The following is a 56,534-nucleotide window of genomic DNA, read 5'->3' on the forward strand; positions in this document are numbered from 1 at the left end:
GCGTGCGTACGCTGGCCTTGATGGTGCTGACGCCGCGAAACTGCTGGTAGGGGGAATCCGTGACGCCACTGAGGTAGACGCGGATGCCCTCGCGGTCGTAGGCCAGGGTCCAGGCGTCGTCGGCCAGCGCGCTGGTGCCCAGCAGCAGGGCGGCAAGCAGCAGGCAGCGGTTCATGGCGTGTACCGCGCTAATGGGGAACCAGCAGTATGCGCGGCAAACAAGAAGCCCGCCATAAAGGCGGGCTATCTTCGATAGCGCGGGGATCAGCGCTGCGGGTTGAGCGTCAGGTGCACGTGGCGGTTGACGTCCTTGTACAACAGGTAGCTGAAGTTGCCTGGGCCGCCGGCGTAGCAGGCTTGCGGGCAGAAGGCGCGCAGCCACATGAAGTCGCCGGCTTCCACTTCGACCCAGTCCTGGTTCAGGCGGTACACCGCCTTGCCTTCCAGTACGTACAGGCCGTGTTCCATGACGTGGGTTTCAGCGAACGGGATCACACCGCCCGGCTGGAAGGTGACGATGTTGACGTGCATGTCGTGGCGCATGTCGGCCATGTCGACGAAACGGGTGGTTTTCCAGCGGCCTTCGGTGCCCGGCATCTCGATGACGGTGGCGTTGTCGCGGTGGGTGACGAACGACTCAGGGATATCCAGGCCTTCGACCTTCTGGTAGTGCTTGCGCAGCCAGTGGAAGGTGACGTTGGACTTGCTGTTGTTGCGCAGGCTCCACTCGGCGCCCGGGGCCAGGAAGGCGTAGCCACCAGGCACCAGGGTGTGGTTCTTGCCTTCGACGGTGATGTCCAGCTCGCCTTCGACGATGAACACCACGGCTTCTGCGTTCGGGTCCAGCTCAGGGCGCTCGCTGCCGCCTTCCGGGGCCAGTTCGACGATGTACTGGGAGAAGGTTTCGGCAAAGCCGGTCAACGGGCGGGCGATGACCCACATGCGCATCTTGTCCCAGAACGGCAGGTGGCTGGTGACGATGTCACGCATCACGCCCTTGGGGATGACGGCATAGGCTTCGGTGAACATGGCACGGTCAGTCAGCAGCTCGGTTTGAGCCGGGTGCCCACCGTGGGGGGCGAAGTAGGAGTGATTCGACATGAACGGTCTCGACTTGTTGTTCTCTCCCCGTGCCGTGAACCGCACCGGCCGGTGCGTGCAGGGGATGTGCGGACAGCATATGGGGCAGTCCGTGACATCCACAAATTAAATGTTGGAATACCCGGTATTTGATTACTGAATGCGGACTTGCTGGTGTATGGAGGGTGTGCGATCAGCGTTGCCGTATCGGTTGCTTACATCCACATACCAGAAGTTTGCCAAGGTGGAATGCAGAGTCTGATGACAACAGGTGTGAGGTGGCTACTAGCATTTCCACCAGTATTTAGTTGGCTACCTCAGGATTAAGGTGAGTTCCCAACTTGCTTGTGGAGATGCAGCATGAAAATTCCTGGATTGGCCCTCTGGCCGATATTGTTTTTTAGTGTTTCGAGTGTGGCGGATCCGCTTGGCGAAAATACTGAATATCTGGATGATGTGCAGCCACTGAGCGCTAGCGCCCTACCTGTAACAGGCGGTATGTTGTCGTTGCCCATGCTGGGAAACAAACCCGTCCTTTTGATTGTTGGGCAATGGAATAATTCCAGTAACTATACAGCCGAGGAGATAAAGGAACAGGTTTTCTCAGAGGGCCCCAGGTCACTTCGAAGCTATGTAAAGGCAGCATCGTCTGGGCATTTGAGCCTCGATGAATTCAGAACACTGACACCTGACTTCGGTGCCAAGCCTGCGGGTAACTGTAGTAGCAGCGACATGTACCAACGGGCAAACAAGGCAATGGAGCAGGAAGGGATCAAAGCTACAGATTACGATCATCTCTTCGTCGTGGTGAAGTGCCAGGGCGGGGCGAATGCTGCTGTGCCTGGTGAACGCTCGATGTATTTCGGCAAGGGCTCGTCTTCCCATGCATTCCTGCATGAATTTGGTCACAACCTTGGCGTACATCATCCGCGAACCTATCTGAACTGTCGTCAGCAAGGTAACGTGCTTTATGCCCCCGACAATTGCGAACTGTCCGCGAAGATAACTGACTCGGGAGACCCGGTTGGTGGTGGCGCTGGACTGTACCCGGCAGTGTCGAGGGCTTTCGCGGGTTGGTTGGGGCAGAGGGAGGCAGCCGAAATTACCAAGACAGGTCTCTATCGGTTGGCGCCATTGGGGAGTGAGGGCCCGCAGTTGTACAGCATCAGGAGACCCGGAACAAATGACTACATTGCAATCGAGTTTCGCCAGCCGAACCCACCCTACGATTTTCCTGTGGAAGACAACCGCAACAAAGGGTTGTGGATACGCTATTCGTCGGTGAACGGTGCTGTCAGCTCTATACAGCTCAATGCTGAACCGAATGATGCTTCCCTGAACAGGCCAACCCTTTTGCCTGGCAAGGAGCTGCAGGACAAGAATGCAGGGATAGCGGTGCGGACGTGCAGTGCAGGGCCTGCCGGCGCTGTATTCTCCGTCGCGGTGGCCAATGAGCCGTTGCCTGATTGTGCCGCGCCCATTGCCGCACCTTCGATCAATGTTCCGGCGAGTCTCAGTCAAGTCATGAAAAGGCCTCTCATCGCCGGTGTTGGGGTTCCTGGGGCAAATGTGACCGTGGTGAGAAGCCATGCTCCTGGTCGCACCTTGGCCACGACGACAGTCGATGCTCAAGGTACCTGGCGAGCATTGATCAATGACCCACTGCCCGAAGGAAAGTACTCATTCAGTGCCAGGCAAACACTGGGCGCAGCGACTTCTTCATGGGGTAACAATCATACTTTGACCATCACTGATAAAGCGCTTGGCCCTGTCAAGGTACAGCCGCTCGCCGACACGGTGAGCCAATGGCCAGTGATCAGGGGGGAAGGTACCCCTGGAGCAGTTGTTGAAGTCGTGAAGTCTGGCAATCCAGGTGCTCGTCTTGGGCAAGGCACTGTGGATGAAAATGGCGTCTGGGTTGTGAGAATCAAGAAGGTGGCGTTGGGTCGGCATTCCATAGCGGCACGACAGCAACTAGGGGACGCGCGATCTTCATGGAGTGCCAATCATGCTTTCAATGTTGCTCAAATGCTGCCCACCGTTGTTGAAAGCGCCGCCAGCGAGACGGTATCGGCAGGCTCAGGATCAGCGCCAAGGCCTATGAAAACCGAACTTCTTCCTCTTGGTCAGCCAATAAAGCATTCATCGTCAAATAGCATCAAAGCAGCAGCCTCGACACAGACAGTATGGACGGGTTGAGGCTGCTGTTCATTTGACAATTTTTTCACATCCCCTTGCTAGGATCCTCAACTCTTTCCAAGAGCCCTCGAACCATGCCCATCCTGCGCCAGCGCGGCACCCGTATCGCTCTGACAACAACCGCTGCAGTGCTCACCGCCACCCTTGGCTTCTTCGCCTGGCAAAGCTTCTATCCGGTCCAGGCCAGTAATGGCTGGAGCGTTGATGTACTACACCGTGACGTGACCAAGGCCGCCTCACTGCTGCTCCAGGCCGATGGCAGCCTGCTGGTCAGCCGCGAGCTGGACGATGGGCGTGGCAGCATCCTCAAGATCACCGCCCAGGGCGAGCGTGTGGTGCTGATCGACAAGCTGTCCAAACCCGACGGCATGGTCGCCGCCGAGGGTGGCTGGGTGTTCAGCCAGGAGGGCGGCAGCGCGCCGGTCAGCCTGTCGCGCGACGGCCAGGTCACCCACCTGTTCGACGGCGACAGCGTGCAGGGGCTGTGGAATGATGGCGACTATCTCTACGCCATCGAGGACCGCAAGGGCAATGGCCGGCTGATGCGCTACCAGTGGGCCAGCGGCCAGCTCGAGGTGTTGCGCTCGAACTTGACCGAAACCGAGGGCCTGACCCGTTGCGCCGATGGCCGACTGCTCTACACCGAGAAAGCCACCGGCAAGGTGCGTGCGTTGACCGAGGACGGCAAGGACCCGGTGGTGGTCGCCGGCCTGCGTAACCCCACCTTCCTGCTCTGCGACCAGCGCGGCCTGTGGATCAGTGAAGACAACACGCACCGTGCCCGCCTGCTGCGCGTCGATGCCGATGGCAGCCAGCACACCGTGTTGACCTTCCTCAAGGCGCCCCAGGCCATCACCCCTGATGGCAAGGGCGGTTACCTGCTGGCCGAAGGGGGTCGCAACCGGGTGTTGCAACTGTCCCCACCGCCTGAGCAAAGCACCGCCCAGCGCTAACTGGGCAAACGGCGTCTGCGTCTTGGCAACAGCCCCAGTACCAGCATGCAGCCCAGCAGGATCACCACACCACCCGCCGCCTGCATGAGGCTCAACGCCTCGTTCAGGAACAATGCGCCGATCAGCACGGCCACCAGCGTCACGACGAACTCGACGCTGATGGCGCGGGTGGCACCGATACGGGCCACCAGGCCGAAATACAGCACATAGGTGGTGGCACTCATCACGCAACCGCTCAGCAGCAGATAGAGCCAGTCGCTGGCTTGCGGCACGGTCGGCACCGGCACCAGCAGCAACAGGGGCAGGGTCAATACGCCGCCGACCAGGAAGGCACCCCCGGTCACTGTCCAGGGGTCTTGCCCGCGCAGGTGCAGGCTGGCGTAGTTGCTGCCGAAGGCGGCGCACACGCAGCCGAACACCGAAGCGATGCAGCCGTGGATGAAGGCTTCATTCACCGGCTGGGCCGGGAAGCCCACCAGCATCACGATGCCCGCCAGGCCCAGCAACAACCCGGCCATGCCCTGCGGGGTGATCTTTTCCAGGCCCCAGGCTCGGCCGATGATCATCGAGAACAGCGGGATGGTGGCGATGAGGATTGCGGCCATGGCCGTGCCGATCAGGGGCGTGGCATAGGACAGGCCGATCAGTTGCCCGGCGACGGTGGTGGCGCCGACGACCGTCAAGGGTCTGAGCAAGGGACGCAGTTTCAACCGGCGGCCGAGCACGGCACCCAGTACCGCCAGCGTGCTGCCGGCGATCAGCGAGCGAAAACTCACCGCCCCGGCCCAGCCGAAGGCATGTACCACCTTGAGCACCACCAGGAAGGAAAAGCCCCAGGCGACAGCGAGGAACAGGTAGGCGGCAAGGTCGCGCGGGTGCATGGGGGCAGGGTCCGTCCGGGGAGGGGAATGCAGGCTAGCGGGATGCCTGGGGCAATATCAAGAAGGTTCGTGCAGGGACGCTGGCTATCGAGCCAGCAGCAACAGCGACTGTGGCACGGCGCTTTGCGGATGTTGCGGTTCCTGCAGGCTCAGCAGCCTGAAGCCCGCCATGTCCAGCGCGTTGAGCCAACTGGCCAAGGTGCGGAAATACCAGGGCATCGGACGCCAGTTGCCAGAAAACCCTGCGAACGACTCTTCACGCCAGCCATCCTGATAATCCCCGTTCGCCACACTCCAGGGGTGCAGGGTCTGGATCAGCAGCGCGCCATCCGCTACCAGGAGCGCTTTCATGGCGATCAGCAAGGGAATGATGTCCTGCTGCAGCAAGGCGAAGTTGGCGCATATCAGGTCATAACCCGTGCCAACGTTCACCGCACTTTCAACCAGCTGCTCATAGCTGGCCCGGTGTACCTGCGTCGAGCCGGCCGCTCGCGCTGCCGCGACCAGGGCTGCGTCGCCATCCACACCCGTGGCATCGATGCCACGGTCGGCCAGTGCACGCAGCAACCAGCCTTCACCACAACCCAGGTCAAGCACCCGCTCGGGTTGGCGGCCAAGGATGGCGAGCAGGATGGCCTGGTCGGTCACCTGACGGCGGCTTTCGATGGCGCCGCTGCGCACGGCTTCGATCCAGGCCTGTGCGTTGTGCTGCCAGCTGTGCAGCAGGGCGGTTTCGCGGTTGGGCATTGCACGCTCCAGTGCAGTGGGACAGCTCAAGCATAGGCGTCCGCTGCAGGATTGCCCGGAGCTGCTTGCTCGGCGCCTTGCAATGCTTGCCTGCCGTAGAACAGCAGCGCCGTTGCCCAGCTTGTGAGCCAGACGAATATCCCGGCCCAGAAGGTATGCGACATGTAGTGCCAGCCTTGCAGCACCCGGGTGGTGCCGTAGACGAATCCGATCAGCAAGATCGCCACCAGCAGCTTGCGTGCATGCTGCCAGCGGTGGCGCAGGGCCACGAAGTACAGGGCCAGCAAGGTGAAGCCACTGGAAGCATGGCCGCCGGGCCAGCAGCGACCATCGCCCGCCTTGCTCAGCAGGGTGAAGTTCTCGTACCACTCCTTGCGCAGTTCGTGACCGCCGTACAGGGTGGTTTCCACGGGGCAGTACACGCTGGTGTGGCTTTTCAGGTAGTGGATGACCGTGGTGCTCAAGGCGAAGGCGACCACGATGAACAGCAAGTCGCGACGATGCCGGGTGGTGAAGCGCAGTACCGGGCTGATCCTGGCACTGTCGAGCAGCCGGGTCACCCACGCGTCCGGGTGGTGCTGCAGGCGCGGCCACAAGAACGACAGCAGCGAGCCGATTACGGCCAGCTCGCCGGTCCAGTCCGGCAGAATGCGCGGCCACTTGTGGGTGACTTTCTCGAACCAATGGTCATGCAGCAGCGGGAAACTGCCAGTGGCCGGGTCGATCAGCAGGTTGCTGATCCAGCGGTCCAGCTCGGTGAGGTCGAACAGCAGGAAGACGATCAGCGCCAGCACCAGCGGCAGCAGCAGGTTATTGATATAGAACGAGGTACGTGCAGTAGTCGGCATGGTTACTTCCCTGTGCTGGCGAGCAGAGCACGCCATTGTTTGGCGTTGATCTGGCCCAGGATGTGGGGCTGGCCATCGCTGCCCTTGGAAACCAGCAGCGCGCTGGCATAGCCACTGTCGCGCTGGCCACCGGGCAGGTCCAGCTGCCGCTGCAGTTGGTCGATGCAGCCGCTGTGAGTGATCAGGATCAGGTTGCGGCCGTCGCGCTTGTGGGCGAATGCCGCGTCGGCGAATGAACTGTCGCATTGCATCAGCCAGTCCTGGGTCTCGATGGCTTTGCCGAAGATGAACGACGCGGTCTGCCGGGTGCGTACTTCCGGACTGCTGAGCATGTCGGCCGTGCCCAGCCCGAGGCGGCGAATGCCGTCGCCCACGGCCATCGCCGCGCGGCTGCCGTCGACGGTGATGCCGCTGGGGTCGCCGAGGCAGGTATGGTTGGAGCGGTCGCAGCGCTCGGCATGGCGAACCAGGACCATCACTTCGCCTTTGGCCCAGGTGCTGTAGACGCCGTGCTCGTGCATCTGTTGCACACTGCCCAGGTTGCTGACCTGGGTGCGGGATACCTGCCACAGGCCAAGCAGCAGTAACGCGAGCAGCACACCCAGCAGCCAGGGCAAGCGCTTGCGTCCGACACGCACGGGACGCAGGCGGATATTGATCACATTCTCAAGCATGCTGGCACTCCAGGACTCGGGCTCAACGGGGGCGCGCATGGCTTGTCCCCCGAAACTGGCCGGCACCATAGCCTTGTGGTTGTGGCGCTGAAGTGAAGTGGATGTGAAAAATATGCGCGGCGATGATTGGCTTGAGCGCCGCAGTAGCCTGCCCTGATCGACCAGCAACCTTGGATGGGAGTCCAAGGGCTAGACTTTACGACGAGGCATAACCATCCATTCCAATGACCACCGCCCCCCCGGACCGGACTCCCTCGTCGACGGTGGCCTTCTTGCAGAGGAGGGCAGGTCATGGACGAGGCAAGGCTTCACGAATTCATGGGCAAGCTGGTGGGCGACATGGGCGCGGCGGCAACCTTGGCCAATGTCATTCTCGGTGACGAACTGGGGCTCTATCGGGCCATGGCCGACAGTCAGCCGACTACGCCAGAGGCGCTGGCGGCCAAGACCGGTTGCCACCCGCGGCTGGTACGCGAGTGGCTCAATGCCCAGGCGGCGTCCGGCTACATGACCCATGACAAGGGCAGTTTCGTGCTGCCCGAGGAACAGGCCATGGCCCTGGCGCTGGAAGACTCGCCGGCCTACATGGCCGGTGGCGCGGCGGTGGTGGCGGCGCTGTTCCATGACAAGGACAAGCTGGTGGCCGCCATGCGCGGCGACGGCGGCCTGGCCTGGGGCGACCATCATCCGTGCATGTTCAGTGGTACCGAGCGGTTCTTCAGGCCGGGTTACCGGACCTTCCTGGTGGCCGACTGGCTGCCGACGCTCGAGGGTGTGGTGGGCAAGTTGCAGGCCGGGGCCAAGGTGGCCGATGTCGGCTGCGGACATGGCGCCTCGACCCTGGTCATGGCCCAGGCGTTTCCTGCGTCGAGGTTCATCGGCTACGACTACCATGCCCCCTCGATCGCCACGGCCAGCGAGCGGGCGCGCGAGGCGGGGCTGGAAGGGCGCGTGAGTTTCCAGCAGGCGTCGGCCAAGGATTACCCGGGTCACGACCATGACCTGGTGTGCTTCTTCGATTGCCTGCACGACATGGGCGACCCGGTGGGTGCTGCGCGGCATGCCTACCGGGCGCTGAAGGCCGACGGTACGGTGATGCTGGTGGAGCCTTATGCAGAGGATTCGCTGGATGCCAACCTGACGCCGGTGGGGCGCTTGTTCTATGCGGCGTCGACATTCATCTGCACACCGAATTCGCTGTCCCAGGAAGTGGGATTGGGGCTCGGTGCCCAGGCGGGGGAGGCGCGGTTGCGGGCGGTGTTCGAGGAGGCGGGGTTCACAAGGTTCCGGCGGGCGACGCAGACGCCGTTCAACCTGATACTGGAGGCCAGGAAGTAGCCACTGGCCCCATCGCCGGCAAGCCTGCTGCCACAGGAAAGCACAACCCTCCATGTGGGAGCCGGCTTGCCGGCGATAGGGCCGGTGCAGACAAACAGAAGGGGCGCCTGTTTGGCGCCCCTTCGTTCTACAGCTTAGGCTTCAGCGTCCCAAGGACGATCACCTTTCTCATCTTTCACGCGGGTCGGCAGGCCCATGACGTCCAGCGCCTTGAGGAACGGCTCGGCCGGCAGCTCCTCGACGTTGACCATGCGCTTGGCATCCCACTCGCCACGGGCGACCAGCAGGGCAGCGGCCACTGGCGGTACACCGGCGGTGTAGGAAATGCCCTGGCTGTCGGTCTCGGCGTAGGCTTCTTCGTGGTCGGCCACGTTGTAGATGAACACTTCGCGCGGCTGGCCGTCCTTGGTGCCCTTGACCAGGTCACCGATGCAGGTCTTGCCGGTGTAGCCGGGGGCCAGGGAGGCCGGGTCGGGCAGCACGGCCTTGACCACTTTCAGCGGCACCACTTCCAGGCCTTCGGCGGTCTTGACCGGCTGCTCGGAGAGCAGGCCAAGGTTCTTCAGCACGGTGAACACATTGATGTAGTGTTCGCCGAAGCTCATCCAGAAGCGCACGTTCGGTACGTTGAGGTTCTTCGAGATCGAGTGGACCTCGTCGTGACCGGTCAGGTACAGGTTCTGCGAGCCAACCACCGGCAGGTCGTCGGTACGCTTGACTTCGAACATGGTGTTGCTGGTCCACTGGCTGTTCTGCCAGCTCCATACTTGCCCGGTGAACTCGCGGAAGTTGATTTCCGGGTCGAAGTTGGTGGCGAAGTACTTGCCATGGGAACCGGCATTGACGTCGAGAATGTCGATCGAATCAATGCTGTCGAAGTATTGCTGCTGCGCGAGTTTCGCGTAGCTGTTCACCACACCCGGGTCGAAACCGACGCCGAGAATGGCGGTAATGTTCTTTTGTTGGCACTCTTCGAGGTGTTTCCACTCGTAGTTGCCGTACCACGGCGGGGTCTCGCAGATCTTGCCCGGCTCTTCGTGGATGGCGGTGTCCAGGTAGGCGACACCGGTATCGATGCAGGCACGCAGCACCGACATGTTGAGGAAGGCGGAACCGACGTTGATCACGATCTGCGATTCGGTCTCGCGGATCAGTGCCTTGGTCGCCTCGACATCGAGGGCGTTGAGCGAGAAGGCCTGGATGTCGGCGGGAACCTTGAGGCTACCCTTGGCCTTGACGCTGTCGATGATGGCCTGGCATTTGGAGATGTTCCGTGACGCGATAGCGATACGACCCAGTTCGTCGTTATGCTGCGCGCACTTGTGGGCCACCACCTTGGCGACACCTCCTGCACCAATGATAAGAACGTTCTTCTTCAATTTACCTTTTGCTCCTTACTTGGAAAGCCGGTCTTACGACAGGCTGGAAACGTAGTCTTCGAAACCGAATTCGCGTACCACTTCGACGCTGCCGTCGAGTTGCTTGACCGCGATGGACGGCATCTTCAGACCGTTGAACCAGTTTTTCTTGACCATGGTGTAACCCGCGGTGTCGACGAACGACAGGCGGTCGCCGATGGCCAGCGGACGATCGAATTGGTACTCGCCGAAGATGTCACCTGCCAGGCACGACTTGCCGCAGACCATGTAGGTGTGCTCGCCGTCGTTGGGCGCCATCTTGGCGTTGAGGCGGTAGATCAGCAGGTCGAGCAGGTGCGCTTCGATCGAGCTGTCGACCACGGCCAGGTGCTTGCCGTTGTACAGGGTGTCGAGCACGGTCACTTCCAGCGAGGCGCTGTTGGTGATGGCGGCTTCGCCCGGCTCCAGGTAGACCTGTACGCCGTAGGTTTGCGAGAAGGCTTTCAGGCGCGCACAGAACGCATCGACTGCGTAATCTTCGCCGGTGAAGTGGATGCCGCCGCCGAGGCTGACCCACTCGACCTTGTGCAGCAGGTGGCCGAAGCGTTCTTCGATGTGGCTGAGCATCTTGTCGAACAGGCCGAAGTCGCCGTTCTCGCAGTTGTTGTGGAACATGAAACCGGAGATTTGCGAGATGACCTTCTCGATCTTTTCCGGGTCCCACTCACCCAGGCGGCTGAACGGGCGCGCCGGGTCGGCCAGCAGGTAGTCGGAGCTGCTCACCTGCGGGTTGACGCGCAGGCCGCGGATCTTGCCTTCGGACTGTTCGGCGAAACGCTGCAGCTGGCCGATCGAGTTGAAGATGATCTTGTCGCAGTTCTCGAGCATTTCCTCGACCTCGTCATCGGCCCAGGCCACGCTGTAGGCGTGGGTCTCGCCGGCGAATTTCTGGCGGCCGAGCTTGAGCTCGTAGAGCGACGAAGAGGTGGTGCCGTCCATGTACTGCTGCATCAGGTCGAATACCGACCAGGTGGCAAAGCACTTGAGGGCAAGCAGAGCCTTGGCGCCGGAGTGTTCGCGCACGTAGGCGATCTTCTCCATGTTGCCCAGCAGCTTGGTTTTATCGATGAGGTAGTAAGGCGTCTTGATCATTTAAAGGCCCCCGGCCAGGCCGGCCAAAAAAAGGACACGCATTGTGCCTTCACTTGCTGCATATCGAAAGGGTGGAACGCGTATTTCGTCAGTGCTGCAGTGGTTGCCGGTGAATTTTTCCGGCGATGGCGGGTTCAGTAGTACAGGGGCAAGTGAACAGGCTGATGACAGCCTGACAGATGGCAGGGGGAATCCGATGAGCGCGTTTCACGCAAGAGGATTTTCGCCTGTGCTGGCCTCATCGCCGGCAAGCCTGCTTCCACAGGGGGCGGCGTCACTTTTTGTGGGAGCCGGCTTGCCGGCGATAAGGCCAGTAAAGGCAACTCAGCTGGCCTGCTCGAGCCAAGCCTGGATCTGCTCCAGCGTCGCCGTGGCGCCCCCGCAGACCACGACCAGCACCTTGTCGAAGCCCGCCAGCGCCCCAGGTTCCTGAACCAGCGCCAACGCTGCGCCGCAGGCGGGCTCCACCAGCACGCGATGGTCACGCAGGAACCGCTGGCACGCCTCAAGCGCGGCCCGGTCACTCACCAGGTGGCTATGCACCGGATGCTTGCGCGTACAGGCCAGCGCCTGCTCGGCAACGCGCTTGGCGCCCAGCGACGTGGCCAGCGAAGCGATGCGCTCGAGCTCCACCGTATGGCCGGCTTGCATGGCCGCGTGCAGCGAAGCTGCACCCTCGGTCTCGACGGCCAGCACGGGCACGTCGCTCCAACCGTTGCGTTCCAGGCCCTCGACCACGCCGCTGAGCAAGCCACCACCGCCGACCGAGAGCACCACCGCATCGGGCTTGAACCCGGCCGCGGCCAGCTCGTCGACCAGGCTGGCATGGCCAGTCCACAGCAGTTGATCGTCGAACGGGTGGATGAACGCGTCGTTGGCACCCACCAGGGTCAGCGCCAGCGCGTTGGCCTCCTGCCAGGAACTGCCGTGCACCACAACCTTGGCATCCTCCTGGCGCAGCAGCTCCTTGGCCCGTTCCGTGGTGGTCTCGGGCACCACCACCGTCACCGGCACGCCCAGCTTGCGGCCGGCATAGGCCACCGCCAGGCCAGCGTTACCACCGGATGAAGACACGAAATGCCGTGCGCCACGGGCGTGATGGACCTCGCAGGCATGGCCCACGCCGCGCAGCTTGAACGACCCGCACGGCTGCAGGGCGTCGAGCTTGAGCCAGACCGAGCGGCCAGCGGCCAGCGAAAGGGGGCGGGATTCGATGAGGGGGGTGTGGATGTGCAGGGACATCTTGGGGCTCCACTACGCGTTTTTCGGTATGAGCAGAGAGTGCCAATGCTCGAGATAGGCCGAATGGTAGCGTGTGTCTGCGGGCGCATGTCGTTGAATTTGCGGTGTTGTTGAAATCGAGCGCCGCCCGCGCGGCGCATCGCGGCTAAAGCCGCTCCTACGTTCGTAGCAACGTGCCACGACCTGTCAGGCCACGGTTTTCCGCCTTTGGCGCCCGCCGAGCTATCGTGTCGTACCCGCAAGGCTGGCAACCATGGTCTATCAGACATAGGTACGTTGCAACAAATGTAGGAGCGGCTTTAGCCGCGATGCGCCGCGCGGGCGGCGCTCGATTTACGCAGCGACGCAAACCTCTAGCGAACGATCAGCCCAGGGCGGGCGTACGCGGCGGGATCATCCGGCGCGAGCCGGTCGACTCGAACGCGGCCGCGAAGCGCAACAGGTCGTTGTCGGTGTAGGCGCGACCGGCGAAGGTCAGGCCTACTGGCATGCCGATATCGGCCATTACGCCCATCGGTACGGTCACGGTGGGCACGCCCAGGTGGCGAATGGCAAGGTTACCGTTGGCCACCCAGATGCCGTTGCTCCAGGCGATGTCCGCCGATGCCGGGTTGACGTCGGCATCCGCCGGACCTACGTCGGCCACGGTCGGGAACAGCACCGCGTCCAGGCCCAGGTTGTCCATCCAGTCTTCGAGGTCCAGCTTGCGGGTCTTTTCCAGGCCGCGCAGGCCGTCCGGTACGGTTTCGATCTGGTCCCAGGTCTTCAGGCCGCGCTTGGCCATGTTGACGTATTCGTCCATGCCAGCGGCCAGGTCGTCCTCACGGTTGGGCAGGGTGCCTGGGTCGTGGGGGAAGATCAGCGGGCCATCGACGTCGGCCAGGCGGTTGAGCTTGGGGTCGTCGTTGGCGCGCAGGAAATCATCGAACGCCCAGCCCGACAATTCCCACAGCTCGTCATGGAGAAACTCCTTGCTGACGATACCGCGGTTGTACACGGTCGGCGCACCAGGGCGGTCGCCTTCGCAATTGGAAACCAGCGGGAAGTCGGTTTCGACCACCTCGGCGCCGGCCGCTTCCAGGGCCTGACGGGCTTGTTTCCACAGGTCGATCACGCTGGCACGGGTGTTGATGCGCTGGCCGGTCGGGCCGCCGATGCCGGGTTTTTCCGAGGTGCCGGCCTCAGGGTCGGCATTGATGTACATGCGCGGTACGCCGAAGCGCTTGCCCTTGAGCGAGCTGGCGTCGACTGCCAGGTCCAGGTAGGACGCCGGGCGTACGGTCGAGGCGGCCGGAATCGGTACCCAAGGCTGCAGGCGCCATAGGTCGCCGCGCTTGTCGGCGTCGTCGGCCACCACCACGTCGAGGATTTCCAGCAGGTCGGCCATGGTCCGGGCATAGGGCACCACCACGTCCATGGTCGGGGTCAGCGGCCAGTTGCCGCGTACCGAGATCACCCCGCGCGAAGGCGTGTAGGCACACAGGCCATTGTTCGAGGCAGGGCCGCGGCCGCTGGACCAGGTTTCTTCGGCCAGGCCGAAGGCGCTGAAGCTTGCGGCGGTGGCGGTACCGGCACCGTTGGACGAGCCCGAGGCGAACGGTGCGGTCAGGTAGTTGGCGTTGTACGGGCTTTCGGCGCGGCCGTAGACGCCACGCTGCATGCCGCCGTTGGCCATGGGCGGCATGTTGGTCTTGCCCAGGCACACGGCACCGGCGGCGCGCAGGCGTTCGATGGTGAAGGCGTCGCGCTGGGCGACCAGGTCCTTGAACGCCGGGCTGCCGGAGGCGGCGGTCAGGCCTTTGACCAGGTAGCTGTCCTTGGCGGTATAGGGGATGCCATCGAGCGGGCTCAGCAGCTGGCCCTTGGCGCGGCGGGCATCGGAAGCCTCGGCTTCGTTCAGTGCGTCTGGGTTGCGCACCACCACGGCGTTCAGGGCGGTAGCGGTATCGGCTCCATCGTAGGCGTCGATGCGCGCCTGGTACGCCTTGACCAACTCGACCGCCGTCGTGCGGCCCGTTTCGAGCGCGTCGCGCAGCTCGACAATGGAAACCTCGGTTACCTCGATCATGCTTTCACCAAAAATTGTGCAGGTGGGGGCTTTTGCGAGGAGTGTACAAGAAGGTGTCAGGGGAAGCAGGTTTGCGCGGCAGAAATGGTTTTTTGCAAGGGGGCATTGTCGGGGCCGTCTTGCGGCCCCGACGCCATCAATCCAGGTCGCTTGCAGCATGCCGCTCGGGCACCTGGCTGGTTTCATCGCCCCAGGTGCGATTGACCCGCGTGCCCCGTTGTACGGCGGGCCGTTGGGCGATGTCCTCGGCCCATCGCTGCACCTTCGGGTACTCGTGCACGGCCAGGAACTGCGCCGCGTCATACAGGTTGCCGCGCACCAGTTGACCGTACCACGGCCACACGGCGATATCGGCAATGCTGTACGCGTCGCCGCCGAGGTAGCGGCTTTGCGCCAGGCGGCGCTCAAGCACGTCGAGCTGACGCTTGGCTTCCATGGTGAAGCGGTTGATGGCGTACTCGAATTTCTCCGGCGCATACACATAGAAGTGGCCGAAGCCGCCGCCCAGGTAAGGCGCCGCGCCCATCTGCCAGAACAGCCAGTTCAAGGTCTCGGTGCGTGCGGCTGGCGTTTTGGGCAGGAATTCGCCGAATTTCTCCGCAAGGTAGAGCAGGATCGAGCCGGACTCGAACACCCGGACCGGCGGCTCGACGCTGCGGTCGAGCAGGGCGGGGATCTTGGAGTTCGGGTTGACCTGAACGAACCCGCTGGAGAACTGGTCGCCTTCGCCGATGCGGATCAGCCAGGCATCGTATTCGGCGCCGCCGTGGCCCAGCGCGAGCAGTTCTTCGAGAAGAATGGTCACTTTCACGCCATTGGGCGTGGCCAGGGAGTACAGCTGCAAGGGGTGCTTGCCTGACGGCAAGTCCTTGTCGTGGGTGGGACCTGCGATCGGCCGGTTGATGCTGGCAAATTGGCCGCCAGACGCTGCGTCGTTGCGCCAGACTGCAGGCGGGACATAGGGGGGCTTGCTCATGCACGAACTCCTTGAATGGCGGGAAGCAGTCACCTGCATGTATGCCATGCCTTGCACAAATAGCAAAGGTTTGCGTGGTCTCTGTGGGAGCCGGCTTGCCGGCGATGAGGCCAGGGCAGGCATGGCTGAACAGCCTGTCAGGGCCCTATCGCCGGCAAGCCGGCTCCCACAGGGGGGCATGGCCTGCCGCTGGCGTTATCGCCGGGCGATGAAACGTGCCGCCCCTTGTGCAACCTTTCAGAATGTCGGCGGGGTGATCACCCAGATCACCACGGCATCCACCTCGCCTGGGTTGCCATAGCGGTGCGGTTGCTGGCTGGGAAAGCTGAAGCTGTCGCCTTCGCCCAGCTGGAAGTGCCGTTCGCCCACCCACAGCTCGAAACTGCCCGAGAGAATGTAGCCGGCCTCTTCGCCCTCATGGCTGTAGCTCTGCTGGCTGTAGGTGCCTGGCGGAAAGCGTGAGTGGAGGATCTCCAGCTGGCGGTTGGGCTGGGGTGTCAGCAGCTGGTCGACGATACCATCTTCGTAGTGCACGCTCAGCCGGCTGTTGCGCCGGACCACGTAGCCCTGGTCTTCGGGGGCGGTACTGGCTTCGCTGGCGAAGAACCACTGGATGGTCACGCCCAGGCTGCGGGCAATGTTGAACAGCGCCGGGATCGACGGGTACGACAGGTTGCGTTCGAGCTGGCTGATGTAGCCTGCGGTCAGCTCGCTCTGCGCCGCCAGCTCCGCCAGGGTCATGCCGCGGCGCTTGCGCAGGCCGCGGATGCGGGTGCCCAGGAACTGGGGGGCTGCGCCGCCGTCTTCAGCGGCGGGCGGGGTCTGGGGCTGCTGGTTCATGCGCGTCGGTCCATCGGGAAAGCGGCAGTATGTACAGCCTCAGACTGACCAGGCAACCGTCAGGCCATCATGGATCGCTTCTTCAGCGGTGCGCGGTGCCAGGCAGTCGCCGATACGCCGTACCTCGACCAGGCCGGCCAGTTCCTCGCCCAGCGTGTCCTGCGGCTGGTGGCCCTGGCACAGGACCAGGGTATCGATGTTGTCGAAGATCATCGGTTCACCGCTGGCGGTGTGCTGCAGGTACACGGTGCTGTCGTCGCAGCCGTACAGGCGGGCATAGGGTGTGATGGGGATGCCCAGGCGGTGCAGTTCGCCGGCCATCTGGTCGCGTACGTACAGCGGCAGGCTTTCGCCGCAATGGGTGCCATTGACCGCCAGCTGCACCTGATGGCCGTCGCGTACCAGGTGTTCGGCGATACCGGGGCCGATCCAGTCGCTGCGCCAATCCAGTACCAGCACCGAACGACCGGGCGTGACCTCGTTGCGCAGCACTTGCCAGGCATCCACCACCTGCAGTTCGCCGCTGCGCTCGAAGGCGGGCCAGTAGGGTGTGGCGCCGGTCGCAGCGATCACCAGGTCGGGGCGCTCGCGTTCGACCAGGGCGCGATCGACGCGTGTATTACGTACTACGCGTACACCTGCCAATTCCATTTCGCGCTGCAGGTTGGTGCTGGCACCGCCGAACTCGCTGCGCCGGGGTAGCAGTTGCGCGAGCAGAACCTGGCCGCCTAGCTGAGCGCTGGCCTCGTACAGCGTGACCTCATGCCCGCGCGCGGCGGCCACGGCGGCTGCCTTCATGCCGGCCGGGCCGCCGCCGGCGACCATGATGCGCTTGCGCTTGATGGCGGTTTGCAGGGTGCCGTACTGCAGTTCGCGGCCGGTTTCCGGGTGCTGAATGCAGGAGATCGGCAAGCCTCGGTGGAAGTGGCCGATACAGGCCTGGTTGCAGGCGATGCAGGCGCGCACGTCCTCGACTTGCCCCCGTTCGGTCTTGCTCGGCATCTGCGGGTCGCAGATCAGCGCACGGGTCATGCCGCAGACGTCGGCCTGGCCGCGCGCCAGGATCAGTTCCGCTTCCTGGGGCTGGTTGATCCGCCCGGTGACGAACAGGGGGATGTCCAGGTGCTGCTTGAACGTCCCGGCTTCGCGGGCCAGGTACGCCGGCGCGATGGCCATTGGCGGCACGATGTGCACGGCACCGCCGAGCGACGCCGAGGTGCCGGCGACGATATGCAGGTAATCGAGCTGGCCCTGCAGCGCTTGAGCGGCGGCCAGCGACTCATCCTCGCTGAGGCCCTCGCTGTCGCGCTCGTCGGCACTGATGCGCAGGCCGACGATGAAATCTTCGTCGGTGGCTGCGCGCACCGCATCCAGCACCTCGCGCAAGAAGCGCAGGCGTTGTTCCAGGCCGCCGTTGTAGCCGTCACTGCGCAGGTTGACCCGCGGATTGAGAAACTGCGCCGGCAGGTAGCCGTGGCTGGCCACCACCTCGACGCCATCCAGCCCGGCCTGGTGCAAGCGGCGGGCGGCGCTGGCATAGCCCTGGACGATCTCGTCGATCATCGCCTGGTCGAGGGTCCGCGGCATCACCCGGAAACGTTCGTTCGGCACTGACGAGGCCGAATAGGCGACTGCCAGCAGCCCGTCGGCCGACTCCATGATCTCGCGCCCGGGGTGGAACAGTTGCGACAACACCACGGTGTCATGGGCGTGGCAGGCCTCGGCCAGGCGTCGATAGCCCTCGATGCAGGCGTCGTCGGTGGCCATCAACACGTGCGAGGTGTAGCGGGCGCTGTCATGCACGCCGGCGACTTGCAGTACGATCAGGCCCACACCCCCTGCGGCGCGAGCGCCCTGATAGGCGATCAGTTTGTCGTTGACCAGGTTGTCGGTGGGCAGGCAGGTGTCGTGGCCGGTCGACATGATGCGGTTCTTCAGGCGCTTGCCGCGAATCTGCAGCGGTTCGAACAGGTGGGCGAAGGCGGTCAACATGCGGGGCAGCTCCGGTGTTGTTCTTGTTTTTCTCATGAAAGTGTAGCGCTAGTAAAAAATCAACTTGTTTTTTTACTGGTGCGAGACTAGTTTTTTCTCACCCACGGCAGTGGGCGTGACCTCACGACAACAAGAAAACGGGCCCTTCGGGCAACGCCCGGGCCGGCAAACGAGTGGAGGATGACCCTACCTATGAGCACCATTGAACACGCGCTGCGCCAGGAGCTGGCGGCCTGTTACCGGCTGATCGCCCACTTCCGCATGTCGGACCTGATCTTCACCCATATCTCGGTGCGCCTACCGGGCCCGGAGCACCACTTCCTGATCAACCCCTACGGCCTGCTGTTCGAGGAAATCACCGCGTCGAGCCTGGTCAAGATCGACCTGCAGGGAAGGCCGGTTGAGGCCAGTGCGCACCCGGTCAATCCGGCCGGGTTCGTCATCCACAGCGCCATCCACGCCGCCCGCGAGGACGCCCAATGCGTATTGCACACCCATACCCGTTCCGGGTGTGCGGTCGCGGCGCTGGAGTGCGGGCTGTTGCCGGTCAACCAGATGTCCATGGAGTTCTATGGCAAGGTTGCCTATCACACCTATGAAGGCATTGCCCTGGACCTGGACGAGCAGAAGCGGCTGGTGGCCGACCTGGGCGACAAACCGGTGATGATCCTGCGCAACCATGGCCTGTTGACCACAGGGCGCACGGTGGCCGAGGCGTTCTTGCGCATGTACTACCTGGAGAAAGCCTGCGATATCCAGCTGGCCGCGCAAAGCGCCGGGCAACTGGTACTGCCGTTGCCGGATGTGTGCGCACATACCGAGCGGCAGTTCAATGAGCCGGCGAGGGGGTTGAAGCAAGGCGAGTTGACCGACCCGGACGCCCTGCAGCTGGCCTGGGCCGCGTTGTTGCGGATGCTCGACCGAACAGCAGCGGATTACCGCGACTGATCCCACCACCTGCAGAACTTGTAGTGGAACCTGTGGGAGCCGGCAAGCCGGCTCCCACATGTGTTACGCACCAGTTTTCAAGACTATCGAGACGACAGTTGCTCCCACAGGTATCGCGCTGGTCAGGAAGGTCCTGCCAGGGCTCAACGCGCCTCAGGCACGATCATGCCGGACGGGGCCTGTGCGGCACGGTGCCGGGCCACCCAATAGTAGAGCAGGCTGGGCACCACCAGGCCGATCAGCCATGACACATCCACCCCGCCCAGATGCGCGACCATGGGGCCGGTATACAGTTTGGTGTCGATGAACGGCATCTGCACCAGCACGCCCACGATGTAGACGCTGATGCCCGGCCAGTTCCAGCGGCCGTAGCGGCCGTCGGGGTCGGCCAGCGCCGGCACGTCGTAACGTTCCTTGGTGATGAAGTAGTAATCCACCAGGTTGACCGCACTCCACGGCACGAAGAACGTCAGCAGGAACAGGATGAACGACTTGAATGCGCTGAGGAACGAATGCTGGCCGAGCAGGGCCACCAGCGTCGCGGCGCCGACGATGAGCAGCACGAACAGCAGGCGTTGCGTGCGGCCGATCGCCAGATGGCCACGAAAACCGCTGATGATGGTAGCGATGCACATGAAGCTGCCATAGGAGTTCAGTGTGGAAATGGTCACCTTGCCGAAGGCGATGCAGAAGTACAGCAGTGCCGCAGTGGTGCCGGCACCGCCGAGGCCGACGATGTACGCCACTTCGCGCCCGGAGAACTGGCCACCGGCGATCGCGGCGGCGAACACACCGAGAATCATCGAGGCCTGGGCGCCGATCACCGAACCGAGCCCGGCCGCGAGGAAGGTCTTGAGCGGCGAGGTGCTGCTGGGCAGGTAGCGTGAGTAGTCGGCCACATAGGGGCCGAAGGCGATCTGCCAGGACGCGGCCAGTGAAACCGCCAGCAGGAACGACGCCCAACTGAAATGGCGGTTGTCGAGCAACTGGCCGATGTCGGCGATCAGCAGGATGCGGCTGAACAGGTAGACGAAGGCGATGATGCCCAGCACGCTGGCGATCCGGCCGATCCAGTGGATTACCCGGTAACCGGCGAGAGTGGCGAGGACGATCACTGCGGCGAAGATGAGAATGCCGGTGCTGTCGCTGACGCTGAGCAACTGGCCGATGGCTTGGCCGGACAGTACCGTGCCGGTGGCGGTGAAACCGAGGTACATCAGACACACCAGCACCATGGGAATGGCAGCCCCGTAGATTCCGAACTGCACCCGGCTGGAAATCATCTGCGGCAGGCCCAGGCGCGGGCCCTGCGCTGCATGCAGGGCCATGACCGCGCCACCGATCACTTGCCCCAAAAGCAGGCCGATCAGCGACCAGAACACGTCGCCCCCCAGCACCACGGCCAATGCGCCGGTGACGATGGCGGTTATCTGCAGGTTGGCACCCAGCCACAGGGTGAATTGGCTGTACACCTTGCCATGGCGTTCGGCCTCGGGGATGTAGTCGATCGAACGCCGTTCGAGCACGGGTTTGCTGGACATTGAGGGCTCCGCATCGTTGTTGTTGTGTCGGAATGGTCCACGGGCGGCACGTCGCATGCGTGGCCAGTCGTGATATGAGCATGTCTATACAAGTAGGGTCAAGTGAAGTCTGTGGGCCAGAACAGACGCACTGTTACGCCAGGCTGGGCGGCAACTGTGCTGGTCCGCCGGCGAAAGATGCCCGTATGCTGTTACGAAATATGTCTAGAAGCGCTGAAGAGGGAAAGTGCAATGCCACTCAAGGACCTGCTGATCGCCCTGGTGGTGATCATTGCCTGGGGCGTCAACTTCGTGGTGATCAAGGTCGGCCTCGATGGCTTGCCGCCGATGCTGCTAGGGGCGTTGCGCTTTCTGCTGGTCGCATTCCCGGCCATTTTGCTGGTCAAGCGGCCCAAGTTGCCATGGCGCTGGTTGATTGCCTATGGCGCGACGATCTCGCTGGGCCAGTTCGCGTTCCTGTTCCAGGCGATGTACAGCGGCATGCCGCCGGGCCTTGCGTCACTGATCCTGCAATCGCAGGCGTTCTTCACCCTGGGCTTTGCCGCGCTGTTCCTTGGCGAGCGCCTGCGCATGGCCAGCATGCTGGGCCTGCTGGTGGCCGCGGGCGGCCTGGCGCTGATCGGCAGCGAAGACAGCGGCCATGTGCCGATGGTGGCGCTGCTGCTGACCCTGTGCGCAGGGTCCATGTGGGGCATGGGCAACATCATCACGCGCCGCTTTGGTTCGGTCGACCTGGTTGCACTGGTGATCTGGGGTGGGCTGATCCCGCCGCTGCCGTTCTTGGCATTGTCCTGGTGGCTGGAGGGGCCGGAGCGCATTGGCCATGCCTTGCTCAACATCGGCTGGAGTTCGGTTCTGGCGCTGGCCTACCTGGCGTTCGTCGCGACCATGCTGGGATACAGCCTGTGGAGCAAGCTGCTGTCGCGCCACCCGGCGGGCAAGGTAGCGCCGTTCTCGCTGCTGGTGCCGGTGATCGGCTTGAGCTCTTCGGCCTGGTTGCTGGGCGAGCGGCTGACAGCGGCGCAGGGATGGGGGGCGCTTTTGGTGATGCTCGGGTTGCTGGTCAACGTGTTCGGGCCGAGGCTGGGCCAACGCTTGCGAACTGCCGGCGCGCAGTGAAGGGCATTTCGCTGGCGTCCGCGCAGCGCTCAGTGCTTTGTTAGACTTGGCTTCTTTTTGTCAGGCCAACGGAGCATCCGATGATCATCACCACCACCAGCCAGCTCGAAGGCCGCCCGATTGCCGAGTACCTCGGCGTGGTCAGCTCCGAATCGGTGCAGGGCATCAACTTCGTGCGCGATTTCTTCGCACGCTTTCGTGATTTCTTCGGCGGACGTTCGCAGACGCTGGAGAGCGCACTGCGCGAAGCCCGCGAGCAAGCCACCGAAGAACTCAAGGCGCGGGCACGGCAGTTGCAGGCCGATGCAGTGGTCGGCGTCGACTTCGAGATCAGCATGCCATCGGTGCAAGGTGGCATGGTCGTGGTGTTCGCCACCGGCACTGCCGTGCGCTTGAAATAGACGGCACTGCCGCTGGTCGGGAGCAGGAATGCTCGGCCAGGCAGTCTGCAAATGACCGACTAGTCTCACTTTCACAGGCTGCGTTTTTCCAGGCAAATCTGATTGTTGCCGGCGCAGTCGCCACTGGAGGGAGACAGGGCATGAGCGAGTCCTTTTTCGAAGACATGAACGATGCGTTTCCGATCAACAGCCAGGTGCGGTGCGGCCAGTCGGCATTTCGACTGGGCTTTGCCAACATGACCCTGGACGATTCGGAGCAACTGCAACCGGCACACCTGCAGCGCATCAAGAAGGGCCGTTTCACGCCACGGGTACCGACCAAAAAGTGAACCCGCTCACACAACCCCGCCCCCTGGCGGGGTTTTTCTTGTCGTTGCTTGATCCGAAGCATGGTAACGGCGGGTTGCGCTCGCCGAGCCCTGGCACTTGTGGTTTTCTGTGGCGACATCTCAGGCAAGGAAGGAGTGAGGTTCCATGCGAGTCAGGGAAAGAACCTACTGGAAGTGGGCGGATGCGCAGTTGCACAGCCGCTGCCACGATGAAGCATTGAGCGATGGTACAACCCTTGATGTGCAGGTGCGCTTGTCGCGCCTCGGTGCCACGCAATTGTTTCTGGGGCTGTACGGTGAGGATGGCAGGGCATTGCTGGAAGAGTACTACCCGTCGCGGCCTGGCGAGACCATGACCCGCGCGCTGGTGTGGGGTGTCGACCGGGCGAGGGCGCTGGCGACCGGTGCGCTGGAATTGCCGCAGCCGCAACGACGGCGGGCATGAAAAAGCCCGGCCTGTGCAGGCCGGGCTCAGTAAGCGGTGCGATCACTCAGTTGAGCGGTTCGATCACCTTGATTGCCTGCCGCTCACGGGCGGCGGGCCATTCTTGTTGCAGGGTCTGCAGCACGCGACCGACGAACTCGGTGTCGGCGGCGGCCTTCTTGCCGACGTAGCCCTGGCCACGACGGTAGACCTTGAAGCGGGCGCGCATGCTGGGCAGGTGCGCTTCGAATTCATCTTCCACGGTGTTCGGCGGCAGGCGGTCGAGACGCACTTCGCCGGTTTGGCTGACCCACAGCAAATGGTCGTCAAGGCTGTCCTTGCGCATCGCGAACAGCTGGGCCAGTTGGTCGATCGTCGGTTTGTTGTTCAAGTTCATCATAAAGCCCCCATTACCCATTGTTTGGTGTTTTTCACAGTTGGCGCCACGACGTGTAGCGCACTACCAAGGCTGCTACAGCAGCATCGCAACAGGGGCTTTCTCACGCTGCCTTTTGGACAGTTCCCTCTCCACGGACGGCCTGCGTTACCGCGCAGGCCGTCTGGAACACCCTTGCCACCGCTCCCGATCAGGGAGACGGCTTCATCATGCCCAAGGGCGATGAACGGCGTCAACCGTTTTGTAGTGAATATTTTTATGCACTACATCTTGTCCGACAATCCGCTCGCGAAGGTCTGTCAGAGGTCGATGCTGGAGAGAATCCGGTAGGCGGCGCGCACCCGTGCTTCGTTCGGGTAATTGCGGTTGGCGAGCAATATGATGGCCTTGCCTTCGCCTGGAATGAACGCGGCATACGCGCCAAAACCACTGGTCGATCCGGTCTTGTTGTACCAGGCCTGGGGCGAAGCGGGCAGGGCCGGGTCGAGGCGGCGGGTGGGTTGGGGTTCGAGGGCAAAACTGGCACTGTTGCCATCGACCAGGGTGTCGAGCGACACCGGGTAGGCGTAGCGCTCCCAGCCGAGCCCTTGAACCATGGCGCCTACCTGGAAGTAGCCAGCCTGGGTGATGGCGGCAGCTTCGCGCAACGCGGGCTTCAATTCGGCCGGTTGCATGTTCAGGCGCACAAAGCGCAGCAGGTCGCGGGCGTTGGTCTTGATGCCGTAGGCCGCATCGGCATAGGGGCCGGGGTTGACGCGCACGGGCCGGTCTTTCGCGTCGTAACCCTGGGCATACGACTTCTGTGCGTGCGCCGGCACCTGCAGGTAGGTGTGTTGCAAGCCCATCTGCGGCAACAGGCCTTGGCTCATGAGTTCGCTGAACGGTTGTTGCTGTGCGCGTGCGGCGAGGTCGCCGAACAGGCCCAGGCTTGGGTTCGAATAGCAGCGCCGGGTGCCGTGTACGGTGCGTGGCTTCCAGTTGCGCAGGAAGTCCAGCGCCTGGCTGTCGGTCTGCACCTCGTCGGGGAACTGCAGCGGCAGGCAATCGGCGCTGTAGGCACCGAGTTCCAGCACGTTGGCGTCACCCAGCGGGGTGCCGGCCAGAGCCGGTTGATAGCGTCGGGCCGGTGCCTGCAGGTCGAGCTTGTCCTCGGCGCTGGCGAGGGCGGCCAGGGTGGCGGTGTAGGTCTTGCTCAGCGAGCCGATCTCGAACAGCGTATCGGCAGTAACCGGTGCACTTGTCGCCTTGCTCGCCACGCCATAGCTGAAGTAATGCGCCTGGCCGTTGGCGAACACCGCTACCGCCATGCCGGCAATAGCGTGCTCCCGCATCACCGGTTCGATCACTTCGTCCACCTGGGTCTTCAGTGACCTGCCAGCCTGCGCGGCAGTGCTGCCCAAGGCTAGGGCGGTGGCGGCGAGAAGCGGTAGAAGACGGGCGAGAGCCATGCAAAAAGGTCCTTTTTCGGAGGGGTGTCCGTTGAGCGACACCGGTGGGGCTTCCGGCGTTAGCGGGGAAAAGCTTCAAACCTTATCGTCTGACCTTGCACAACGACAAGACGGAAACGGATATGAAGTATTTGCGCATGTTGTTCGACAACTTCACCCTGGCACTGCTCGGGGTGGTGTTGATCGCTACCGTGCTGCCCTGCTCGGGCGACGGCGCGGTCTATTTTGGCTGGCTGACCAACCTGGCCATCGGTCTGCTGTTCTTCCTGCATGGCGCCAAGCTGTCGCGCGAGGCGATCATCGCCGGTGCCGGGCACTGGCGCCTGCACCTGCTGGTGTTCTCCTGCACTTTCGTGCTGTTCCCGCTGCTGGGGATGGCGTTCAAGCCGTTGTTCGTACCGCTGGTGGGCAATGAACTGTACCTGGGCGTGCTGTACCTGTGCGCCTTGCCGGCTACGGTGCAATCGGCCATTGCCTTCACCTCGTTGGCGCGTGGCAATGTGCCGGCGGCCATCTGCAGCGCTGCCGCTTCGAGCCTGCTCGGTATCTTCCTCACACCGCTGCTGGTGATGATGCTGCTGGGCGCCAGTGGTGATACCGGTTCAGGCCTGGATGCAGTGCTCAAGATCACCCTGCAGTTGCTGGTGCCCTTCGTGGCTGGGCAGATTGCCCGCCGCTGGATCGGGGCATGGGTCAAGCGCAATGCGCGCTGGCTGAAGCTGGTGGACCAGGGTTCGATCCTGCTGGTGGTCTATACCGCGTTCAGCGAGGCGGTGGTCACCGGGCTGTGGCACACGGTTTCGCCGCAGCATCTGGCCGGCCTGTTCGCCGTGTGCGGCATCCTGCTGGCCGTGGTGCTGTTCGGCACGCGTCTGCTCGGCAAGGTGCTGGGCTTCAACCTGGAAGACCGCATCACCATCCTTTTTGCCGGCTCGAAGAAGAGCCTGGCCACGGGGGTGCCCATGGCCCAGGTCCTGTTCGTCGGCAGTGGCATCGGGGCGATGATCCTGCCATTGATGCTGTTTCACCAGATCCAGTTGATGGTGTGCGCGGTATTGGCGCAGCGCTATGCCAGCCGGGAACAAGCTACTGAGCAGGCACCGGCTGCTACCTGAGGTAGCTGACCCCGTGCCGGTCTTTTCAGGGAGACCGGCGTGGCTACCTGGCCTGCCCTGAACCGCGCTCGCGCAATGCCTTGGCAACCTCGGCCTCGATCTTGTAGGCCGGCCCTTCCAACTGCTGGTAGTCGCGCGTGTAGCGCCGGGCGAATTCCTCCACCCCCAGTTCCTGATACTGCTGCACATGCTTGAGCTCATGGGCCCACAGCGCCACATTGTCCTCGGCATCGCTGGCATGGCGGAAAATGATCGTGTCGATCAGTGTCACCGCATTCACATCGGGGTTCTGCAGCAGGGCGGTGGCGGCGCTGACCTGCTGCTCGTCGCCTACCCGGAAGCGTGCGGCATCGAGCACGGCGAAGTCGTACCAGGGTTCCAGCTGGGCGCGGATGTGCAGGGGAATGGGTTCGCTGCCGCTGGCGGTGGTTTCGTCGCGGGCCTGGCGCAAGGCGTAGGCCAGGCTGCTGGAAGCCAGGACTTCGACATCCTTGAGCACCTGGCCGGCTTGCCCGGGGTCGATTGGCGCGCAAAAGCAACCCATCAGGCACACTTGGTACTCGCCGGGTGGGCAGGCTTGCTCCGCCGAGGCCGTCATGCTCGCCAGCAGCACCAGCAATAGACTAGTGGCTCTCATTCAGCGCCCTGTCAACGAAGCTGCGGCTGGCATCCAGCACTTGGGATTGCACCGTTTCGCTGGCCAGCATGCGGCCGACCACCAATGCGCCGACGCACTGGCTGATCAGGGCCCAGGCCAGGGCCTCATCGGCCAGTGTCTCGCTCCAGGCGGCGTGCAAGCCGACCAGCCAATGTTCGGCTTCTTCTCTGACCGATCGTTCGGCCCGAGCAATCTCCACCCCCAATGGTGGCAACGGGCAACCGCCTTCGGCATCGTGCAGGTGGGCCAGGCTCAGGTACTGCTGCAGGCAGCGCGCCAAGCGCTCTCGACTGGCACCTTTCCGAGCCAGGCGCCCCAGCGGGCTGTTGCTCAGTTCCTGGCGGACCACCTCGGTGAACAGGTCATCCTTGGAGGGGAAGTGGTTGTAGAAGGCGCCGCCGGTCAGGCCTATGGCCTTCATCAGCCCGGCCACTCCCGTGCTGGCAAAGCCGCCGCGCTTGGCCAGCGCACCGCTGCTGGCCAGCAGCTTGTCGCGGGTCTGTTGCTTGTGTTCGCTGGAATAGCGCATGAAATCCCCTGGGCGCTGGCTTGACGTTGGGGGCGATCATAACATAGCGTTCGTTTACTAATTGATCATTCATCAATGGAGGCGCACGTGACAGAACAACAAAAAGTGGTGCTGGTGGTGGGGGCGGGAGACGCCACGGGCGGAGAAATTGCCAAGCGCTTCGCCCGCGAGGGCTACATCGCTTGCGTGACCCGGCGCCAGGCGGACAAGCTGCAGCCTTTGCTGGAAGAAATTCGCGCCGCTGGCGGGCAGGCCCATGGCTTTGGCTCGGATGCGCGCAAGGAAGAGGAGGTGGCCGAACTGGTCGAGACGATCGAGCGCGATATCGGCCAGATCGAAGCCTTCGTCTTCAATATTGGCGCCAACGTGCCGTGCAGTATCCTTGACGAAACCCCACGCAAGTATTTCAAGATCTGGGAAATGGCCTGCTTCGCCGGCTTCCTGACCGCCCAGGCGGTAGCCCGGCGGATGGTCACCCGTGAGCGTGGCACCCTGCTGTTCACCGGCGCCACCGCTGGCACTCGCGGCGCGGCCGGTTTTGCCGCGTTCGCAGGCGCCAAACATGGCTTGCGAGCATTGGCCCAGAGCATGGCGCGGGAACTGGGGTCGCGCAACATCCATGTTGCCCATGTGGTGGTGGACGGTGCGATCGATACGGCGTTCATCCGCGACAGTTTCCCCGAGCGCTACGCCCTCAAGGCGCAAGACGGCATCCTCGACCCTGCGCACATTGCCGACAGCTACTGGTTCCTGCATGCCCAGCCGCGCGATGCCTGGACATTCGAACTGGACCTGCGCCCGTGGATGGAACGCTGGTAACCCCTGGCCAACAAGGAGTGCATCACATGAGCAAGACCGTCGAATTCTTCTTCGACCTGGGCAGCCCTGCCAGTTACCTGGCCTGGACCCAACTACCCGACCTCTGCGCCCGTCATGGCGCGACGCTGTGCTACCGGCCGATGCTGCTTGGCGGGGTATTCCAGGCAACCGGCAATGCGTCGCCGGCGATGATCCCGGCCAAGGGGCGCTACATGTTCACCGACCTTGGCCGGTTTGCCGCACGCTATGGCGTGCCGTTCGGGCTGCCGCCGGGGTTTCCGCTCAATACCCTGGCGCTGATGCGCGGGGTGATCGGGACACAGTTGCAGGCGCCGACACGCTTCGAAGCGTTGCTGGCAGCGCTGTTCAACGGGTTGTGGGCTCACCGACGCAACCTTGGCGAGGCAGGGCTGCTGGAGGAGACGCTCACCCAGGCCGGGTTCGATCCGGTCGAATTTCACGCATTGGCGGCAGATGGTGAAGTGAAGGCGGCGCTCAAGCAAGCGACCGAAGAGGCTGTGGCGCGCGGGGTATTCGGCGCGCCGACGTGCTTTGTCGAAGGACAGATGTACTTCGGCCAGGATCGCCTGGACTTCGTCGAACAGGCGCTGGCTCGGCCGGAACGCCGCTAGCGGTACCGGCAGCTTGCTGTCAGAAGTTGGCCGGGGTGTTGGCGCTGATGATCTCGGCCTCATCCTGGCCGATGTTCTTGAAACTGTGCGGCAGGGTCGTGGGGATGTAGTAGCCATCGCCAGAGTTGAGAATGCTCACCTGGCCATCGACCCACAGTTCTACCGTGCCGCGGGTGACCAGGCCGCATTCCTCGCCTTCGGCATGCACGATCGGCTCGCCCGAATCGGCGCCTGGGGCATACAGTTCACGCAGCATGCGCATCTGCCGTGACTCGACACTGGCACCGACCAGCAGCATGCGCAGGCCGTTGCGGCCCAGATCCGGCTGTTCGCTGGCGCGGAACACGAAGCGCTCCTCCCGCACCGGTTCGTCGAAGCTGAAGAACTCCGCGAGCGTCATGGGGATGCCTTCGAGCAGTTTCTTGAGGGAACTGACCGAAGGGCTGACGCGGTTCTGCTCGATCTGCGAGATCGTCGAGTTGGTCAATCCGCTGCGGCGGGCGAGCTCCCGCTGGGAGAGGTTGTTGCGTTCACGCACCAGTTTGAGTCGTGTCCCCGTGTCCATAGCCGCCTTGTAATTAGAGGTGTTAAAAATAATGGGCGACGCATTAAAACACACTCTGCACGCTTGCGCGCTGTGCTTGTCAGGCCTGCTGCCCGCGCGGCATCGGCCACAGCCCGACCAGCAGCAACAGCAGGGCCACGGCCAGGAATGGCAGGCGTGGGTCAAGGGCATAGACCAGCGTCCCGGCCAGCGGACCGATTACTGCCCCCATGCCCTGGGCGGCGCCGATAGGGCCGATCAGGGCGACGAAGGCCATCATCGACATGGTGCAGGCCATCGTCACCAGTAACAGTGGTCGCACGTCCAGGGTGCGGGCGGGAACGAGGGTGGCAGAGTCCTTTGCGGCATTCATGGGGCAGTCCAGGGCAGTTCGACAGGCAAGATTAATGAGAACACTTATTGAATGTCGAGCCTGCCCGGGCTATTCGCCATCATTCGCCGCGGTGCACCGGCCCCGGCCACATGCTGCGCAATACGCCATCCCGGCGTACCAGTGCGTGCATCAGTGCAGCCCCGAGGTGCACCAGCACGGTGGCGAACAACAGGTAGCCGGCCCAGCCGTGGGCCTGGCGCAGCACCGCGTACAGTTGCAGGTCATGCGGGGCGATGGCGGGGAGCTGGAACGGGCGAGGGTAACCGCCTGCCGACAACATGGCCCAGCCCAGTAGCGGCATGGCCAGCATCAAGCCATAGAGCAGCAGGTGCGAGGCGCCCGCGGCAAAGCGTTGCAGGGGCGGCAGGTCGCGGGGCAGCGCAGGATGGGGCAGGAACAGGCGCAGGCCGATGCGTATCAGCACCAGCACCAGAAGCGCAACGCCCGTGGCCTTGTGCAGCTCGATCAGCAGCGGGTGGCGCGGCGACAGGTCGGCAACCATGCTCACGCCAATGAACAGCATGGCAATGATCAGGATCGCCATCAGCCAGTGCAGCAGACGGTGCAGCGGGTGGAAGGCGTGCGGATTCATGGCTTGGCTCCTGTGCCGAGCGATTCGCGGCTGCGGCGGTTGAACGATTCCGAATAGGCGGCCGAGCGGGCGGCGAGGATCGGGTCGGCGGAAGGTTCGATGCCGGTGGGCAGGATCAGCGGGTCGAAGTTCAGGTCGCGGCAGGCACCTTGCTCAGGGCCGTCGACCTGCTCGATGACCAGGGTGCCGGCATCCACGCTGCGCCGTTCCGCTGGCCAGGGCTTCGCCGGGTCGTCCACCGCATCGCCGGGTTCGGCCAGGACCAGGCGCAGGGTCCAGCGCAGGGGGGCCTGTGCCAGGCGCTGTTGCAGGTCATGTTGCAGCAGCTGCTTGTCATCGACCTGGCCAGGCAAGGGCGAGAAAGCGGTCTGCGGTTCCATCTGCCAGCGCACCGGGTGCGCTGCGCCGCCTGCATCGATCAGGCGGAAGGCATTGATGCTGTGGTACTGGGTACTGGCGAAACTGTCGCTGGGCTTGTAGTTCCCGGCCCACTGGCGGAAGGCCGCGCTTTCCGGGTGAACGGCAAAGAATGCCTGCATCTTTGCAGGGTTTGGCTTGCCGGTGGCGGGGTCTGGCGCGCCGGCCAGTACCTGTTCATAGAAGCCTTGGGGGTTGCTGACGGCCAACACCGGTGGGTTGTTCATGCCGGTGCGCCACACCTGGCCATCGTCGGTGCTCAGCTGGATCGCCAGGCTGCGTACCGGAACGCCGGTATCGGGTGCGAACGGGTTGCTGCCGCCGATGGCGAAGCGGCCGATCACCGGCACGCGGGCCTGGCTGAAGGCGCGCGCGGTCGACAGGGTGGCGGCCTGGCCGGAGGGCTGGAAGTAGCCGCTGACGCAAAGGCCCTTGGCGTGGTTCTTGCGGTAGCCGGGGTAGTGGCCGGCCTGGGCCTCGAAGGTGTCGATGATGCGTTGTGGCGTCAGTCGTGGCCCGCCGATCCAGCCGGCGGCATAGGCGAAACCTGCGCCCATTGCCAGCATCACGGCGCCGATGCCGGCCAGGCGCAGGGCCTTGGCGGGACCGTGCAAAGGTGAGTTCATGGTGATGTTCCGGTTCAGTGAAGGTGCCCGTACGACGGGGCAGGGGAAAACTTATTCCATCGCCGGGAATAAATTTTGTGGCCAGGCGTCTGCCCCATACACTGACAACCCCAAAGGCCGGTAACTTGCCATGCACGACCTGGACGAACAGCAGTGGCGCGAACTGCTGCAGCGCTTGCGCCGCTTTGCCGTGTGGCTGACCCGCGAGCCTGGCAGCGCCGATGACCTGGTGCAGGCCACGGTCGAGCGTGCCTTGGGCCGACGCGGCCAGCAACGCGACCCCGACGCCTTGCGGGCCTGGTTGTTCACCATCCTTTACCGCCTGTTTCTCGACACCAAGCGCCGCGAGCGCCTGCATGCGCGCTGGTTGTCCTGGTTCGGTCGGGGCGAGCAGGGCGAGGAAGCGCTCGGCGGCAATGTCGAAAGCATCGTCCTGGCCCATGCCGACCTGCAGGCGTTTGCCCACCTTTCGACCGAACAGCGTGCCCTGCTGTTGCTGGTCAGCATCGAGGGGCTGAGCTACAAGGAGGCTGCCCTGGCCTTGAACATTCCCATCGGCACGGTCATGTCGCGGCTGTCCCGCGCACGCGGCGCGTTGCGCGACCTGACCGAAGGCAAGCCCCAGCCACCGGCCATGCGGAGACTGAAATGACACGCCTGATACCCAGCGAAGATGAACTGCACGCCTATGTCGACGACCGTCTGGCGCCGCCCCGGCGTGCCGAGGTACAGGCCTGGCTGGCAGTCAATCCGCAGGAAGCGGCGAGGATCGAGGCCTGGCGCAGCGATGCTCGGCGTCTGCGCGCCGCGCTGGCGGGGTTTGCCGAGCAGCCGGGGGCTGCGCAACTGGACCTGGGCAAGCTGCAGCAGCGCTTGCGCCAGCGTCGACAGCGGCGCCTGGCGTCCGCAGCGGTGCTGTTGCTGGCCCTTGGCGTAGGCGGCGTGGGTGGATGGCAGGCCAGGCAGGCGACCTGGGCCGGCAACGAGCTGCCCATGGCCGATGCGCTGCAGGCTCACCGCTTGTTCGCCGGCAGCCAGGCACTGGACATTCAGGCGAGTGACCCGGAGCAGCTGCGGGCGTGGCTCGACAGGCATTTTCAGCAGGTAGGGCAATTGCCGGATCTGGCGGGGTATGGTTTCCGGCCGGTCGGTGCACGGCTGCTGAGCAACGAGCAGGGGCCGGCGGCATTGCTGGTGTTTCAGGACCGCACGGGTCAACGCATCAGCCTGTTCCTGCGATCACCGGGTGAGCGTTACCCGCACATGCCACAGGGGCAGCGGGTCGATGGGCAGCTGGAGGCGCGTTACTGGTCGCATGGGGCGTACAACTTTGCCTTGGTCAGTGCGGCGAACGATGTGCGCGGGGCGGGGGTGGGCGAGGCGTTGCGGTTGGGGTTGTAGGTGTGTCGCGAGGTGGCCTGGCGCGAGATATTCAGTGTTCATGAGATCGAGCGCCGCCCGCGCGGCTAGCCTTGTTGGCATGACGCGATTTTTGCGGTGGCGCCGGTCTCACCACGATTTTTCGCCAGGCGCCAAAGGCGAACAACCATGGCCTGACAGACCGTGGCACGTTGCAACAAATGTAGGAGCGGGCTTGCCCGCGATGCGCCGCGCGGGCGGCGCTCGATTTCGAGGGCACCGACAACATCAAGACATGCGCCTGGCCGCCCTCATGCGATCTCAACCCGGAAAAACTCAGCTCAATTCCAGCCAGATCGGCGCATGATCCGAGGGTTTCTCCATCGCCCGCAGCTCATAGTCCACGCCCGCGGCCTTGATCCGCGGCACCAGCTGCTGCGAAGCCATGATCAGGTCGATGCGCAGGCCACGCTTGGGCTCGTCCTCGAAGCCACGGCTGCGATAATCGAACCAGCTGAAACGGTCGGTCACTTGCGGGTACAGATGACGGAAGCTGTCCACCAGGCCCCAGCCCTTCAAGCGTTCCATCCATTCGCGCTCTTCCGGCAGGAAGCTGCACTTGCCGGTCTTCAGCCAGCGCTTGGCGTTGTCCGCGCCAATGCCGATGTCGCAGTCCTGGGGCGAGATGTTCATGTCGCCCATCACCAGCACCGGCTGATCCTGCTTGAACTGCCCCTCCAGCAGCGCCTGCAGGTCGCTGTAGAAGCGTTGCTTGGCCGGGAACTTGGTGGGGTGGTCGCGGCTTTCACCCTGAGGGAAGTAGCCGTTCATGATGGTGATCGGGTTGCCGTCGGCATCGGCGAAGGTGCCCCAGATGAAACGGCGCTGGGCATCCTCCTCGTCACTGGCGAAGCCCTTGAACAGGCTCAGCGGCGCCTGGCGCGAGAGCAGCGCGACCCCATAGTGGCCCTTTTGCCCGTGGTAGTGCACGTGGTAACCCAGGGACTGGACATCGGCCAGGGGAAACTGATCGTCGCTGACCTTGGTTTCCTGCAGGCCGATCACGTCCGGCTGGTGCTTTTCGATCAGCGCCGCCAGCTGGTGCGGGCGAGCCCGCAGGCCATTGATGTTGAAACAGACGATCTTCATGGAAAGACGATCCTGGTAAAAGGCCGGATGCTAGCCGACATCGGACTTGATCTCCAGCATGGCGGCTTCACCAAGGCGCTGCTAACGTGCAGTCAGGGGTGAACGATGCGCACTGCGACACCTCCAAGGCACAGATGCCCATTCCAGGAGGACGCCTCGCAATGCCCGAAATCACGCTCGCCAAGGCCCGTATCTGCGCGCTTGATGATGGCTACAGCCGTGAAGCACGCTCGCTGCTGTACCATGCCTACCGTCATGAGCCCACCTTTGCCTATATCTTCGAAGCCCAGCGCCCGGGCTATGAACGACGCTTGCGGGTGATGGTGCGCGAGTGGGTGCGCCAGCACTTCTATCTGCAACTGCCTGCGATCGGCCTGCTGCTCGATGACCGCTTGATCGCCCTCGCGCTGATCGTGCCACCGCAACGCCGGTTGGGCGTGGCCGACAGTTGGGCCTGGCGCTTGCGCATGCTGCTCGGCACAGGCCAGCGCTGTACCCGCCGCTACATGGACTACCAGGCGGCACTGGCCAGTTGCCTGCCCACAGGCAAGGTCCACATGCTGCCTCTGCTGGGCGTGCACCCGGAGTTTCGCGGCGCTCACTACGGCGAGCAATTGTTACAAGCTGTGCACGACTGGTGCGCTGAAGACCCCAACACCCAGGGTGTGGTGCTCGACTCCGGCAATGAGCATTACCTCGCTTTCTACGAGCGCCAGGGCTACCAGGAGATTGGCGAGGTCGCCGTGGGGCCGATCCGAGAGCGGGTGTTCTTCCACCCCAATCCGCTGGCATCCATGCCCGCCACCGCCTGAGGCGTGCCCCGTTGAGCGGCCGGCTCTGGTAGCATGCGCGGCATGACGTATTCAGGAAGACTGACCTGGGGCCTGGTAATCTGGGCCGCCAGTTTCGCAGCATGGGGCCAGAGCGAGTTGCTGGTGCAGGTAAAACCCGCCAACAAGGCGCTCAAGGCCAATGTCGAAGGCTATATCGGCAGCCTTGGAGACCGCGACGAGGAGGCGCTGTTGCGCTTCAGCCGCGGGGCGCAGGAGCAGGCGCGCAAGGCCGCGCAGGCACTTGGCTACTATCAGGCGCAGATCGAAACCGAGGTCAAGCCGCCGACCAAGGCCGACCAGCCGGCAAAACTCATCATTCATATCGAGCCAGGCGAACCCGTGCGCCTGCGCAATGTGACCGTGCGCATCGAAGGGCCGGCCGGCGAGATGAAGGCCTTTCGCGTGCCCGACAGCAGAGCCCTGCGTGCGGGCGACCCCCTTAACCATGGCTTGTATGGGGACGCCAAGCGGTTGATCCAGAACCAGGCATCGCGCTATGGCTTCTTCAGTGGCCGCTTCACTCGCCAGCGCCTGGCGGTCGACCCGCAGGCCGGGGTGGCCGACATCGAACTGGTGTACCAGAGTGGCCCGCGCTATCGCTTGGGCGCCGTCAAGTTCAGCGGTGACTCGCCGCTGGACGAAGACCTGCTGCAACGCATGGTTTCATTCAAGCCCGGCACGCCCTATGACTCGGAACTGATCGCCGAGCTCAACAACGATCTGCAGTCGAGCGGCTACTTCGAAGGCGTGCGGGTCGATGCCGCGCCCACCGCTGCGGTGGCTGAAGAAGTCCCCGTGGATGTCCGCCTGGATGTGCGCAAGCCCAGGACCCTGGGCCTGGGCCTGGGTTTTTCGACCGACGTCGGCCCGCGCGGCAAGGCCAACTGGACGCGCCACTGGGTCAACCCGCAGGGGCACAGCTACGGCTGGGAAACCGAATTGTCGGCGCCTCGGCAGAACGTCGGCCTGTGGTACGACGTGCCCCTGGACCCACCGCTGACCGACAAGCTGCGGTTCGCCGGCGGCTACCAGAATGAAGAGATTGCCGGCACCGACACCCTCAGCAAGCTGCTGACCGTCGGCCCTGAATGGCACAGCAAGTTGCCCAGCGGCTGGCAGCGGGTCATTTCCCTCAAGTACCAGCGTGAAGAGTATCGCCTGGGCGACGATTCGGGCCTGAGCAACTTGTTGATGCCTGGCGTCAGCTTTTCGTACCTGCGCAGCGACAACCGCATCGACCCGCACAACGGCTATCGCCTGCAGGTCGACACGCAGGCCGCCAAGGAAGGGCTGGGCTCGGACACCAACCTGGTGCACGGCAATGTGCTGCTCAAGGGCTTGACCACTTTGGGCCATGACCATCGCTTGCTCGGCCGGGTGCAGTTCGGTGGCAGTGCAACCAATGGCTACAAGAACAACATCCCGCCGTCACTGCGTTTCTTTGCCGGTGGCGACCAGAGCGTGCGTGGCTACGACTACCAGACGCTGTCGCCGAAGAACAGCGACGGCGACCGCATCGGTGGCCGCTACCTGGTGGCGGGCAGTGTCGAGTACCAGTATTCCATCACCGAAAAGTGGCGCCTGGCGACGTTCGTCGACCAGGGTAATGCGTTCAATACCCTTGAGTTGCCCAGCCTGAAGACCGGTGTCGGCTTTGGCGTGCGCTGGGTTTCGCCGGTGGGGCCACTGCGCCTGGACCTGGCGAAGGCGCTCAATGACGACGGCGGAATTCGCCTGCACTTTTCCATGGGGCCTGAGCTGTAATGCGTGCGTTGAAAATCATCCTGCTGGGCGTGCTCGGCAGTGTATTGCTGGTGGTCCTTGCCCTGGGCCTGTTGCTGGGAACCGAAGGCGGCAGCCGCTGGGCGCTCGGCTTGGTACCGGGCCTTGAGGTCAGCGGCTTCCAGGGGCGCCTGGGTGGCAGTTGGCAGGCGAGCGCGTTGAGCTGGAGCGATGCCGACAACCGCGTCGAGGTGCAAGCACCACAGCTCAACTGGTCACCCGCTTGCCTGCTCCGGGCCACGCTGTGCATCGAACAGTTGCAGGCCGAGCGGATCGACATGGCGTTCGCACCCAGTGACCAGCCTGCAGAAAGCGGCCCGTTGCAGTTGCCGGTGCTGCGCCTGCCAGTGGCCATCGAGCTGGGCGAGGTCAAGCTAGGCAAGCTGCGCCTCGATGGCAGCGATCTGCTGGGTGACTTGCACCTGGCGGCGCACTGGACTGCCAGCGGCCTGCGGATCGATGGTCTGCAGCTGCAGCGCGATGACCTGCAACTGAGCCTGCAGGGCGACCTGCAGCCCGAGGGCGACTGGCCTGTGCAACTGCAGGGGCAGGTGCAATTGCCCAAGGTGCAGGGGCAGGCCTGGCAACTGGCACTGACAGCCAAAGGCGAACTGCAGAAAACCCTCGAACTCGACGCGACCAGCAGCGGTTACCTCGATGCACGCATTACAGGCACCCTGCAGGCGTTGGCCGAACACCTGCCGGCCAGGCTGCAGATCCGCTCGGACGCGTTCAAGCCAGCGGCGTCGCTGCCAGATACGCTGCAGCTCGAGCAACTCGTGCTTCAAGCCGAAGGTGATTTGCTCAAGGGTTATCAGCTGTCCGGTACTGCCAGCCTGCCCGCCGAGCAGGCGCCGATCGCCCTGGCCCTGACGGGCAAGGTCGATGCCAAGGGGGCGAAACTCGATGCCCTGGACCTCACGGCCAGCGACAGCCAGAGCGTCAAGTTGCAGGCCAGCGCCGACTGGCAGAAAGGCCTGGTGGCCGATGCCCAGCTTGATTGGCAGGACTTCCCGTGGTTGCGGCTCTATCCACTGGAAACGCCACCCCAGGTCACACTCAAGCGTTTCAACGCCCAGGTGCAGTACCGCGACGGTCATTACCAGGGCGCATTCAATGGCGACCTCGATGGCCCTGCGGGCGCTTTCACCGTGGCCAGCCCGTTCGACGGCGACCTCAGCCAGGTACGCCTGCCACAGTTGGCCCTCGCCGCAGGGCAAGGCAAAGCCGCCGGCAGTGTCGCAGTACGCTTCGCCGACACAATGGCATGGGACGTCGACCTGCAATTGTCGGCACTCGACCCGGCCTACTGGCTCGCCGAACTGCCCGGAAACCTGGCCGGGCCGCTGCGCAGCAAAGGTGAAATGAAGGGCGATCAGCTCACCCTTGATGCGCAGCTCGACCTCAAGGGCCGCCTGCGCGGCCAGCCCGCGCTGCTCAAGGTCGAGGCCCAGGGCGCCGGACAGCAATGGACGCTCGGCACCCTGGCCGTGCAGTTGGGCGACAACCGCATCAATGGCAGCGGTAGCCTGCAACAGCGGCTGGCCGGGCGTGTCGACCTCGACCTGCCACGGTTGGGCCAGCTGTGGCCCCGGTTGCAAGGGCAGGTGAAGGGCCGACTGGATGTGAACGGCACGCTGGAGGCACCCCAGGGCAACCTGACCCTGCTGGGTCAACAACTGGCGCAGGCGGAAAACCGCATTCAACGGCTCGACCTGGACGCGCGCCTCGACGCCGCCCAGCGCGGTGTGATCGATCTCAAGGCCAATGGAATCCGCCTCGGCGATACCGTGCTGGGCACCTTGCAGGCCAATGGCAAGGGCGACATTCGTCAGCAGGCCCTGACCCTTGCCCTCGACGGCCCGCAATTGAAGCTCGACCTGGGCCTTGACGGCCAGCTGAGCAAGGGCGACTGGCGCGGCCGCCTGGCCAGCGGCAGGGTCCAGGCCGGTGGCCAGGACTGGCAGCTGCAGGCCCCGGCCCGGCTACAGCGGCTGGCCAGCGGCCAATTGGACTTCGGCGCCCATTGCTGGCGCTCCGGCCAGGCCAGTCTGTGTGGCGAGGATCAGCGCCTGGCACCGGAACCGCGCCTGCGTTACCACCTCAAGCAGTTCCCGTTGCAAAGCCTTGCGCAGTGGTTGCCCAAGGACTTTGCCTGGCAGGGCCTGCTCAATGCCGACGTGAACCTGGATATTCCGGCCAGTGGCCCCAAGGGCACGGTGAGCATCGATGCCAGTGGCGGTACCCTGCGGGTACGCGACAAAGGCCGCTGGGTCGATTTCCCGTATCAGACGCTGCGCCTGGACAGCAGCCTGGCGCCGCGCCGTGTCGATACTCGCCTGGCGTTTCGCGGCGAGCGTCTGGGCGAGCTTGCCCTCAATACCCGGTTGGACCCCTTGGCCAAGGACAAACCGCTGTCGGGTGATTTCCGCCTGACCGGCCTGGACCTGTCGATCGCCCGGCCATTCGTGCCGATGGTCGAGCGCCTGGCGGGGCAACTGAACGGCAGTGGCCGGTTGTCCGGCACCTTGCTGGCCCCGCAAGTCAACGGCAGCCTGGTGCTCAGTGGTGGCGAAATCAGTGGCGCGGAACTGCCGGTCAGCCTGCAGGACCTGTCGCTGCAGGCCTTGATCGCAGGCGAGCAGGTGCAGCTTGACGGAGGCTGGCGCAGCGGTGACGCCGGGCGTGGCCAGCTGACCGGCCAACTGACCTGGGGCCAGGCCCTGGGCATGGACCTGCGCCTGCGCGGTCAACAATTGCCGGTTACCGTCGAACCCTATGCCACGCTCGAAGTGGCGCCGGACCTGAACCTGCGACTGGTCGACGACAAGCTGGCGGTGACCGGCAAGGTGCAGGTGCCCAAGGGCAAGATCACCGTGCGCGAACTGCCGCCGTCGACCGTCAAGGTGTCGGACGATACGGTCATCGTCGGCCACCAGACCGAGGAGGGCAAGGCGCCCATGGCCATGGACATGGACATCGATGTGGAGGTGGGGCGGGACAAGCTGTCCTTCAGCGGCTTCGGCCTGACCGCCAACCTGCTGGGCCACGTGCACATCGGCGACAACATGGACACCCGTGGCGAACTGAGCCTTGCCGATGGCCGCTACCGGGCGTATGGCCAGCGCCTGACCATCCGCCGCGCCCGGCTGCTGTTCGCCGGGCCCATCGACCAGCCCTACCTGGATATCGAAGCCATACGCCAGGTCGATGATGTCATCGCCGGCATTCGCCTCAGCGGCAGCGCCGAGCAACCCACCACCAAGGTGTTCTCGGAACCGGCCATGAGCCAGGAGCAGGCGTTGTCCTATCTGGTGCTGGGGCGCCCGCTGGGGACTTCGGGCGAGGATAACAACATGTTGGCCGAGGCTGCCCTTGGCCTTGGGTTGGCCGGCAGCGCCGGGATCACCGGCAGCCTGGCATCGAGCCTGGGAATCGATGATTTCCAACTGGACACCGAAGGTTCCGGCAACACCACCAGCGTGGTAGCCAGCGGCAACCTGACGGAGAAATTGAGCCTGCGTTATGGGGTCGGGGTGTTCGAACCGGCCAACACCATCGCGTTGCGCTACAAGCTCAGCAAGAAGGTCTACCTTGAAGCGGCCAGTGGCCTGGCCAGCTCCCTGGACATTTTCTACAAGCGCGACTTCTGACTTCATGTGGGACCCCGCCTCCGGTCAAGGAGGCGGGGGCGACCTGCTACTGGATTACCAACGGTACTGTGCGCACGGTGCCCAGCGAGGATCGGATCGTCACCGTCGGGTTGGCGCTCGGCACGACGGTCGTGGTGGTGGTCGAGAGCCGCCAGCGGCCGGTGACCGGCACTGTGGTGGTGCCCAGCGTGACCAGCCCGTTGGCGGTTGTAACCTGGACGGTGAGGGTGTTGCCGACCACCGCCGAGGAGGTCCCGGACAAATCCCAGGTGTAGCGATCGTTGGCGCGCACCCGTGCGACGGCGCTGGTCACCTGCAAGTTTTCCTGGCTTACCTGGGGTGTGACCTGCACGGTGACGGTGGCCGGTGCCGAGAGTGTCCCGAAGGTATCCCGGACCTGGTAGGTGAAGCTGGTGGCGAAGGCAGTGGTGACAGTCTGCGGTGCGGTGTAGGTCACCACTGTGCCGTCGGTACTGACACTGCCCTGGCCAGCCGCCGGCTGGGTCAGGATCAGTACGGTCAAGGGCGTGCTGCCGGAGTCGTTGAGCAACACATTGAGCGTCAGCGTTCCGCCCTGGCTGGCAGCGGTGTCGTTATTGGCGACAGGCGCCGGGTTCGGGGTCACATTGACCGTGACCGTTGCCGGCTCCGAATCGAGCCCTTTGCTGTCCCTGGCGATGTAGCTGAAGGTCGCCTGCAGCGGGACATTGCTGGCCGGTGGTGTGTAGGTCAGGCTGGTGCTGCCGTTGAGCGCCACCGTACCCTGGCCTGCTGCCGGCGGCGCGAAGCTGCCGATGGTCAGCGGGGTGTTGTTGTCGGGGTCGCTGTCATTGGCCAGCACGTTGATGGTGATCGGCACGCCCGCGTTGGTGCTGACGGTGTCCGCCACGGCCAGCGGTTTCTGGTTGTCTGCAGGGGCGTCGATGATCCCGCCGACGGTCACTGGTTCGCTGTCCGATCCGCCGGCAGCCGACTTGACCGTAACGCTTTCCGGTGGCTGGGTCAGGTCATCGACCACCAGCGTTCCGTCTGGTGGCAGCGGCCCGTACCCCTGGGCGACGAGGCCAGGATTGAGGACTTTGTCGCTGGAGCTCGCGGTAATGGTCAGGCGGTGATCGTTCGGGTCATATCGAGCGGTACTGACTTTCACCACATCGACAGGTGTGCGTGATACCGAGGTGGGTTTGGTCGCGCCAGCCGATTCGCTGGCTGTCAGCACCACCACGGCGGGCGGCGCGGCGGGGGTCGCGAAGGTGGTATAGAAGTAGCCGTTGTTGTCCGTCAGCAGATTCGCGTTGGGCAGGCACGGTCCGGGTGGTGTGCCGGTGAGGGTAAGGGTAGTGCGGTAGCACACCGTCGATGCAGCCGGGGCCTGGGTGCCGCTGTTGGTACGCAACGAGTCGGCGAATATTTCGACCCGCGAGCCGTTGCTGTCACGCTGGTAGGTGATGCGCTCCACTTCCACGGGCGTCTGGCTGCGGTCGTCGTAGATCTTGCCGGAGATAGCGAACACATCGGTGCGCAGTGTGCCCGCAGGCCCCGAGATTTCCAGATAGTTCTGCGGGTTGCCCTCGTCATCGAGGACCGGGCTGCCGCGCACCGCGTCAGCGAGGTTCGGGTCGCCCACGAACTTCTCCTGCAGGCCGGTTTCCGGGTTGGTCTCGGTGAAGTAGCGGGCGATTTCCATGCCGGCTTCGTTGGTCAGGCTGTTGGGGGCGGTCGCGCTGTACAGGAACGGCCCGAGGGCGCCCTGCAAGGCCCCCGAGTAGTTGAGCGTGGCGATACCGATATCACTGGTGTCGTTGATCGCCCGCCGCCCCGGCGTGGCAACGACATACACCTTGGTACCGTACGGATGGCGTACGGTGTACATGCCCGCGGTGGGAACCGCGGCGCGAATACGGATGCGGGCGAAGTTGTGCTGTTCGCCATCGACGATCTCGCCTTCGCCGGCCACCGCTTCCAGTGCAGCGACGTACTGCTCGATGCCGAAGGTTCTGTCACCGACGCTGCCGTCGGCGGCGAACCAGAAGCTTTCACCAGGCCAGTTGTTGGGGAAGATGATGGGCTCGGCGGGGTTGAAGCCGCCCTCGGCGGGAATGGTGCACATGTAGCCGGGGGCGGCTGCGGTGCCTGGTGCGCGGGAGCTGACTGTCCTCGACAGGCAGAGCTCCAGCTTCACGCTGTTGAAGTCCTGGTACCACATGGGGAACCGGCCGGTGGCGAGGGTGTAGGGCCCCGGGTCGAAACTCTGCAGGGCGGCGTTGGCACCGCCCGCCATGGCGATGGACAGGCTCAGTGTGTTGAAGATGAAACGTGGCCACTTGTTCATGTTACCTCCTGGCGCTTGATCCGAATTCGCATGGGTCACTGCACGATGACCACTTCTTCTGTATCGCTGCCGCCGTTCGCCGAAGTCACCCGCACGCTTGCCGGCGGGACGGTGCCGGCGTTGGGCGACAGGGCCTTGTCGGCGCCGCCGGCCAGTTCACCGATCAGCGCGCCGCTCCTGCCGGCGTAGGCGGTCAGGGTTGGCGGCGCGATACGGTCGCTGGTCGAGGCTTCGATGGTCAGCCGGCCGCTGCTGCGGCTGTATTCGGCGCGGCGGATGGTGACCTGATCGGTCAGTTGCACAGGTACGGTGGTTGGCGCATGCAGGGTAGGAATCGCCAGATGGTTGTCGACTGTCACTTGCAGGGTCGACGGCAGCGACGGGTCGACTGCCGACTGGCCGTACCAGCTGCCGGTCGAATTGGCCTCCGTCATGGTCACGGCAGTACCCGCGCTGTCCAGGAAGTTGGCCGTTCCGGGAGGCGGAGGGGCCATGGCGAAGACATCCTGATGCGCGATCACGCCAGCGGATGTGGATCCCCTCGAGTAAGTGGCCCGCTGGACCAACGCCGGGGCAGGCAGATCCACCGCGCTGAGCTTGCCGGAAACGGAGAATGTGTCGCTGCGAGTATCGATGCCGTTGGGGCCCTGGATACGCAGGTAGTTGGTATTGAAGGGGCTGCCGGTCACGGGTTCCTGCAGATTCGGGTCGCCAATGAAGGTCTCTTGCTGGCCGGTTTCCGGGTTGGTCTCGGTATAAGGGCCATTGAGGCTGCGCAGGAACGGTCCGATGTCGCCCTTCAGCGCGCCGGAGTAATCACCGGCCGGGCCGATGCCGATATCGCGGGTCATGTTGATTGCCCGGGTGCCACCGGTGTCGGCGAATTCTTCAGGCGTGACGTTGAACACGTCGACACCATAGGGGTGGGTGACGGTGTAGACGCCGGCTGTGGGCACATCTACCCGAATGCGAATGCGGGCGAAGCTCAGTTGGTGGCCGTCGGCGACCTCGCCGTTGAACGCAGCTTCGATGGCCGCGCCATAGGTCAGGTCGATGCCACTGGCGGCATCGGTGATGGCACCGTCCGCGGCGTACCAGAAGGTTTCGTCCGGATAGTTGGTCGGGAAGACGATGGCCTGGGTGTCATCGAACTCCCCAGGTGCCGGGTTGAGCACGCACATGTATGCCGGCGCCCCGGGCGTGGGTGCCGTGCGCGAGCTGACTGCCTTGCTCAGGCACAGGTCAAGGGCCCGGCCATGGGTATCCTGATACCAGGCGGCGTAACCCGTCTTGTTTCCGCTGTCGAGGGGGTACGGGCGCTCTCCAGGGACACCCGGGTCCACGGCGTAGAGGCCTGCCCGCGCCGTCCCGCCACTCAATGACGCAAGCAGGATCGAACTTGCCAGTAGGGTCAATCTGTTGTGCATGATTCAGTCCTCTGGAAATGACGCAGGCTGAGTGGAACAGTTCAATCGAAAGGTTCTGAATCGGCATCAGCAATGATCGTGCCTTTTCAACTTAAACACGTTGCAGGGGGCGACATTGTCTGCAAATTATGTGAGTCGAAATTAGTTGGTTTGACGTATGTCGAGGTGGTGATTGTCGCCGTGTTAAAGCGGCGCACGGTATTCATGGGGTCATCAGGGTTGCCCGCATTTTTATGTTGTGACGATTTGAGTAAAAGTGCGCTCGGTAGGGTGTCAGATGGAAACTCATACTTGTCGAAACTGATAGCAATGGGTGATTTCGCCCAGTGCTGGGGAACTCTTCTTCTCGCCGGGAGTGCCGCGGTGAAGGCCTGCGACTGTTTCATCGGTGATACTTTGGCAATGCAATTCTGATGTTTTGTAATCGATGTCAACTTTGTGACAGTTGGTTGCGCGCGCGTGCATTCCAGTTTTTCATACATATTTAGAAACAAGTTTGGGGAATAGATAAAGCTGGTGGGTGACGTATTTTCCCCCATTATTCGAGGTCACTTCACAACTTATTGAATTCAAACTCGATTTATGTTGGCGCGATATTTGCAAGGTCGAGGGTCAGCCCTGTTTGTGCTGACTTGGAGGACTGCCCAAATGACCTGCGCACCTATGCACGCTCAAATCGACCTCGATCGCATCCGTTGCTGGTTGAGGAGGCCGCATGGATTGGCGTTGCTTGCGGGCGTATGGCTCGGAGGTGGCGAGCTGGCCGAGGCGGCGGTGCAGTGCCAGCGCACCTTGGTGGCCAACGTCGTGGCCATCGACCAGCCACTGATGTTCAACCGGCTCGGTGCGCACAACCCCAACGGCATGATGTACGCCCTGCGCGGGGATGTGGTGGACGCCAATGGGGTGTTGATCACCCAGGGCGGCAGTGCCACGCCAGGTCAGGTCACCTTGCGCCCGGACAAGCGGCCGCGCCCCCTGGTGCTGCGGGTTGCTGCGGGCGATTGCCTGACGGTCAACCTGCAGAACCTGCTGGCTTTCCAGGCCAACCCCAACGGCCAGGGCGCCGACCATGAGAATGCCGCCAACGGCGAATTGCATGTAGACGCTCAAGTCGCCGACCGTCATGTGGGGTTTCAGGTCAATGGCCTGCAGGCATTTGCATCGATCAACGATATTTCCGCCAACAGCGGACGTAACGACAACACCTTGCTGGCGCCCGGGCAGAGCCGTAGCTACACCCTCTACGCCGAACGTGAAGGTACTTTCGCGGCGACCAGTTACGGCGCCACCTTCGGTAGCGAAGGCTCCTCCGGCAACGTCGGCAACGGCCTGTTCGCCCAGGTCGTGGTGCTGCCCAAAGGTGGGCAGGCCTATCACAACACGGTCACCGAGGAGGACATGCGCTTGGCCACGCGCGGGCGCACCCCCGCCGGCCAACCTGTCATCGACTACCAGGCTCGCTACCCGGTGCTTGAACCCTGGATCACGGAAGGGAAGGCAGGCAAACCGATCCTGAACATGGTCGACGGCAACGAGATCATCGCCAGCAACGTCGACGCAGTGGTCATGGGGCCCAATGCCGATGGCAGTTTCCCACCGAGCACCTATCCCCTTGAAAGCCAGGGCAAGCGCAACCCCAGCTTGCCCAATCGCCTGGAGCCCTTCCGCGATTTCGCTGCGGTGTTCCATGACCAGTCTGCTGTCGTCCAGGCGTTTCCAGGCTTCTGGGCTGACCCCGTGTTCGGTCAGATGCTCGATCCGACTCGCGACGCCTTCATGGTCAATTACGGTTCCGGTGGCATGGGCGCCGAGGTCATCGCCAACCGGGTGGGTGTCGGCCCCATGCACGATTGCTTGTCCTGCGCCTATGAAGAATTCTTCCTCAGTGCACACACAACCGGCGATATCGCGATGCAGGTGGATGTGCCGGCCAACATCGGCCTCGAGCTGCTGACCCCCGGCCAGGTACCTCCCGCCGACCGTGTCGGCATCAAGGCCAGCATGGCGCTGTACCCGGCCGAGCCCTCCAACGTCGCTCACAGCTACCTGGGCGATGCGGTGAAGGTGCGTAATATCAGCGTCGGTTACGAGCAGCACGTGTTTCATCTGCATGGCCACCAGTGGCTGTTCAACCCCAACGATGACAACTCCGACTACATGGATGCGCAGGGTGTCGGCCCTGGGTCTGGTTACACCTATGAAATCGCCAACGGTGGGTCCGGCAACCGCAATCGGGTGGTCGGCGATGCGATCTACCACTGCCATTTCTACCCGCATTTCGCCCAAGGCATGTGGGCCATGTGGCGCATCCACGATGTCTTCGAAGAGGGCACGCGCCTGGCGGTAACCCAGCAGGGCAACAACGACTTTCACGCGCAGCCGTTTGCCCTGCGCAGTGGCCTGCCGGCCGCCGGCGCCCGGGCCTTGCCCGATGGCGAGATCGTCGCCGGCACGCCCATTCCGGCGGTTGTGCCCTTGCCGGGCAAGGCCTTGCCGCCGATGCCGGGCAAGGTGGTGGTGATTCCCAAGATGAGTGGTGAAGCGCCGAATGCAGCGCAGGAACCGGATGACCACAGCCAGGCTCCGGCAGCGCAGAAAGTCGTCGGCTCGCTGGCCCTGGTCGATCGCAGCGAAGCCAACCGCAACGCCGATGGCAGCCTGAAGAATCCCGGCTACCCGTTCTGGATCGGCGGCGTTGAAAGCACCGTCGGCCAACGGCCGCCGACGCCACCGCTGGACATGCTCGATGCGCAAAAGGCCGCGGCCTTGAAAGACAGCGGCAACGCCTTGTGGGCAGCGCTGGATCCGGCTCAGGCCGGTGGCTGGGATGGCGGCCTGCCTCGTCATGGCCTGGATGGTTGGGCCGCTGGCGGTGAGGCGCACGTGACCACCAGTCTGCTGGACATGAGCAAGGCCCTGGAACGCGCCAAACCTGTGTATTTCCCCGAGGAGGGCACCGAGGTCGAGCAGTCGGCCATGGCCTTCCATGCCAAGCCATCGCATGCCAGCTTCGCCGTGCTGCCCAGTGGCCAACTGCTGCCGCGCGACTTCCTTACCAACGGCGGGCCTCCCGTGGCAGGCGCGCCGTTTTTCGAACCGTGCATGGACGACCGGCAAAAACGCCTGACCCGCAGTGCCGGGGCCGGCAGTTTCAACAGCGGCGAGCGTCTCGACGCCCAGTCGTTCAGCGGCGCGTCGATGTTCAGTGCCGATCACCCGCGCGTCTACAAAGGCGCCAATATCCAGTTCGACGCCGTATTCAACAAGATCGGCTATCACTTCCCGCAAACCCGCATCCTCACCCTGTGGGAGGATGCCTGGCCGGTGATCAACAAGCAGCGCCCACCTGAGCCGCTGGTGATGCGCATGAACACCTTCGACTGCACCATGTACCAGCACACCAACCTGGTGCCTTCCGTCTACGAGCTCGACGATTACCAGGTGCGTACGCCAACCGACGTCATCGGCCAGCACATCCACTTGCCCAAGTGGGACCTGACGGCCGCCGACGGCTCGGCCAACGGATGGAACTACGAGGATGGCGTGCTCTCGCCCTCGACTGTGGTCGAGCGCATCCACGCTATCCGGCGGTTCAACGATTGCCAGGACGGCGACCCTCGCCAAGGCACCGAGGATTGTCCCGTTGCCAAACAACATCCTTACTTCGGTCGATTCAACCGCGCTGACTGGCTGGGTGCGCGCACCACGCTGCAACGCTGGTTCGCCGACCCTGTGGTGAACGTGCACAACATCGATCGCGGTCTGGGCAATATCTTTACCCATGACCACCTGGGCCCTTCGACCCACCAGCAAGTCGGCATGTACGCCACCGTGCTTGCCGAGCCTGCCGGCTCCAAGTGGTACCATGCCGAAACCGGCGAGAGCTTGTACAACAGTGGCGGGCGCCAGGACGGTGGCCCGACTTCCTGGCAAGCCGTGATCGAGACTGGTGACCTGAACGGCGACAACAAGAACGACAGTTTCCGCGAGTTCTTCCTCGGCTTCAGCGACTTCCAGCACGCCTACGAGGCCGGCGTCTACGTCGGCGCCGGCCCCGATGGCATTCCCGATGCGCAAGCCTTCCCGGCCACGGCGGACAGTTTCCGCTACGCCATCAACCCGCCTGCGCGCAAGGCGGCTGCCAACCTGCTGGAGTCTGTCGTGGAGGCTGCCAGCGGCGAGCTGCTGACATGCCCATCGCGCCCATGCCCGCAAGCGATTTCGGCTTCAGACCCTGGCATCTTCGTCGTCAACTACCGCCACGAGCCCCTGGGGCTGCGCATCTACGACCCGAACAAGGTAGCGCCGGACGGCAAGCGTGGCATGCAGGCCGATGGTCTGGCCGGTGACCTGGCCCATGCCCTGCACAACCGTACCGATCGGGCAATCCCGGCACTCAACCTGGCCCCCAGCGCGATCATCGCGGCGACCGGCCCCACGGGAGGGGTCACGCGATTGCCCGGGCACATCAACCGGGGGGACTTGCCGGGCGACCCGTTCACGCCGATGTTGCGCACCTATACCGGCGACAACGTGCGCCTGCGGGTCAATGCCGGCGGCCATGAAGAAGAGCACAACGTGACACTGCACGGCGTGAAGTGGCTGCATTCGGGCAGTGGCTTCGGCAACAGCTCCAATACCGGGTGGAAGGCGTCGCAGATGGTGGCGATTTCCGAGCAGCTGGGCTTCATGGCACCGGTAGCGATGATGTCAAGTGCCGCCAGCGATACCGGCGATTACCTGTATTCCATGGATGCCTCCCTGGAGGGCTACTGGAGTGGCCTGTGGGGCATCATGCGCAACTATTCGCTCAGTCGCAGTGACCTGTTCCCGCTGCCCAACAACCCGCGGCCGGTGGCCGCGCGCAACACGGTCAATTTCAATGGCGTGTGTCCGCGCATCAGTCCCAATCCAAATGGCGTCGGCAGCCGGGCGACGGTGCAGCGCAACTATGAGGTGGTTGCAGCCCTGGCCAACGATATCCTCGCCAACCCGTTGGGCCTGGCCATCGGCGACCCAGCGGGTACCGGCCAGCATGTCGGCGGCCCGCTGAACCCGGCCGGCGGCACGCTGGTCTACAACCCGCGGCCGGTGACGGTGCCGCAGGTGACGATCTTCGACCCTGAAGATGGCGAGACTTTCACCATTGGCGGGCAATCCGGCCCGTTGCATGACCCGACGGCTATCCTCTACGTGCGCAAGGCCGATCTCGATCCGGTCACAGGCAAGCTCAAACCTGGGGTACCCGTAGAGCCGCTGGTGTTGCGCGCCGCCGCTGGCGACTGCATCAACATCACCCTGGAGAACCGCCTGCCATTGGTGATGCCGGACCTGCCGAACTTCGCGGTGATGCAAGGCACGGTCAAGCGTGACCGTGCCGGGTCGCAAGGCTCGACCACCTTCAACAACAACCTGATGCGGCCCTCCAGTCACGTTGGCCTGCACGCCCAGTTGCTGACCTACGACGTCAGCAAGTCGGATGGCTTCAACGTCGGCAGCAACCCGGTGCAGACGGTGGCGCCGCGGGCAGGCAACACGGGCGCCTGGCCAAGCCGGACCTATCAGTACTACGCCGGCCACCTGGAGCGCGCCGGTCAGCCGGTGGCGTCGCAACTGGGGCGCAACGTCGACATGATCGAGGCGACCCCCATCGAGTTCGGTGGCCTCAACCTGATGCCGGCCGACCCGATCAAGCAACCGCAAAAAGGCCTGGTGGCGGCCATGTCGGTGATGCCGACGGGGGCCACCTGGCACGAGGACGCCGCGTCCAGGGCGTCGGTCACGGTGCAGGCCCCGGGCTCTAGCCTTTATCGCGACTTCATCATGGTCTGGCAGAAGTCCCTGAACATGCGCTGGGCCAACGGCCTGCCAGTGGAGAACATGTCGTCCGAAGGGCCGGGTGTTCCCAACGACCCGAAAGACAACTCGGACATGGCCATCAACTACAAGAGCGAGCCCCTGTGGTACCGATTCGCCCGTGCGCCTGACGCACCGTTCGGCCAGGCGGGTGGCAACGGCCTGGGCGCAGTCCCGAACGCCCACATGGCTTACAGCAATGCCCTGGTCGGTGGCGACCCGGTCACACCGATACTGAGGGTCAGACCCGGGCAGCCGTTCCGCACCCATGTGCTGATGCCTTCGGGTGGCAGCCGTGGGGCGACCTTCCAGGTCGACGGCCATGTGTGGGCATTCAACCCGTTCCAGGCCGAACGGGTGGACCTCTGGGGCTACCCCATGAAAGAGGCGGGAATTGGCTCGGTGCGCTTTGGCTACAACCCCATGGCCATGTATATCGGCGCCCAGGAAAGCGTATTGCCGGCAGCACATTTCAGCTTCATGTTCCCCAGTGCCGGTGGCGCCAACGCGGTACCTGGCGACTACCTGTATCGGGACTATGCGGCGTTCGGCAATCTGGGCGGTATGTGGGGGCTGCTGCGGGTCAGCGACGAGCCTGCGCCGACCTCTGCGCAGTGACTGGTTTACCTGTACAGGAGGGGAGAACGGGTGGTTTGCGGACGTAACAGGTCAATGGCTGGATGAAAAATTCCATGCCCATTCGACAACCTAGGCTTGGCGACGGATGTTGCCAATCTGACGCAGGCTCAGGCCGTACTTGTCGGCCAACAGACTACGTGACAGGCCATCTGCACTTTCTTTCTGAATTTGCAGATTGCGTAGCTGGCGCAAGAAGTGATCTGCCTTGGGAATTTCCAGGGCGACACCGGCAAAACGTTTGATCAGCGCATCCAGCGCTTCGCCGGGTAGCAGTTCGGCCAGTTTGCTGCGGTCGCGGTGCTTGGGAATGTACTTGGGCCGGCCACCAAATGCGCAGGTCAGCTGATAGGCGTTTTCGATACCGATGCATTCGATCAGGGCCTGCAACGAATGTGGCAGTTGGCTGGTGTCGATGGCGGAAAGATCTGGAAATTCCATGTGAGGCTTCCTCGCGAGAGATGGGGCACGACTGCTTCGAAGATCCGTATTGGCGGGTTGGGGGTGGCCAGCGGTGCAGTGTCGTTGGCGTAGATTGATTCTCAGTGAGCGAGGAAGGCTGTCGCTAGGCGCCAAGTGGGCTGCTGGTTGTAGCCTCGGTGTGCGGGTGTTGCAGGAAGCGAGTTGTTTGCTTGTGGGACATCTCTTCAGCAATGCCTTGCAAGCCTTGAAGTCTCGTGAGGTGGACTTTCCTTCAGACGCAAGGGTGCCTGACCCTCTGATTACAGCGACCGTTCGGCCGCAACGTTTCGGATGTCGATGGCGTGAGTGGGAAGGGGCAAGCAGGAAATTCAGCGCCGGTAGGCGAGGGCGTTGTATCATGGCGACCGCTCGTTGCGATCCATTTTGACTCTGATGTTGCAAGGACCTTTCAATGACACACGTGCAGCGCCTCAAATATTCGATCCTGATCATCCTGGTGGTGCTGGGCCTCATGCTGGGCCTTTCCCACCTGCAGAAGCAGGGCACGATCAGTGAACAGACCTTCCAGATGTTGGCCATCGCCATTGCCGTGGTCGTGGTCGTGATCAACGGGATTCTGCGGCGCAAGGTCAAGCCCTGATGCCTGCCGGCCAGCCAGCACTGGCCGGCCATGCCTTCAACGCTCCAGCATGGCGCGCGCCTGTGGGTCGAGGCTGTAGCATTTGTCGCTGCCAAGGCTGATCACGCCTTCGCTGCAGAGGCGCTTGAGGACCTCGCGCACGCTGAGGAACGACAACGGAATGTCCAGCTGCTCCAGCTGTGCGTGCACCCCGCGCACGCCAATGCTGCGACCTGCGCGATCGGCACTGCGCAGCGCGTCGATCACCTTCAGGCGTATCAGGCTCGTGCGCAAGCCATAGGCACGCAACAGCTCGCGGATCTGCTCGTTGCCGACACGCTCGTCCCCGCAGGCATCCTGGCCCTGGGTCACCTTGGCCGGGCTGTGGCCGGCATGCATCGAGGGTTGCGGGTTGTACATGTGAATGCTCCTTTTCGTCGTCTGTCCCGAAATGTGGGTGCTTCATTTACTAGGACGAATGAGATCGGCAAATCTGCAGCGTTCGCGAAAAAAAGTTCGTGTGCCGATCTTCAGGAGGACGTTTGTCGGGCCTCTTGTGCGTAAAAATTCATTCCACGCAGGGTCCTGGAGTTGCCGCGTCGCTTCGATCGCAGTTCAAGGCTGACCCGGAGTGTCGGCAGTATGTGATCAGCGAGGGGGCAAGGGGACGGTGGCCAGTACAGGCCTGAGTATCAGGCCTGTACTGGCCTTATCGCCGGCAAGCCGGCTCCCACAGGTAGGGTGCTGATGCTGAGGCCTGTTGTGGGAGCCGGCTTGCCGGCGATGAGGCCAAAACGGCCAAGGGGTTGCCTTCAGGAAAACTCGAACGGTTCCAGCGCAAAGCCCTGGCCATCGACCTGCAGGGTCCAGCCCCGGCGGTCCCAGTCCCCCAGCACGATGCGCCGCGCAGGCGCTCCATCCACTACCAGCTTGTGGATCGCCGGGCGATGAGTGTGGCCATGCACGAGTGTCCGCACACCGTGCGCCGCCATCACCTTCGGGACTTCCTCAGGCGTGACGTCGACGATTTCGTTGTCCTTCATCCTTACCTGCGCACGGCTTTCGCTGCGCAGCTTGCGTGCCAGCTTCTGCCGCGTGGACAGCGGCAGGTGGCGCAGCACCCACAGCGTCAGCGGGTTGCGCAGGTAACGGCGCATCTTCATGTAGCCGACATCGCGGGTACACAGGGTGTCGCCATGCATCAGCAGCACCGGTTCGCCACCCAGTTCGATCACGCTGGGGTCGCTGAGCAGCGTGCAACCGGCGGCCTTGCAGAAGGCCTGGCCAATCAGGAAGTCGCGGTTGCCGTGCATCAGGTACACCGCCGTGCCGCTGTCGCTCAGCCGGCGCAGGGCCTGGCAGATCGACTGCTGGAAAGGCGTCATGGCATCGTCGCCGATCCACGCTTCGAAGAAGTCGCCCAGGATGTACAGGGCTTGTGCATGCCGCGCGCGGCCGTCGAGCAGATCAAGAAACGCCCGGGTAATGTCCGGGCGCTCTTCTTGCAGGTGCAGATCGGAGATCAGCAGTATCACTCAATGATCTCGGCTTTCTCGATGATCATGTCGTCCTTCGGCACGTCCTGGTGGCCAGCCTTGGAACCGGTGGCGACCTTCTCGATGGCATCGACCACTTCACGGCCTTCGGTCACTTCGCCGAACACCGCGTAGCCCCAGCCCTGAACGTTCTTGCCGCTGTGGTTGAGGAAGTCGTTGTCGGAGGCGTTGATGAAGAACTGCGCCGAAGCGGAGTGCGGCTCCATGGTGCGGGCCATGGCGATGCTGTACTTGGTGTTCTTCAGGCCGTTGTCGGCTTCGTTCTGGATGCTGGCGCGGGTCTTCTTCTGGCTCATGCCCGGCTCGAAGCCGCCGCCCTGGATCATGAAGCCCTTGATCACGCGGTGGAACACGGTGTTGTCGAAGTGACCATCCTTAACGTATTGAACGAAGTTCGCAACAGTTTGCGGAGCTTTCTCGGCGTTCAGTTGCAGGACGATATCGCCGTGGTTGGTGCTCAGTTTGACTTTGGACATGCTGAAATTCGCTCTTTCAAGGCATTCGGGAATTATTCGGGAATTAGGGTGCGCAGTGCGCCTGTAGTCACCTGACGCAGGATCGGGCGACCGCGACACATGGCGCGCACTGGCCATTTTGCCAGCCCGCGACAAAAAGCTTTGATAAATCACGGCAGTTTGTCCGGGGCCGGCTGTCAGCAGCTTGACTGCTTCGGCTATGATAGGCCCTTTGATTCAATCGGCCTACCCAGGCCGGACACGTGCATTCAAGGATCCTATGAGCAAGCCCACTGCCGACAACGCGCCCAACGCCGCTGCCAAAGGCGCCCCCGCCGTCCCTGCGAACTTCCTGCGGCCGATCATCCAGGCCGACCTGGACTCGGGCAAGCACAGCGGCATCGTCACTCGCTTCCCGCCGGAGCCCAACGGCTACCTGCACATCGGCCACGCCAAGTCGATCTGCGTCAACTTCGGCCTGGCCAAGGAATTCGGCGGCGTCTGCCACCTGCGCTTCGACGACACCAACCCGGCCAAGGAAGACCAGGAATACATCGACGCCATCCAGAGCGACGTCAAGTGGCTGGGCTTCGATTGGGCCGGCGACGTGCGTTATGCCTCGAACTACTTCGACCAGTTGCACGACTGGGCCGTCGAACTGATCAAGCGTGGCAAGGCCTATGTCTGCGACCTGACCCCTGATCAGGCCAAGGAATACCGTGGCAGCCTGACCGAGGCCGGCAAGAACAGCCCGTTCCGCGAGCGCAGCGTCGAAGAGAATCTCGACCTGTTCGCGCGCATGAAGGCCGGCGAGTTCAAGGACGGCGAGCGCGTGCTGCGTGCCAAGATCGACATGGCCTCGCCGAACATGAACCTGCGTGATCCGATCCTGTATCGCATCCGTCATGCCCACCATCACCAGACCGGTGACAAGTGGTGCATCTACCCGAACTACGACTTCACCCACGGTCAGTCCGATGCCATCGAAGGCATCACCCACTCGATCTGCACCCTGGAGTTCGAAGGCCACCGCCCGCTGTACGACTGGTTCCTCGACAACCTGCCGGTACCGGCGCACCCGCGCCAGTACGAGTTCAGCCGCCTGAACCTGAACTACACCATCACCTCCAAGCGCAAGCTCAAGCAGCTGGTCGATGAAAAGCATGTCGATGCCTGGGATGACCCGCGCATGTCGACCCTCTCGGGCTTCCGTCGCCGCGGCTACACCCCGGCGTCGATCCGCAACTTCTGCGAAATGATCGGCACCAACCGTTCCGACGGTGTGGTCGACATGTCGATGCTCGAATTCAGCATCCGTGACGACCTCGACCGTACCGCGCCTCGCGCCATGTGCGTGCTGCGCCCGTTGAAGGTGGTCATCACCAACTACCCGCAAGGCCAGGTCGAGCAGCTCGAACTGCCGCGTCACCCGAAAGAAGACATGGGCGTGCGCGTGCTGCCATTTGCCCGTGAAATCTACATCGACCGTGACGACTTCATGGAAGCGCCGCCGAAGGGCTACAAGCGCCTGGAACCGGCCGGTGAAGTGCGCCTGCGCGGCAGCTACGTGATCCGCGCCGACGAGGCGATCAAGGATGCCGATGGCAACATCGTCGAGCTGCGCTGCTCCTACGACCCGGACACCCTGGGCAAGAACCCCGAAGGCCGCAAGGTCAAAGGCGTGATCCACTGGGTGCCGGCCGAAGGCAGCGTCGAGTGCGAAGTGCGCCTGTACGACCGCCTGTTCCGCTCGCCGAACCCGGAAAAGACCGAGGACGGCGGCAGCTTCCTGGACAACATCAACCCGGATTCGCTGCAAGTGCTGAGCGGCTGCCGCGCCGAGCCATCGCTTGGCCAGGCGCAGCCTGAAGACCGCTTCCAGTTCGAGCGTGAAGGCTACTTCAGCGCCGACCTCAAGGACAGCCAGCCGGGCCGCCCGGTGTTCAACCGCACCGTCACCCTGCGTGACTCCTGGGGCAGCTGAGGAACCGCCGTGCTTAACATCTACAACACGCTGAGCAAGACCAAGGAAGCCTTCAAGCCGCTCGATGGCAACAAGGTGCGCATGTACGTGTGCGGCATGACCGTGTACGACTACTGCCACCTTGGCCACGGCCGCAGCATGGTGGCGTTCGACCTGGTCACCCGCTGGCTGCGCAAGAGCGGCTATGAGCTGACCTACGTGCGCAACATCACCGACATCGACGACAAGATCATCAACCGGGCCAACGAGAACGGCGAAGCGTTCGACGCCTTGACCGCCCGCATGATCGACGCGATGCACGAAGACGAGCGCCGCCTGAACATCCTCAAGCCGGACCTGGAGCCGCGTGCCACCGACCATATCGCCGGCATGCACGCGATGATCCAGACCCTGATCGACAAGGGCTATGCCTACGCGCCGGGCAATGGCGACGTCTATTACCGGGTCGGCAAGTTCGTCGGCTACGGCAAGCTGTCGCGCAAGAAGATCGAAGACCTGCGCATCGGCGCCCGGATCGAAGTCGACGAAGCCAAGCAGGACCCGCTCGACTTCGTGCTGTGGAAGGGCGTCAAGCCGGGCGAGCCGTATTGGGATTCGCCTTGGGGCCCTGGCCGTCCGGGCTGGCACATCGAGTGCTCGGTGATGTCCACCTGCTGCCTGGGCGAGAGCTTCGACATCCATGGCGGCGGCAGCGACCTGGAGTTCCCGCACCATGAGAACGAGATCGCCCAGAGCGAGGCCGCGACCGGCAAGCAGTACGCCAACGCCTGGATGCACTGCGGCATGATCCGCATCAATGGCGAGAAGATGTCCAAGTCGTTGAACAACTTCTTCACCATCCGAGACGTGCTCGACAAGTATCACCCGGAGGTGGTGCGTTACCTGCTGGTGGCCAGCCACTACCGCAGTGCCATCAACTACTCCGAAGACAGCCTGCGCGACGCCAAGGGCGCCCTGGAGCGCTTCTACCACGCCCTGCGTGGCCTGCCGCGCGTGCCGGCCAAGGGGGGTGAGGAGTTCGTCGAGCGCTTCAGTGTGGCGATGAACGACGACTTCGGCACGCCTGAAGCCTGCGCCGTGTTGTTCGACCTGGTGCGCGAGATCAACCGCCTGCGTGGCAGCGACCTCGACGCCGCTGCCGGCCTGGCCGGTCGCCTGCGTGAACTGGGTGACGTGCTTGGTGTGC

Annotated in this window: 49 protein-coding genes and 1 pseudogene (2 of these 50 running past the window's edge); 20 read left to right on the plus strand and 30 right to left on the minus strand. The window is 63.5% G+C overall.

All coding sequences use genetic code 11. From position 1 onward, the window contains the following. Positions 1-175, minus strand: the 5' portion of a protein-coding gene (locus tag PPL01S_RS09380; protein ID WP_016394978.1) for an START domain-containing protein. It extends 425 nt beyond the left edge of the window; only the first 175 of its 600 coding nucleotides appear in the window; it begins with the start codon at positions 173-175; its stop codon lies beyond the left edge, outside the window. An 89-nt stretch (positions 176-264) separates the two neighbouring features. Continuing rightward, positions 265-1,101 carry a bifunctional allantoicase/(S)-ureidoglycine aminohydrolase gene (locus tag PPL01S_RS09385; RefSeq protein ID WP_016394977.1) on the minus strand — a complete coding sequence of 279 codons (837 nt, stop codon included), beginning with the start codon at positions 1,099-1,101 and terminating at the stop codon, positions 265-267. Between the two features lie 339 nt (positions 1,102-1,440). Here PPL01S_RS09385 and PPL01S_RS25075 point away from each other — a divergent pair, with 339 nt between their 5' ends. Both PPL01S_RS25075 and PPL01S_RS09390 read left to right on the plus strand, forming a co-directional pair. Beyond that, positions 1,441-3,279 carry a carboxypeptidase regulatory-like domain-containing protein gene (locus PPL01S_RS25075; protein WP_156042646.1) on the plus strand — a complete coding sequence of 613 codons (1,839 nt, stop codon included), beginning with the start codon at positions 1,441-1,443 and terminating at the stop codon, positions 3,277-3,279. A 74-nt stretch (positions 3,280-3,353) separates the two neighbouring features. Continuing rightward, positions 3,354-4,232, plus strand: coding sequence for an SMP-30/gluconolactonase/LRE family protein (locus PPL01S_RS09390; RefSeq protein WP_016394976.1), 879 nt, complete (start codon positions 3,354-3,356; stop codon positions 4,230-4,232). Here PPL01S_RS09390 and PPL01S_RS09395 read toward each other — a convergent pair. The 4 genes from PPL01S_RS09395 to pmrG all read right to left on the minus strand — a co-directional run bounded on the left by PPL01S_RS09395 (position 4,229) and on the right by pmrG (position 7,382). Then, positions 4,229-5,113 (minus strand): DMT family transporter, encoded by an 885-nt coding sequence (locus PPL01S_RS09395; RefSeq protein WP_016394975.1) that lies wholly within the window; start codon positions 5,111-5,113, stop codon positions 4,229-4,231. The genes PPL01S_RS09390 and PPL01S_RS09395 overlap by 4 nt on opposite strands. An 84-nt stretch (positions 5,114-5,197) precedes the next feature. Further along, positions 5,198-5,860, minus strand: coding sequence for a class I SAM-dependent methyltransferase (locus PPL01S_RS09400; RefSeq protein WP_016394974.1), 663 nt, complete (start codon positions 5,858-5,860; stop codon positions 5,198-5,200). 26 nt (positions 5,861-5,886) lie between these two features. Then, entirely contained in the window at positions 5,887-6,708 is an 822-nt protein-coding gene (locus PPL01S_RS09405; RefSeq protein WP_016394973.1) for a phosphatase PAP2 family protein, read from the minus strand. Positions 6,709-6,710: 2 nt separating this feature from the next. Continuing rightward, positions 6,711-7,382, minus strand: coding sequence for a lipopolysaccharide core heptose(II)-phosphate phosphatase PmrG (gene pmrG / locus PPL01S_RS09410; protein ID WP_042155770.1), 672 nt, complete (start codon positions 7,380-7,382; stop codon positions 6,711-6,713). Between the two features lie 291 nt (positions 7,383-7,673). Here pmrG and PPL01S_RS09415 point away from each other — a divergent pair, with 291 nt between their 5' ends. Next, positions 7,674-8,720 carry a class I SAM-dependent methyltransferase gene (locus tag PPL01S_RS09415; protein WP_028624867.1) on the plus strand — a complete coding sequence of 349 codons (1,047 nt, stop codon included), beginning with the start codon at positions 7,674-7,676 and terminating at the stop codon, positions 8,718-8,720. Positions 8,721-8,854: 134 nt separating this feature from the next. Here PPL01S_RS09415 and PPL01S_RS09420 read toward each other — a convergent pair whose 3' ends face one another. From PPL01S_RS09420 to PPL01S_RS09450, 7 genes are all read right to left on the minus strand, one after another. Then, positions 8,855-10,099: a saccharopine dehydrogenase family protein gene (locus tag PPL01S_RS09420; RefSeq protein ID WP_016394970.1), complete on the minus strand. Its 1,245-nt coding sequence runs from the start codon at positions 10,097-10,099 to the stop codon at positions 8,855-8,857. A 33-nt stretch (positions 10,100-10,132) separates the two neighbouring features. Then, entirely contained in the window at positions 10,133-11,230 is a 1,098-nt protein-coding gene (locus PPL01S_RS09425) for a carboxynorspermidine decarboxylase (protein WP_016394969.1), read from the minus strand. Between the two features lie 324 nt (positions 11,231-11,554). Beyond that, on the minus strand, positions 11,555-12,472 hold the full coding sequence (locus PPL01S_RS09430; RefSeq protein WP_016394968.1) for a pyridoxal-phosphate dependent enzyme: 918 nt from the start codon (positions 12,470-12,472) through the stop codon (positions 11,555-11,557). 364 nt (positions 12,473-12,836) lie between these two features. Beyond that, entirely contained in the window at positions 12,837-14,540 is a 1,704-nt protein-coding gene (locus PPL01S_RS09435) for an amidase (RefSeq protein ID WP_016394967.1), read from the minus strand. Between the two features lie 136 nt (positions 14,541-14,676). Next, positions 14,677-15,516 carry a glutathione-dependent disulfide-bond oxidoreductase gene (gene yghU, locus PPL01S_RS09440; protein ID WP_016394966.1) on the minus strand — a complete coding sequence of 280 codons (840 nt, stop codon included), beginning with the start codon at positions 15,514-15,516 and terminating at the stop codon, positions 14,677-14,679. A gap of 237 nt (positions 15,517-15,753) precedes the next feature. Beyond that, the gene (locus tag PPL01S_RS09445) at positions 15,754-16,356 is read right to left on the minus strand and encodes a helix-turn-helix domain-containing protein (protein ID WP_028624866.1); all 603 of its coding nucleotides are present in this window, start codon (positions 16,354-16,356) and stop codon (positions 15,754-15,756) included. A gap of 39 nt (positions 16,357-16,395) precedes the next feature. After that, positions 16,396-18,348 carry an oxidoreductase gene (locus PPL01S_RS09450; RefSeq protein WP_028624865.1) on the minus strand — a complete coding sequence of 651 codons (1,953 nt, stop codon included), beginning with the start codon at positions 18,346-18,348 and terminating at the stop codon, positions 16,396-16,398. Between the two features lie 180 nt (positions 18,349-18,528). On the opposite strand from PPL01S_RS09450, the gene PPL01S_RS09455 reads away from it, so the two are divergent. Next, positions 18,529-19,296, plus strand: a complete 768-nt coding sequence (locus PPL01S_RS09455; protein WP_255212385.1) for a class II aldolase/adducin family protein — start codon at positions 18,529-18,531, stop codon at positions 19,294-19,296. A gap of 143 nt (positions 19,297-19,439) precedes the next feature. On the opposite strand, the gene PPL01S_RS09460 is transcribed toward PPL01S_RS09455, so the two are convergent. Then, positions 19,440-20,837, minus strand: coding sequence for a purine-cytosine permease family protein (locus PPL01S_RS09460; RefSeq protein WP_016394962.1), 1,398 nt, complete (start codon positions 20,835-20,837; stop codon positions 19,440-19,442). Positions 20,838-21,068: 231 nt separating this feature from the next. Here PPL01S_RS09460 and PPL01S_RS09465 point away from each other — a divergent pair, with 231 nt between their 5' ends. The 4 genes from PPL01S_RS09465 to PPL01S_RS09480 all read left to right on the plus strand — a co-directional run bounded on the left by PPL01S_RS09465 (position 21,069) and on the right by PPL01S_RS09480 (position 23,131). Further along, on the plus strand, positions 21,069-21,956 hold the full coding sequence (locus tag PPL01S_RS09465; RefSeq protein WP_028624864.1) for an EamA family transporter: 888 nt from the start codon (positions 21,069-21,071) through the stop codon (positions 21,954-21,956). Between the two features lie 80 nt (positions 21,957-22,036). Further along, the gene (locus PPL01S_RS09470) at positions 22,037-22,357 is read left to right on the plus strand and encodes a YbjQ family protein (RefSeq protein WP_016394960.1); all 321 of its coding nucleotides are present in this window, start codon (positions 22,037-22,039) and stop codon (positions 22,355-22,357) included. A gap of 140 nt (positions 22,358-22,497) precedes the next feature. Continuing rightward, the gene (locus PPL01S_RS09475) at positions 22,498-22,686 is read left to right on the plus strand and encodes a hypothetical protein (RefSeq protein WP_016394959.1); all 189 of its coding nucleotides are present in this window, start codon (positions 22,498-22,500) and stop codon (positions 22,684-22,686) included. 145 nt (positions 22,687-22,831) lie between these two features. After that, entirely contained in the window at positions 22,832-23,131 is a 300-nt protein-coding gene (locus tag PPL01S_RS09480; RefSeq protein ID WP_016394958.1) for a hypothetical protein, read from the plus strand. A 46-nt stretch (positions 23,132-23,177) separates the two neighbouring features. Here the strand turns inward: PPL01S_RS09480 and PPL01S_RS09485 are convergent, their stop codons facing one another. Continuing rightward, complete coding sequence (locus tag PPL01S_RS09485; protein WP_016394957.1) at positions 23,178-23,510, minus strand: hypothetical protein; 333 nt, start codon at positions 23,508-23,510, stop codon at positions 23,178-23,180. A 296-nt stretch (positions 23,511-23,806) separates the two neighbouring features. After that, entirely contained in the window at positions 23,807-24,955 is a 1,149-nt protein-coding gene (gene ampC / locus PPL01S_RS09490; RefSeq protein ID WP_028624863.1) for a class C beta-lactamase, read from the minus strand. 122 nt (positions 24,956-25,077) lie between these two features. On the opposite strand from ampC, the gene PPL01S_RS09495 reads away from it, so the two are divergent. Then, on the plus strand, positions 25,078-26,070 hold the full coding sequence (locus PPL01S_RS09495; RefSeq protein WP_016394955.1) for a bile acid:sodium symporter family protein: 993 nt from the start codon (positions 25,078-25,080) through the stop codon (positions 26,068-26,070). 43 nt (positions 26,071-26,113) lie between these two features. On the opposite strand, the gene PPL01S_RS09500 is transcribed toward PPL01S_RS09495, so the two are convergent. Together PPL01S_RS09500 and PPL01S_RS09505 are read right to left on the minus strand one after the other, a co-directional pair. Continuing rightward, positions 26,114-26,707, minus strand: coding sequence for an eCIS core domain-containing protein (locus PPL01S_RS09500; protein ID WP_028624862.1), 594 nt, complete (start codon positions 26,705-26,707; stop codon positions 26,114-26,116). Continuing rightward, the gene (locus PPL01S_RS09505) at positions 26,694-27,257 is read right to left on the minus strand and encodes a TetR/AcrR family transcriptional regulator (protein ID WP_028624861.1); all 564 of its coding nucleotides are present in this window, start codon (positions 27,255-27,257) and stop codon (positions 26,694-26,696) included. Before PPL01S_RS09505 ends, PPL01S_RS09500 begins: the two co-directional genes overlap by 14 nt. 87 nt (positions 27,258-27,344) lie before the next feature. Here PPL01S_RS09505 and PPL01S_RS09510 point away from each other — a divergent pair, with 87 nt between their 5' ends. Then, positions 27,345-28,076: an SDR family oxidoreductase gene (locus PPL01S_RS09510; protein WP_016394952.1), complete on the plus strand. Its 732-nt coding sequence runs from the start codon at positions 27,345-27,347 to the stop codon at positions 28,074-28,076. Positions 28,077-28,102: 26 nt separating this feature from the next. Further along, on the plus strand, positions 28,103-28,708 hold the full coding sequence (locus PPL01S_RS09515; RefSeq protein WP_016394951.1) for a 2-hydroxychromene-2-carboxylate isomerase: 606 nt from the start codon (positions 28,103-28,105) through the stop codon (positions 28,706-28,708). Between the two features lie 19 nt (positions 28,709-28,727). Here the strand turns inward: PPL01S_RS09515 and PPL01S_RS09520 are convergent, their stop codons facing one another. From PPL01S_RS09520 to PPL01S_RS09535, 4 genes and pseudogenes are all read right to left on the minus strand, one after another. Beyond that, positions 28,728-29,273, minus strand: coding sequence for a cupin domain-containing protein (locus PPL01S_RS09520; protein ID WP_016394950.1), 546 nt, complete (start codon positions 29,271-29,273; stop codon positions 28,728-28,730). Between the two features lie 79 nt (positions 29,274-29,352). Next, positions 29,353-29,517: pseudogene (locus PPL01S_RS25080) on the minus strand (MFS transporter); the annotation flags it as partial. Between the two features lie 187 nt (positions 29,518-29,704). Next, on the minus strand, positions 29,705-30,238 hold the full coding sequence (locus PPL01S_RS09530; protein WP_016394949.1) for a cytochrome b: 534 nt from the start codon (positions 30,236-30,238) through the stop codon (positions 29,705-29,707). Next, a complete protein-coding gene (locus PPL01S_RS09535) occupies positions 30,235-31,287 on the minus strand; it encodes a catalase family peroxidase (protein WP_028624859.1) in 1,053 nt (350 codons plus the stop codon). The genes PPL01S_RS09530 and PPL01S_RS09535 overlap by 4 nt, the downstream gene beginning before the upstream one ends. Before the next feature lie 124 nt (positions 31,288-31,411). Here PPL01S_RS09535 and PPL01S_RS09540 point away from each other — a divergent pair, with 124 nt between their 5' ends. Both PPL01S_RS09540 and PPL01S_RS09545 read left to right on the plus strand, forming a co-directional pair. Continuing rightward, on the plus strand, positions 31,412-31,933 hold the full coding sequence (locus tag PPL01S_RS09540; RefSeq protein WP_016394947.1) for a sigma-70 family RNA polymerase sigma factor: 522 nt from the start codon (positions 31,412-31,414) through the stop codon (positions 31,931-31,933). Next, positions 31,930-32,682, plus strand: coding sequence for an anti-sigma factor family protein (locus tag PPL01S_RS09545; protein WP_016394946.1), 753 nt, complete (start codon positions 31,930-31,932; stop codon positions 32,680-32,682). Before PPL01S_RS09540 ends, PPL01S_RS09545 begins: the two co-directional genes overlap by 4 nt. Positions 32,683-32,976: 294 nt before the next feature. Here PPL01S_RS09545 and xthA read toward each other — a convergent pair whose 3' ends face one another. Next, a complete protein-coding gene (xthA, locus tag PPL01S_RS09550; protein WP_016394945.1) occupies positions 32,977-33,789 on the minus strand; it encodes an exodeoxyribonuclease III in 813 nt (270 codons plus the stop codon). A gap of 161 nt (positions 33,790-33,950) precedes the next feature. Here xthA and PPL01S_RS09555 point away from each other — a divergent pair, with 161 nt between their 5' ends. The 3 genes from PPL01S_RS09555 to PPL01S_RS09565 are packed head-to-tail and all read left to right on the plus strand — an operon-like array spanning position 33,951 to position 40,057. Beyond that, complete coding sequence (locus PPL01S_RS09555) at positions 33,951-34,601, plus strand: GNAT family N-acetyltransferase (RefSeq protein ID WP_016394944.1); 651 nt, start codon at positions 33,951-33,953, stop codon at positions 34,599-34,601. Positions 34,602-34,643: 42 nt separating this feature from the next. After that, the gene (locus tag PPL01S_RS09560; protein WP_016394943.1) at positions 34,644-36,386 is read left to right on the plus strand and encodes an autotransporter assembly complex protein TamA; all 1,743 of its coding nucleotides are present in this window, start codon (positions 34,644-34,646) and stop codon (positions 36,384-36,386) included. Next, positions 36,386-40,057 carry a translocation/assembly module TamB domain-containing protein gene (locus PPL01S_RS09565; RefSeq protein WP_016394942.1) on the plus strand — a complete coding sequence of 1,224 codons (3,672 nt, stop codon included), beginning with the start codon at positions 36,386-36,388 and terminating at the stop codon, positions 40,055-40,057. Before PPL01S_RS09560 ends, PPL01S_RS09565 begins: the two co-directional genes overlap by 1 nt. A gap of 46 nt (positions 40,058-40,103) precedes the next feature. Here PPL01S_RS09565 and PPL01S_RS09570 read toward each other — a convergent pair whose 3' ends face one another. From PPL01S_RS09570 to PPL01S_RS25085, 3 genes are all read right to left on the minus strand, one after another. Continuing rightward, the gene (locus PPL01S_RS09570; RefSeq protein ID WP_028624857.1) at positions 40,104-42,389 is read right to left on the minus strand and encodes an Ig-like domain-containing protein; all 2,286 of its coding nucleotides are present in this window, start codon (positions 42,387-42,389) and stop codon (positions 40,104-40,106) included. A gap of 35 nt (positions 42,390-42,424) precedes the next feature. Beyond that, positions 42,425-43,816 carry a hypothetical protein gene (locus PPL01S_RS09575; RefSeq protein WP_028624856.1) on the minus strand — a complete coding sequence of 464 codons (1,392 nt, stop codon included), beginning with the start codon at positions 43,814-43,816 and terminating at the stop codon, positions 42,425-42,427. 86 nt (positions 43,817-43,902) lie between these two features. After that, the gene (locus tag PPL01S_RS25085) at positions 43,903-44,202 is read right to left on the minus strand and encodes a hypothetical protein (protein ID WP_144062902.1); all 300 of its coding nucleotides are present in this window, start codon (positions 44,200-44,202) and stop codon (positions 43,903-43,905) included. A 262-nt stretch (positions 44,203-44,464) separates the two neighbouring features. Here PPL01S_RS25085 and mnxG point away from each other — a divergent pair, with 262 nt between their 5' ends. Next, complete coding sequence (gene mnxG / locus PPL01S_RS09580; protein ID WP_028624855.1) at positions 44,465-50,293, plus strand: manganese-oxidizing multicopper oxidase MnxG; 5,829 nt, start codon at positions 44,465-44,467, stop codon at positions 50,291-50,293. A gap of 90 nt (positions 50,294-50,383) precedes the next feature. On the opposite strand, the gene PPL01S_RS09585 is transcribed toward mnxG, so the two are convergent. Further along, positions 50,384-50,752, minus strand: coding sequence for a Mor transcription activator family protein (locus PPL01S_RS09585; protein ID WP_016394939.1), 369 nt, complete (start codon positions 50,750-50,752; stop codon positions 50,384-50,386). 433 nt (positions 50,753-51,185) lie between these two features. Here PPL01S_RS09585 and PPL01S_RS09590 point away from each other — a divergent pair, with 433 nt between their 5' ends. Further along, positions 51,186-51,374 carry a hypothetical protein gene (locus PPL01S_RS09590; RefSeq protein ID WP_016394938.1) on the plus strand — a complete coding sequence of 63 codons (189 nt, stop codon included), beginning with the start codon at positions 51,186-51,188 and terminating at the stop codon, positions 51,372-51,374. A gap of 36 nt (positions 51,375-51,410) precedes the next feature. On the opposite strand, the gene PPL01S_RS09595 is transcribed toward PPL01S_RS09590, so the two are convergent. The 3 genes from PPL01S_RS09595 to PPL01S_RS09605 all read right to left on the minus strand — a co-directional run bounded on the left by PPL01S_RS09595 (position 51,411) and on the right by PPL01S_RS09605 (position 53,385). Further along, on the minus strand, positions 51,411-51,773 hold the full coding sequence (locus PPL01S_RS09595) for a hypothetical protein (RefSeq protein WP_016394937.1): 363 nt from the start codon (positions 51,771-51,773) through the stop codon (positions 51,411-51,413). Positions 51,774-52,165: 392 nt separating this feature from the next. After that, the gene (lpxH, locus tag PPL01S_RS09600; RefSeq protein ID WP_016394936.1) at positions 52,166-52,888 is read right to left on the minus strand and encodes a UDP-2,3-diacylglucosamine diphosphatase; all 723 of its coding nucleotides are present in this window, start codon (positions 52,886-52,888) and stop codon (positions 52,166-52,168) included. Next, positions 52,885-53,385, minus strand: a complete 501-nt coding sequence (locus tag PPL01S_RS09605; RefSeq protein WP_028624854.1) for a peptidylprolyl isomerase — start codon at positions 53,383-53,385, stop codon at positions 52,885-52,887. Before PPL01S_RS09605 ends, lpxH begins: the two co-directional genes overlap by 4 nt. A gap of 259 nt (positions 53,386-53,644) precedes the next feature. On the opposite strand from PPL01S_RS09605, the gene PPL01S_RS09610 reads away from it, so the two are divergent. Together PPL01S_RS09610 and cysS are read left to right on the plus strand one after the other, a co-directional pair. Continuing rightward, positions 53,645-55,348, plus strand: coding sequence for a glutamine--tRNA ligase/YqeY domain fusion protein (locus tag PPL01S_RS09610; protein ID WP_016394934.1), 1,704 nt, complete (start codon positions 53,645-53,647; stop codon positions 55,346-55,348). A gap of 9 nt (positions 55,349-55,357) precedes the next feature. Beyond that, on the plus strand, positions 55,358-56,534 hold the 5' portion of the coding sequence (gene cysS, locus PPL01S_RS09615; RefSeq protein WP_028624853.1) for a cysteine--tRNA ligase. 206 nt of this gene lie beyond the right edge of the window; only the first 1,177 of its 1,383 coding nucleotides appear in the window; the start codon lies at positions 55,358-55,360; its stop codon lies beyond the right edge, outside the window.

It is taken from the genome of Pseudomonas plecoglossicida NBRC 103162 = DSM 15088 (genome assembly GCF_000730665.1).
Lineage (GTDB): Bacteria > Pseudomonadota > Gammaproteobacteria > Pseudomonadales > Pseudomonadaceae > Aquipseudomonas > Aquipseudomonas plecoglossicida.

Excerpts from the sequence above, each read along its gene's own strand:
- PPL01S_RS09475 (WP_016394959.1), top strand. The coding sequence starts at position 22,498 with ATGAGCGAGTCCTTTTTCGAAGACATGAACGATGCGTTTCCGATCAAC.
- yghU (WP_016394966.1), bottom strand. The coding sequence starts at position 15,516 with ATGAGCAAGCCCCCCTATGTCCCGCCTGCAGTCTGGCGCAACGACGCA.
- PPL01S_RS09585 (WP_016394939.1), bottom strand. The coding sequence starts at position 50,752 with ATGGAATTTCCAGATCTTTCCGCCATCGACACCAGCCAACTGCCACAT.
- PPL01S_RS09415 (WP_028624867.1), top strand. The coding sequence starts at position 7,674 with ATGGACGAGGCAAGGCTTCACGAATTCATGGGCAAGCTGGTGGGCGAC.
- PPL01S_RS09500 (WP_028624862.1), bottom strand. The coding sequence starts at position 26,707 with ATGAGAGCCACTAGTCTATTGCTGGTGCTGCTGGCGAGCATGACGGCC.
- PPL01S_RS09505 (WP_028624861.1), bottom strand. The coding sequence starts at position 27,257 with ATGCGCTATTCCAGCGAACACAAGCAACAGACCCGCGACAAGCTGCTG.
- PPL01S_RS09435 (WP_016394967.1), bottom strand. The coding sequence starts at position 14,540 with ATGATCGAGGTAACCGAGGTTTCCATTGTCGAGCTGCGCGACGCGCTC.
- PPL01S_RS09565 (WP_016394942.1), top strand. The coding sequence starts at position 36,386 with ATGCGTGCGTTGAAAATCATCCTGCTGGGCGTGCTCGGCAGTGTATTG.
- PPL01S_RS09560 (WP_016394943.1), top strand. The coding sequence starts at position 34,644 with ATGACGTATTCAGGAAGACTGACCTGGGGCCTGGTAATCTGGGCCGCC.
- PPL01S_RS09385 (WP_016394977.1), bottom strand. The coding sequence starts at position 1,101 with ATGTCGAATCACTCCTACTTCGCCCCCCACGGTGGGCACCCGGCTCAA.
- PPL01S_RS09405 (WP_016394973.1), bottom strand. The coding sequence starts at position 6,708 with ATGCCGACTACTGCACGTACCTCGTTCTATATCAATAACCTGCTGCTG.
- PPL01S_RS09555 (WP_016394944.1), top strand. The coding sequence starts at position 33,951 with ATGCCCGAAATCACGCTCGCCAAGGCCCGTATCTGCGCGCTTGATGAT.
- PPL01S_RS09465 (WP_028624864.1), top strand. The coding sequence starts at position 21,069 with ATGCCACTCAAGGACCTGCTGATCGCCCTGGTGGTGATCATTGCCTGG.
- mnxG (WP_028624855.1), top strand. The coding sequence starts at position 44,465 with ATGACCTGCGCACCTATGCACGCTCAAATCGACCTCGATCGCATCCGT.
- ampC (WP_028624863.1), bottom strand. The coding sequence starts at position 24,955 with ATGGCTCTCGCCCGTCTTCTACCGCTTCTCGCCGCCACCGCCCTAGCC.
- PPL01S_RS09520 (WP_016394950.1), bottom strand. The coding sequence starts at position 29,273 with ATGGACACGGGGACACGACTCAAACTGGTGCGTGAACGCAACAACCTC.
- PPL01S_RS09395 (WP_016394975.1), bottom strand. The coding sequence starts at position 5,113 with ATGCACCCGCGCGACCTTGCCGCCTACCTGTTCCTCGCTGTCGCCTGG.
- PPL01S_RS09425 (WP_016394969.1), bottom strand. The coding sequence starts at position 11,230 with ATGATCAAGACGCCTTACTACCTCATCGATAAAACCAAGCTGCTGGGC.
- PPL01S_RS09530 (WP_016394949.1), bottom strand. The coding sequence starts at position 30,238 with ATGAATCCGCACGCCTTCCACCCGCTGCACCGTCTGCTGCACTGGCTG.
- PPL01S_RS09430 (WP_016394968.1), bottom strand. The coding sequence starts at position 12,472 with ATGTCCCTGCACATCCACACCCCCCTCATCGAATCCCGCCCCCTTTCG.
- pmrG (WP_042155770.1), bottom strand. The coding sequence starts at position 7,382 with ATGCTTGAGAATGTGATCAATATCCGCCTGCGTCCCGTGCGTGTCGGA.
- PPL01S_RS09495 (WP_016394955.1), top strand. The coding sequence starts at position 25,078 with ATGAAGTATTTGCGCATGTTGTTCGACAACTTCACCCTGGCACTGCTC.
- PPL01S_RS09590 (WP_016394938.1), top strand. The coding sequence starts at position 51,186 with ATGACACACGTGCAGCGCCTCAAATATTCGATCCTGATCATCCTGGTG.
- PPL01S_RS09605 (WP_028624854.1), bottom strand. The coding sequence starts at position 53,385 with ATGTCCAAAGTCAAACTGAGCACCAACCACGGCGATATCGTCCTGCAA.
- PPL01S_RS09455 (WP_255212385.1), top strand. The coding sequence starts at position 18,529 with ATGACCCTACCTATGAGCACCATTGAACACGCGCTGCGCCAGGAGCTG.
- PPL01S_RS09470 (WP_016394960.1), top strand. The coding sequence starts at position 22,037 with ATGATCATCACCACCACCAGCCAGCTCGAAGGCCGCCCGATTGCCGAG.
- PPL01S_RS09515 (WP_016394951.1), top strand. The coding sequence starts at position 28,103 with ATGAGCAAGACCGTCGAATTCTTCTTCGACCTGGGCAGCCCTGCCAGT.
- PPL01S_RS09595 (WP_016394937.1), bottom strand. The coding sequence starts at position 51,773 with ATGTACAACCCGCAACCCTCGATGCATGCCGGCCACAGCCCGGCCAAG.
- PPL01S_RS09460 (WP_016394962.1), bottom strand. The coding sequence starts at position 20,837 with ATGTCCAGCAAACCCGTGCTCGAACGGCGTTCGATCGACTACATCCCC.
- PPL01S_RS09480 (WP_016394958.1), top strand. The coding sequence starts at position 22,832 with ATGCGAGTCAGGGAAAGAACCTACTGGAAGTGGGCGGATGCGCAGTTG.
- PPL01S_RS09390 (WP_016394976.1), top strand. The coding sequence starts at position 3,354 with ATGCCCATCCTGCGCCAGCGCGGCACCCGTATCGCTCTGACAACAACC.
- PPL01S_RS25085 (WP_144062902.1), bottom strand. The coding sequence starts at position 44,202 with ATGAAACAGTCGCAGGCCTTCACCGCGGCACTCCCGGCGAGAAGAAGA.
- PPL01S_RS09570 (WP_028624857.1), bottom strand. The coding sequence starts at position 42,389 with ATGAACAAGTGGCCACGTTTCATCTTCAACACACTGAGCCTGTCCATC.
- PPL01S_RS25075 (WP_156042646.1), top strand. The coding sequence starts at position 1,441 with ATGAAAATTCCTGGATTGGCCCTCTGGCCGATATTGTTTTTTAGTGTT.
- PPL01S_RS09445 (WP_028624866.1), bottom strand. The coding sequence starts at position 16,356 with ATGAACCAGCAGCCCCAGACCCCGCCCGCCGCTGAAGACGGCGGCGCA.
- PPL01S_RS09575 (WP_028624856.1), bottom strand. The coding sequence starts at position 43,816 with ATGCACAACAGATTGACCCTACTGGCAAGTTCGATCCTGCTTGCGTCA.
- PPL01S_RS09610 (WP_016394934.1), top strand. The coding sequence starts at position 53,645 with ATGAGCAAGCCCACTGCCGACAACGCGCCCAACGCCGCTGCCAAAGGC.
- PPL01S_RS09545 (WP_016394946.1), top strand. The coding sequence starts at position 31,930 with ATGACACGCCTGATACCCAGCGAAGATGAACTGCACGCCTATGTCGAC.
- xthA (WP_016394945.1), bottom strand. The coding sequence starts at position 33,789 with ATGAAGATCGTCTGTTTCAACATCAATGGCCTGCGGGCTCGCCCGCAC.
- PPL01S_RS09450 (WP_028624865.1), bottom strand. The coding sequence starts at position 18,348 with ATGTTGACCGCCTTCGCCCACCTGTTCGAACCGCTGCAGATTCGCGGC.
- PPL01S_RS09540 (WP_016394947.1), top strand. The coding sequence starts at position 31,412 with ATGCACGACCTGGACGAACAGCAGTGGCGCGAACTGCTGCAGCGCTTG.
- PPL01S_RS09400 (WP_016394974.1), bottom strand. The coding sequence starts at position 5,860 with ATGCCCAACCGCGAAACCGCCCTGCTGCACAGCTGGCAGCACAACGCA.
- PPL01S_RS09485 (WP_016394957.1), bottom strand. The coding sequence starts at position 23,510 with ATGATGAACTTGAACAACAAACCGACGATCGACCAACTGGCCCAGCTG.